Genomic DNA, 43,005 nt, shown 5'->3' with positions numbered 1-43,005 from the left:
GGATCCACCAGTGAAGCGGCCGGCACCGCAGGTGCTGGCACCGGCCGAGCGCCGCCGCGCGCCCGACTCGGTGGCCATCGCGCTCGAAGTGGCGGCCGCCGCAGTGGCCGCGGCCGGCCGGCAGGCGGTCGACCTGCCCTGCATCTTTGCCTCGGCGCATGGCGACCTGGCCATCAACGACTACATGTGCGCCACGCTGGCCAGCGAGCCCACGCTGCTGTCGCCCACCAAGTTCCACAACTCGGTGCACAACGCGGCGGTGGGCTACTGGACCATCGGCACCGGCTGCATGGCGTCGAGCAACTCGGTGTCCTCCTTCGAGGCGACCTTTGCCGCCGGTCTGCTGGAGGCCGCCGCACAGTGCGCCTGCGACCAGCAGGCCGTGCTGCTCACCGGCTTCGACGTGCAGGCCGTCGGGCCGCTGGCCTCGGCCGTGCACAGCGAGGGCATGCTGGCCGCCGCCATGGTGATCGCGCCGCAGCGCAGCGAACGCTCGGTGGCCGCCTTCGACTGGTCGCTGGCCACGGGGCCGTCGCAGCCGCTCGCACTGCAGTCGGACGCCGCCCGCGCGCTGCAGGGCAACAGCCTGGCCGACGCGCTGCCGATCTACGAGGCGCTGGCCCGCGGCGGCGAGGCGCAGCTGGCGCTGCCGCTGTCCGCGCGCCTGGCCTTGCATTTGTCGATCCGGCCGCTCGCCTGACTCGGTTCCTGGGGCTCGCTGCGAAGCTTCCTTTACCCAACTTTACAAAGCCTTCAACCCTGCTTGCCGGGGAAGCGCGAGCATGCAGAAGATGAGTACCCCCCAGCTGCTGATGATCGAAGACGACCTGCGCCTGGCGCAGATGGTCAGCGAATACCTCACCCAGTCCGGCATGGCCGTGACGCACGCGGGCGACGGAGCGAGCGGCATGGCCGCCCTGCAGGACAAGACGCCCGACCTGGTCATCCTCGACCTGATGCTGCCCGACACCGACGGCCTGGACGTGTGCCGCCGCATCCGCGCCCTGCCCGGCCCGCAGGCCAAGGTGCCGGTGCTGATGCTCACCGCCAAGGGCGACCCGATGGACCGCATCATCGGCCTGGAGATCGGCGCCGACGACTACCTGCCCAAACCTTTCGAGCCGCGCGAACTGCTGGCACGCATCCGCGCGGTGCTGCGCCGCCGCGGCGACGGCACGCCGGTGAGCGCGGCCCCCACCAGCGAAGTCATGCGCTTCGGCACGCTGGAGATCGACCGCAACGCGCGCAGCGTCACGGTGGCCGGCAACGAGGCCGAGCTCACCTCCTACCAGTTCGACCTGCTGGTGGCGATGGCCGAGCGCGCCGGCCGCGTGCTCACGCGCGACCAGATCATGGAGGCGGTGCGCGGGCGCGAGCTCGAGGCCTTCGACCGCTCCATCGACGTGCACATGGGCCGCATCCGCGCCGCCATCGAAGCCGACGTGAAGAACCCCAAGCGCATCCTCACCGTGCGCGGCGTGGGCTATGTCTTCGCCAAGCAGCAAGACTGAAGAAGTCCCCGAACGCAGGAAAGCGCAGCCGATGGCCAAGCTCTTCAATCCCTATTCGCGCCACCTGTACGTGCGCATCTGGCTGGCGGTGGTCGGCGGCGTGATCGTGCTGACTTTTGCCGCCAGCTGGGTGATGCGCCTGGCCATCGAGAACGAGCGCGAACGCGTCTCGCAGATTCCGCGCGTGGTCACCGTGACCGACGAAGAGGACCGCAAGATCGGCGGCGGCTCGGCCATGCGCGTGCCGGGCAACAAGATCGTGTTCGACGTGTCGCTGGACGACGGACGCAAGTTCACCCTGGAAATGGCGCGCCGCCAGGACACGCCCGGCCCCGACGGCAGGCGCCCGCCGCCGCCGTGGTGGCGCACGCCCTACGGCCCCGGCTGGCTGATCGCGCTGGTCGGCATGGCCGTGGCCCTGGGCGTGTATCCCATCGTGCGGCGCCTGACCAAGCGGCTGGAGGTGCTTCAGCGCAGCGTGCAGCGCTGGGGCGAGGGCGACCTTTCTGCCCGCGCCGCGCAGGACGGCGACGACGAGGTGGCCGACCTGGCCGCCCGCTTCAACGAATCCGCCGCGCGCATCGAGACGCTGGTGCGCTCGCACAAGTCGCTGCTGGCCAATGCCAGCCACGAGCTGCGCTCGCCGCTCACGCGCATCCGCATGGCGCTGGAGCTGATGGGCGAGCACCCGAGCGCCGTCACGCGCGCCGAGATCTCGCGCAACATCGCCGAGCTGGACCAGCTCATCGACGAGATCCTGCTGGCCAGCCGCCTCGATGCGCGCGAAGCCGACATGGGCACGGTGGAAAGCGTCGAGCTGGTGGGCCTGGCGGCCGAGGAATGCGCACGCACCGAGGCCGAGCTGGACGTGCCCGAGGGCACCGACACCGATGCGCTGACGGTGCGCGGCGTGCCGCGCCTCTTGCGCCGCGCCATCCGCAACCTGCTGGAGAACGCGCGCCGCTACGGCGGCGCCAGCGAAGTCAGCCTGCAGCTGCAGGCCGACGGGCGGCAGGCCAAGGTGGTGGTCAGCGACCGCGGGCCCGGCGTGCCGCCGGCGCTGCGCGAGCGCATCTTCGAGCCCTTCTACCGGCTGCCCGGCGCCAGCGAGCGCGAAGGCGGCGTCGGCCTGGGCCTGGCGCTGGTGAAGTCCATTGCCGAGCGCCATGGCGGCAGCGTGCGCTGCGAGGCGCGGGCCGGCGGCGGGGCGAGCTTCGTCATCACGCTGCCGCGCTGACGGCGGCCAGCGCGCCGTTCAGCCAGCGGTGGGGCGGCATCCCTAGAATCCCGCCCCATGTTCCGTACTCGTCTCGCGTGCCACGCGGCCGCCTTCTGGGGCTTCGTGGTCTACATGCCGGTGGGCGTCAACTACGCCGCCTTCCTGTTCCTCATGATCGCCATGTCCGTGGGCGGCAACTGGCGCGAGCGCGCGCAGCGGGTGCGAAGCAATCCGCTGTTCTGGCCCATCGTGGCCTATCTGGCCTGGACCCTCATCGTGCTGGCCATCCGGCCGCACTACGGCAAGGAAACCGGTACGGAGTTCTTTCACGCAGTGCGCATCGCCGTGACCGTGCTGCTGGCCCTGGCCCTCTCGCGCGAAGAGTGCATCTGGGCGTTGCGGGCTTTCCTGCTGGTGTCGGTGATCAGCCTGGGGCTGATCCTGCTGCACCACCTGGGGCTGCTGCCCGATGCACAGATCTGGCGGGCGGTCGTTTCCATTCAAGGCAACAAGTCGATCAATGACGCATTGCTTTTCGCCACCATCGGCGCGGCGGCCGCCGTGCTCGGCATGGCGCACCTGGGCGATGCGCGGCGGTGGCACTGGGCCGGACCGGCCTTTGCCGTCACGGCGCTCATGGTGGCGGTGGTGAGCCTGGCCCTGCCGTCGAGGACTTCGTTGCTGGCGATGCTGGCCTGCATCTTTGCCGCATGCTTCCATCAATACCGCAGCCACCGGCTCGGGCTGGCCGCCTCCCTGGCGGTGGCGGTGCTGATCGCGGGCGTGGGCGTGTGGCAGTTGCCGCAATCGATCAAGGCGAGGTTCGCGGCCGGCATCCATGAAGTGGAGCAGGCCAGCGCCGGCCTGGAATCGGAGGACAGCTGGGTCACGCGCTACTACATGTACAAGCTGACCGGCGAGATGATGCTGGACGCGCCGGTGGCCGGCCTGGGCATTGGCGCCTGGACCCCGGAGTGGAAGAAGCGGGCGCCGCCGGTCATCCAATACAAGAACATGCCCCACAACGACTACCTGTGGATCGGTTCGCAGGCCGGCATTCCCGGCTTCGTGGCGCTGCTGGCCATCGTGCTGGCCGGCATCTGGGCGTCATGGAAGCGCCCGGACATGACCGGACGGATCGGCTTCGTGGCCATGCTGACCCTGCTCATGGGCAGCAGCTTCAATTCAGGCATGCGGGACGCGCAGATCGGCCTGAGCCTGCTGCTGATCGCCCTGCTCTGCCTGCGGCTGGTGCAGGAGCGCGGCAGCCCCTGGCAAGCCGTGCTCCCACCGCGCCTGTCGGGCCTGCTGCGAAGGGACGACCCGAAAGCCGGCGGCACGCTGCTCTGAATGGGCGCGCCCCGCAGCTATAAACGCGCCATGCAGCAGCACATCGTCTACGTCGTTCACGGCCCCCTCAAGTACTACGACCAGGCGCGCCTGTCCATCCTGACGGCGCTGAACCTCATGCTCGAGGCGCAGCGGTACGATCTGCGCATCTGCGTCTATGCCGAACAGCCCGAGCGCTTGCCGGTGCATCCGCTGATCCAGGTCCATGCCCTGGATTCCGCCCAACTCGCGGCCTGGCGCGGCCCGCTGGACTATGTGCACCGGATCAAGCTGGAAGTGCTGCGCCTGGCGGCCCGGCAGCTGGACGCGCCCTTTCTCTATGTCGACAGCGACACGCGCTGGAGAGCCCTGCCCGATGCGGCCTTCGCCGCCCTGGCTGCACCGGCGGGCGATGCCATGGTCATGCACGTGGATGAAGGACCGCTGTCCGCCAGCTTCTTCCCCAGCTACCTCAAATTTCTGCAGCGCCATCAAGGCCAGTTGCTGGAGACCTGGCGCGTCCCGCCCGGCCCCTGGCACATGTGGAACGCCGGGGCCATCGGCCTGGCGCCGCAGCACGCCGCCGCTTTTCTGGACGACGCCTTGCGCCTGTGCGACTGGTTGCTGCCGCGCCTGCGCCCACGCAACTACATCGAGCAGATCGTGCTCTCGCTGCTGGGCGCACAGCGCTTGCGGATGCATGCGCTGGGCGATGCCCTGCATCACTACTGGCCGCACAGCCTGCAGGCGCCGCACTACTTGCGCGAGGTCTTTGCCGCACTGCCTGCCGGCCTGAGCGTGCCGCAGGAGGCCGAGCACCTGGGCCGCCTGCACTGGGACGAGCAGCGGTTGAACGCGCTGCGGCAAGACCCCGCGCTGCGCCGCCAGCAACTGCTGAACAAATACCGGGCGTCCTGGTACAAGCGGCGCATCGACCTGCGGGCGCTGCTGCTGCGCTGGCGCAGCTAGGGCGGCCCGAAGCCCGGGCTATCGCCCCGCTTCCTCCGTCCGCAGCCGCACGCCTCGCAGCGAAGCAAACAGCAGCGCCGTCATGAACACGTAGAACATGGTGCCGCTGTTGTGCCAGAGGAAGGCCTGCGTCAGGCCGCAGCCCGCGTAGACCACGGGCAGCAGCAGCCCCGCCACGCGCAGGCCCAGTTGCTCGGGGCCGGCCTGGTCGCGGTTGCGCGGCCAGAACACGCCGGCCGTAACCCCATACATCGCAACAAGGGCCACCACGCCCAGCAAGCCGCGCTTGGCGAAGACGTCCAGGAATTCGTTGTGCACGTGAGTGAATGGCTCGATGAAGGCGGGTGCCTCCCCGGCATTCACCATGCGCGCCTTTTCCGCGGCGTAGCCCGCTTGCGACCAGCCCAGCAGGGGGCGTTCGCGGCCCATGGCCCAGGCCGCCTTCCAGTGCGCCAGGCGCTGGCCGACAGAGCTCTCGGCCACGCCCTTGTCTTCATACAGCTTGATCTCCTGCGTGGCTTCGTCGACGCGCTTTTCCAGCCGCGACGCACCCAGCGCGCCCACGATGACAGCGCCGGCCAGCAGCGCCGCCATGGCCAGCCCGAACCGGCGCCGGTCCAGCCAGCGCCAGCCGATGTAGAGCAGCACGGGCAGCGCCAGCGCCAGCGCCAGCCAGCCGCCGCGCGTTTGCGACAGCAGCGAAGCCAATGTGCCCATGGGCACACCCAACGCCAGCAGCAGGCCCGCGAGCCGTGTGCGGTGGCTGGGCCACCACATCACCAGCCCCACGCCGCTCATCGCCGCCAGCAGCAGGCCCAGGTTGCCGAACTGGATGGCGTTGATCTGGCCGTCGGCGCGTTCCATGTGCAGCACGAAGCAGTCATAGAGCGCGCGCAGGCCCGCCACGATGGCCCCGGCGCCGATGCCCGCCCACAGCCAGACCTGTCGCGGCGGAAAACGCATCAGGAACCACAGGCCAGGCAGGATCAGCACGAACTTGACGGGCCGATCCAGCGCCCCCCAGCCACGCCCGGTGCGCAATTCGTCCAGCAGCCAGGTCAGGCTCAAGAACAGGAAGGCCGCCACCAGCGGCCAGGCGTCACGCGCCTTCAGGCCCATCCAGTGCCGGCAGGCCAGCAGCGCCGCCAGCAACAGCAGGGCGCCGCCCGCCCCATAGCCAGCACTGGAAAGACCGACACTCATCGCGGGAAAGGCGAAGGCGCAGAAGTTGGCCACGCGCTGCCAGGACAGTTGGGAATCAGGGGTCACGAGGTCTTGCAAGATCAGCGTCCGACATGAGGCGCGTGCGCCTGGTCGTCATAGCGCGTCGCGACATAGCGCAGGAATATCTCCTGCGCGATGAAGTAACAAAACAGAAAGCCGGGTCCGCCATCCAGAAAGGCGCCCTTGACCACATACAGGCGAAGGAACAGCACGCTGGACATCAGCAATCCGACCATGATGCCGCCCGCCTTGCCGGCGGCGCGGCGCTTCTCGGCACCCAGCGCGACGTACTGGGCCAGCTTTTTCAGGCTGCCGTAGATCGTTTCGCGCGAATGGTGCAGCAACGGACCGCGCAGGTCGGCCCGCGGCAGGTCAGGCTGGGTGAACGTTGGCGTTTCATGCACCAGCCCCGTGAACCCCTGCAGCTGATCGCGCCGGAACAGCCGCTGCACCGGCGCCTGTCCCCGAAAGTGACGCAGCTCGCGGCCAAAGGCGACCACGCGCCAGCGCACCGTCCAGGAGCCCGGCAGGCCGGAGCGCACCACCGCCTGCACCTCGTCGCGCAGCTCGGGGCTGATCACTTCGTCGGCATCGACGAAGAACAGGTAGTCGCCTGTGGCGTGCTGCAGCAGGCGGTTTCGCTGCACGGCGAAGCCCTTCCAGTCTGCATGCAGATGGACCGTGGCGCCGTGGGCGCGGGCGATTTCCACCGTGCGGTCGGTGCTCCCGCTGTCCACTACGATGAGTTCATCGGCAAAGGCGGCGCTTTGCAGGCAGGCGGCAATGCGCGACTCCTCGTTGAGCGTGAGCACGCCAATCGTCAGGCGCCGTGTCATGCCAGTAGATCCTTGTGCCGCCACAGGGCGAAGAGGCCCCGCACCCGTCCCCAGGCGCGCGCCACCAGGCGCGGCGACACCAGCACGATGCGCAGGCCCAGGTGCGCCACCTCGACAGCCAACGTGCGCCGCAACAGGCTCTCTCCCTGCGCGCGGCCGAAATGCTTGGCCGTGAAGCGGATCTTGGATTGCGCGTGATGCCAGCCGCGCCAATATTCCGCCTTCCAGGGCCGGCCTCCCCGCACCGAGCTGCGCGACAGGTGGATCACATGCACCGATGGCAGCACGACGATGGGCAACTTGGCGTTGAAGGCGCGCAGGCACAGGTCTTCGTCTTCGTAGTAGAGGAAGAAGCGCGGGTCGAAGAAGCCCACCGGGGCCATGCGTTCGCGGTGCATCAGCAGCGCCGCCGCGCACGCGTAGCCCACGCACAACGGCCCCTGCGCACCCATCGAGTTCGGCTCACCCCAATGGCGGGGCATTCCGTAATTGATTTGCGGCCGCCCGTCGGGCTCCAGCAGTTGCGGCACCCACATGGCGGCGTATGGATCGGCCTGGGCCAGCCGCACCAGCTCGGCGATGCCAGCGGCATCGAACACGCAATCCGGGTTTTGCAACAGCACATAGGGGGTGTCCGCCTGCGCGATCCCCACATTGTTGGCCGCGCCGTAGCCCTGGTTGGCGGGCAATTCGATCACTCGCGCCTGGGGCAGCAGTTCACGGGCCAGCGCCGCGCAACCGTCGGCGCTGGCGTTGTCCACAATGATGACGTGAGGGCAATCGGCCAACCCCTGGGCCAGCACGGGCAGGCAATGCGCGCTGTTGAAAGTCACGACGATGACCGTGACCTGCGCCAGCGCCGGCGCGTTGTCGTGGACGATCAGTGGGTCAATGATGGGCGCCAAAATGCTCGCCCACCTTGAGCCGGTAGACGGTGCCGCAATAAGGGCACTTGGCTTCTCCAAGCTTGGCCACGTCCAGGTAGACCTTGGGGTGGCTGTTCCACAGCTTCATGTCGGCCTTGGGGCTGGGGCAGAACACCCCACCCTGTGGGTTGAGGTCCTTGGCCAGGAGTTCGACAACGGCTTTTGCGTTCATGTTCTTGTTCAGACCTTCGTCAGCCAGTGGGCGTACTTGGGGTTGCGGCCGTTCACGATGTCGAAGAACGCGCTCTGGATCTTCTCGGTGATGGGGCCGCGCGAGCCGCTGCCGATCTCGACGCGGTCGAGTTCGCGGATGGGCGTCACTTCTGCCGCGGTGCCGGTGAAGAAGGCTTCGTCGGCGATGTAGACCTCGTCGCGGGTGATGCGCTTTTGCACCAGCTCCAGGCCCAGGTCCTTGCAGATGTGCAGCACCGTGTTGCGGGTGATGCCGTTGAGCGCGCCGGCCGACAGGTCGGGGGTGTAGACCACGCCGCCCTTGATCACGAAGATGTTCTCGCCCGCGCCTTCGGAGACGAAGCCGGCGGAGTCGAGCAGCAGGGCCTCGTCGTAGCCGTCTTCGGTGGCTTCCATGTTGGCCAGGATGGAGTTGCTGTAGTTGCTCACCGCCTTGGCCTGCGTCATGGTGATGTTGACGTGGTGGCGGGTGTAGCTGGAGGTCTTCACGCGGATGCCGCGCTTCATGCCCTCTTCGCCCAGGTAGGCGCCCCAGGCCCAGGCGGCGACCATAGCGTGGATGGTGTTTCCCTTGGGGGAGACACCCAGCTTCTCGGAGCCGATCCACACCAGCGGGCGCAGGTAGCAGCTTTCGAGCTTGTTGGCGCGCACCACCTGCTTTTGCGCCTCGTTGAGCTGCTCCTTGCTGAAGGGGATCTTCATGCGCAGGATCTTGGCGCTGTTGAACAGGCGGTCGGTGTGCTCTTCCAGGCGGAAGATGGCGGTGCCATTGACCGTGTTGTAGGCACGGACGCCTTCGAAGGCGCCGCAGCCGTAGTGCAGCGTATGGCTCAGCACGTGGATTCTGGCGTCGCGCCATTCCACGAGTTCACCGTCCATCCAGATCTTGCCGTCGCGGTCGGCCATCGAGGGAAGCGCGCTCATGTCTTGTCCTTGGGGTGGGAGGGGGTCGAGAAGGCGGAGATTTTACCGGGCGGGCGCCGGCTGCGCCCGGGCCCCCAGCGCAGTGACAATGGACCCTTTTTTGGCCGGGCCGCCGTTGCCGCCCCGCCGGTTCCGTCCGCCAGGACCCGTCATCTAGTCAGTCAGCAAGAAAAGGGAATCCGTGTCCTTGTTCAAGAATCTCATCGTCTATCGCATCGAACCCGCCTGGTCGCAGGACTTCGTGGCCGCGGAAGAAGCGCTGCAGCCGCTGCGCTTCGCGCCCTGCGGCGCCAGCCAGGAAAAATCGGTCGGCTGGGTGCCGCCGCGCGGGGAAGAGCACGGGCCGCTCATCGAATCGGTGGACGGCCAGTGGGTGCTCGAATTCATGATCGAGGCCAAGACCCTGCCGGGCTCGGTGGTGCGCCGCAAGCTCGACGAGCGCGTGGCCCAGATCGAGGCCACCACCGGCCGCAAGCCCGGCAAGAAGGAACAGAAGGAGCTCAAGGAAGACATCACCCGCGAGCTGCTGCCCATGGCCTTCAGCCGCCATGCGCGCGTGACGGTCTGGATCGACCGCGAGAACCGGCGCCTGGCGGTCAATGCCTCCAACGCCGCGCGTGCCGACGAGGTGGTGAGCAGCCTGGTGCAGGCGCTCTCGGGCTTCGGCGTGTCGCTGATCCACACCCGGGTGGAGCCGGCCGCCGCGATGTCGGGCTGGCTGCACAGCCAGGAGCCGCCGGCCGAATTCACCATCGACCGCGAGTGCGAACTCAAGGCCACCGACGAGTCGAAGGCGGTGGTGCGCTATGCCAAGCACGCGCTGGACATCGACGAGGTGCGCCAGCACATCGAGAACGGCAAGCGCCCCACCCGCCTGGCCATGACCTGGGACGACCGCGTCTCCTTCGAGCTGACCGAGGGCATGCAGCTGCGCAAGCTGGTGTTCCTCGAAGGCACCGACAAGGCGGCCCCGGGCGCGGACAAGAAGGAGGACGACTTCGACGCCGACGTCGCCATTGCCACCGGCGAGCTGGGGCAGCTGCTGCCTGCGCTGCTGGAGGCGCTGGGCGGCGAGCAGGAGATCGGCGCGCCGGCATTGGCCGATGCAGGCGCTGCGGCCGCAGCAGCCGCGCCGGCATCGAGCGCGCCGCAATCGGTCGAGGAAGAAGAAGCGCCCTTCTGAGGGCGCAACAAGGGCGGTTGAGGCCCGGCGCGGCGCATGGCGGCCGCCTGGGCCGCCATGCCCTGCCTGGCGCTACGACACTTCGGTGTCGGTCGTGTCGTTCGCCTCCGGCCGCGTCAGGCTCCAGCTGCGCAGCTTGCCGCCGTGGAACTCGGCATCGACATAGGAGCCGCCGGCATCGCTCCAGCGGAAGATCTCGGGCTGCTCGTCCTTGGGCGAACGCAGCTCGCCCAGCGAGCGCGTCATCGCCATCACGTGCAGCAGGTTCACGCCCTTGCGCAGCTTGGCATTGAGCATGACGGCGCTCGCCACGCTGCCGATGGGACGGTCGGCCGCACGCCGCAGCACATGCATGGTGCGGTTGAAGTGCAGCAGCAGGTACAGGACGATGGCGCCGGTGATGAAAGCCACGCCGGGCCAGCCGTAGGCCCGGTAGGCGCCTGCGATCAGCAGCACGCTGATCACCGGCACGAGGATTCTTCGGAAGTTCATGGTGTCCGGATTGTCGCCGGACGGCGGGGGCAGGCGATCAGTCGGTGACCGCAGCCGCGGCTTCCGGGTACAGGCTGGGAAAGAGGATGCTCAAGGACTGCAGCGGGAAGGCGAGGCTGAGCGCCTCCCGATGGCCCTGGCTGCGCAGCAGCCCGTCTGCCAGGAACCTGGAAATCACCTTGCGGGCGGTGCGCTCCTCGAGTCCGGTCATTCGGGAAAACTCACCGCGAGACAGCGTGCCGGCGGCGGCCAGCATCTGGACCGGCAGCACCGCCTCCTCGCGATATTCGGGCACGCCAAGCTGGGAGCGCTGCACGAGGATGTAGGTCTTCAGGCGCTCCTTGAGCTGATGAAGGTCCAGCATGCGGGACATGAAACCCACCTGGTCTGAACAGATGCCCAGGAAGTACTCGCACCACTGCCAGAGCGCCTTCTCGCTCAGATTGCCGCGGCCATCCAGATCGCCCTGGCGCATGCTGTCGGCCTCGTCGAGCATCAGGTAGTAGCGTTGTCGATCGCGCGCCAGGCCGCGATTCACGGACCACAGGCCACCGGCCAGCAGGTACATCGCGCAATGCGTCTGCAGCCGCACTGCCCGTCCATTTCCGTCTTCGAACGGGTGCGTCCACATCATCCGGTGATGGGCGGATGCGATGGTGTACAGAACCGCGTCGACGCCCTTGAGTCGCCCGTAGACATCGTCCATGCGGGCCAGGAAGGCTGGAAGCGATTTCCACGTGGGCGGCTGGTGGCGGCCGACCGCCACATCGACCCGGCGCAACTCGCCGGGCACGACGACACGCCCGTGCTCCGACACGCGATCCTCTTCGGGCAGCCGTCCGTAGAGGCTTCGATGCGCTTCCTGCAGGAACGAGCTGCCAAGTGCGCTGGCCTCGGTCGTGATGCGCCTCTCCAGCTCGATTTCCGCATCGATATGCGCGAGGGCCAAGCGCTGGCGCCTGGCGACGTCCGGCTTGGTTGAAAAATCCTTGCGCAGGGCCCGTTCAATGTTGGCCGGATGCGTTCCCTGGCCTTCGATCAGGTTCGAGTAGTACGAATTCATCGAGCGCACCACGTCGCGCAGCGCCTGCCGCACCGGCTCGGCGGTGGCGTTCTTCAATGCAGCGGAGCTCTCGAAGATCGCCCGCGTCATGTCGCGCAATTCGTCCAGCCGCTGGGCAGGCAGGAGCGGCTCGAATTGATGCGGGGCGTCGAAGACGGTGACCCGGGCGGGGGCAATCGATGCCATGAATATTTCCGGTTTCGTTTCCGGAATATTCTACGAGTTATCTGTTATTAATCAATTACTTAAATAGAGCCTTCGATCATCTTGTTTCCGGTTTTTCCACCGGACTCGCGAGCGACCGCGACGCTGTTGGCGGCACCTTGGCCGTCGCCTCACCACCCGCCGCATCCTCCCGGCTCACCCACTCGCGCAGCTTCCTGTGCAGGTGCCGCTCGCGCACGTCTTCGGCGTGCCAATCCTCCCGCACGGCCATGACCAGCGAGATGGCCATCAGCAGCAGCACCACCGAGAACGGCAGCGCGAAGACGATGGTGGCGGCCTGCACCGCCTTGATGCCGCCCACCAGCAGCAGGCTCAGCGCGATGCCGGCCACCAGCACGCCCCAGATGATCTTCACCTTGGCCGGTGGATTCGGGTCGCCCTGGGTGCTCATGGTGCCCAGCACCAGCGTCGCCGAATCGCCCGAGGTGACGAAGAAGATGAACACCAGCAAGGTGGCGACGAAGGAGAGCAGCCCGCTGGCCGGCATGGCGTTGAACATGACGAACATGGCGGTGGCCACGTCGTCCTTCACCGCGGCCGCCAGCGGCACCTGGCGGAAGATCTCGAGGTTGAGCGCGGCGCCGCCGAAGATGGCGAACCACACGAAGCCCACCAGCGTGGGCGCCAGCACCACGCCCATGATGAATTCGCGGATGGTGCGGCCCTTGGACACGCGCGCGATGAACAGGCCCACGAAGGGCGACCACGCCAGCCACCAGGCCCAGTAGAAGATGGTCCAGTCGCCCACCCAGGTGCTGTCGCGGAAGGGCGTCATGCGCAGGCTCATGCGCACGAACTCCGAAAGGTAGGAGCCCAGCGTGGTGGTGAAGGTGTCGATGATGGCCACCGTGGGGCCCACCACCAGCACGAACAGCGCCAGCAGCGCCGCCAGCATCAGGTTGCCGATGGACAGCCACTTCACGCCCCGCTCCACCCCCGTCACCGCGGAGGTCAGGAACAGGAGGGTGGTGACCACGATGATGATCGCCTGGTTGACCGCGGACACCTGAATGCCGAAGGCGGCATGCAGCCCGCCGTTGATCTGCGTGGCGCCCACGCCCAGCGAGGCGGCCACGCCGAACGCCGTGGCCACGATGGCCAGCACGTTGAAGGCCGGCGACAGAAGGCGCACCACCTTCCACGGCAGCGCTTCGGTCACCGAGCTCACCAGCGGCTGGGCCTTGCGGCGAAAGGTGAAGAAGGCAATGGCCAGGCCGACCACGCCGTAGATGGCCCACGGGTGCAGGCCCCAGTGAAAGAAGGCGTAGCGCATGGCCACATGCGCCGCCTCGGGCGTGTTGGGCGTGACGCCGTCCGGCGGCGAGCCGTAGTGCGACACGGGCTCCGCCACCCCGAAGAAGACCAGGCCGATGCCCATGCCGGCGGCAAAGAGCATGGCGAACCATGCATGCAGCGAGAACTCCGGCTCGTCGTCGGTGTCGCCCAGCTTCAGGTCGCCGAAGCGGCTGAAGGCCAGGAAGAACGCCAGCACCACCAGCCCAAGAACCAGCCACAGGTAGAGCCAGCCAAAGTTGTGCGTGATGCTGGCCAGCGCCGTGTTGAAGAAGCTGCCGAGCGTGGCCGGCGACAGCAGGCCCCAGATCACGATGAGCGCGATGGCGCCTGCGGAAACGATCAGCTGCATGAAACCTCTCCTTGAAATTCTTGTCGGGCGGTGCGATTGTGCCCAGGCGCGCGCCGCGCCGCCGGAATATCAATCGAGGGTGCGAACCACCTCCATCGCCTCCTCGATGCGATCGACCGGGTGGATGGTCAGGCCCTCGAAATCGCGCCCACCCTTCTTCGGCGCATTCGAGCGGGGCACGATGGCCACCGAGAAGCCGAGCTTGGCCGCCTCGCGCAGCCGCTCCTGGCCGCGCGGCGCCGGCCGAACCTCACCCGCCAAGCCGACTTCGCCGAAGGCGATGAACCCTTTGGGCAGCGGTTTGCCGCGCAGGCTGGAGGTGATGGCCAGCATCACCGCCAGGTCGGCCGCCGGCTCGCCGATGCGCACGCCGCCCACGGCGTTGACGAACACGTCCTGGTCCATGCAGGCCACGCCGGCATGGCGGTGCAGCACCGCCAGCAGCATGGCCAGGCGGTCGCGGTCCAGGCCCACCGACAGCCGGCGCGGGCTGGGGCCGCCGTTGTCGACCAGGGCCTGCACCTCCACCAGCATGGGGCGTGTTCCTTCGAGGGTGACCAGCACCACGCTGCCGGGCACCGGCTCGGTGTGCTGGCTCAGGAAGATCGCGCTGGGGTTGGTCACGCCCTTGAGGCCGCGCTCGGTCATGGCGAACACGCCGATCTCGTTGACGGCGCCGAAGCGGTTCTTGATGGCGCGCACCAGCCGGAAGCTCGAATGCGTGTCGCCCTCGAAGTACAGCACCGTGTCCACCATGTGCTCCAGCACGCGCGGCCCGGCCAGCGCGCCTTCCTTCGTCACGTGGCCCACCAGCACCACTGCCGTGCCGCTGGTCTTGGCAAAGCGGGTGAGATGCGCAGCGCATTCGCGCACCTGGGCCACCGAGCCGGGCGCGGAGGTGAGCTGGTCCGAATACACCGTCTGGATCGAGTCGATGACCGCGATCGCCGGCCGCGCCGCATCCAGCGTGGCGATGATCTTTTCCAGCTGGATCTCGGCCATGACCTGCACCTGCGATTGCGACAGGCCCAGGCGCTTGGAGCGCAACGCCACCTGCGCGCCGCTTTCCTCGCCGGTGACGTACAGCGCGTTCTGGCCGGCGCGCTGCAAGGCATCCACCGCCTGCAGCAGCAGCGTGGACTTGCCGATGCCCGGGTCGCCGCCGATGAGCGTGACGCCGCCGGCCACGATGCCGCCGCCCAGCACGCGGTCGAGTTCATCCAGCCCGGTGGGCGTGCGCGCCACGTCCACCGCCTCGATCTCCGACAGCAGCATCAGCTCCGAGGAGCCCGCCAGCGACGCGAACTGCGCGGTGTTGCCGAAGCGGTTGTTGGCAGCGCCGGCGCCCGCGGCGGAGGCGCTCTGCTCCACCAGCGTGTTCCAGGCGCCGCAGCTGGGGCACTTGCCCAGCCATTTGGCGCTGGTGCCGCCGCACTCCCCGCACACGTAAATGCTTTTTTCCTTGGCCATTCGCCAAGTGTAGGCACACGCCGCAAGGCCTTGCGGGTTCGGCCTCTTGCACGTCCCTGCAAGAAACATTTAATATATTAAATAAATCGAGCACGGAGACGATGAGCACCACCACCTCGTTCACCCACCGCAACCTGCCGCGCCTGCTGCTGCAGGCGCGCGAAGCCGTGATGGCGCACACCCGCCCCAGCCTGCGCGAGCACCAGCTGTCCGACCAGCAATGGCGCGTGCTGCGCGTGCTGGGCGAGCACGGCGCGGTGGAAACGGGGCGCGTGGCCCGCGAGGCCTTCATCCTGGGGCCGAGCCTGACCGGCGTGCTGGCCCGCATGGAACGCGACGGCCTCATCGTGCGCAGCCGCGACGCGCAGGACGCGCGGCGCAGCGTGATCGAGGCCACGCCGGCGGGCCGCAAGCTGGTCAAGCGGCTGTCCGGCGCGGTCGAGGCGCACTACGCATGGCTCGAGTCCTCGCTGGGCAAGAGCAAGCTCAGCCAGCTCTACACCCTGCTCGACGAACTCATCGCACTGGAGCAACCCGAGTGAACGCCTTTCTTCCGGCCGGCACGGTGTACGGCACCTTGCTCAACTTCCGCGCCGAGCGCGAGGCCATGGCCGCGCAGATGAAGCAGCCGCCCTACAAGGCGCCGCCGCAGGCGCCGGTGCTCTACGTGAAGACCGCCAACACCTGGAGCCCGCACGACAGCGACATCGTCGTGCCGAAGGACGTGCCCGAGGTGGAGGTGGGCGCCAGCGTCGGCATGGTGATGGGCGATGCGGGCCGGGTCGCCGGCTATGTGCTGATGAACGATCTTTCCATTCCGCATGCGAGCTTCTTCCGCCCGCCGGTGAAGTTCAAGTGCCTCGACGGCTTCCTGGGCGTGGGCCCCGCGGTGCGTGAGGCGGCCACGCTGCCGGACGCCGCAGCCATCCGCGTGGAGGTGCGCATCAACGGCGCGCTCAGGCAATCCATCGACTTCTCCGGGCTCGTGCGCCCTGCCCCGCAGCTGCTGGCGGACGTCATGGCCTTCATGACGCTGCAGCCGGGCGACGTGCTGATGCTGGGCTGCGACCTGGGCCGCCCGCTGGCGCGCGCCGGAGACCGCATCGACATTTCCGCGCCGGGCTTCGCCGCGCTGCGCAACACGCTGGTCGCGGAGGTGGCGGCATGAAGCACGCACGCGTCGTCTTCGAAGGCCGCGAACACCGCGGCACCGCACACGAATGGAACGGGCAACCCGACGCCGCCGTTCGCCTGGATGACGGCCGCGTCGTGCCGCAGGAACAGCTCACCTGGCTGCCGCCGCTGGCGCCCACGCCGCGGCCGCGCACCATCCTCGCGCTGGGCCTGAACTATGCCGACCATGCCAAGGAGCTGGAGTTCAAGGCGCCGGAAGAGCCGCTGGTCTTCGTGAAGGGCCAGGGCGCCCTCATCGGCCACCGGCAGCACACGGTCCGTCCGGCCGGCGTGCAGTTCATGCACTACGAATGCGAGCTGGCCATCGTGGTCGGCAAGACGGCGCGCCGCGTGAAGCGCGAAGACGCCCGCGACTACATCGGCGGCTACACGGTCGCCAACGACTACGCCATCCGCGACTACCTGGAGAACTGGTACCGCCCCAACCTGCGCGTGAAGAACCGCGACACCTGCACGCCCATCGGCCCCTGGTTCGTGGACGCCGCGGACGTGCCCGACCCGGGCGCGCTCGCGCTGCGCACCACGGTCAATGGCCAGCTCACGCAGTCGGGCAGCACGAAGGACATGATCTTCGACGCGCCCTTCCTCATCGAGTACTTCAGCCGATTCATGACGCTCTCGCCCGGCGACCTGATCCTGACCGGCACGCCCGACGGCGTGGTCGACTGCCAGCCGGGCGATGTGGTGGTGACCGAAATCGAGCGCATCGGCGCGCTGGTCAACACCATTCGCGCCGGCTGAACGACGCGAGCGAATTCCCCCCCATAGACCGGAGACAACCCATGTTCGACAAGGCTTCCCGCTGGTTTGCCGCGCTCGGCTTCGCCGCCGCTTCCACCCTGCCGACCGCCGCGCAGGCGCAGGACTACCCCGCGCGCCCGGTGCGCTGGGTGGTGGGCTATCCGGCCGGCGGCGGCACCGACTTCCTGGCGCGCACCGCCGGCGCGCAGCTCTCGCAGAACCTGGGGCAGCCGGTGATGGTCGACAACCGCCCCGGTGCCGGCGCGATCATCGCGTCGGAGAACGTGGCGCGCTCGCCCGGCGACGGCTACACCGTGTTCACGGCCGACAACGGCGTGCTGGTCTACAACCCGGCGCTCTACAAGAAGCTGCCCTACGACGCCGAAAAGGACTTCGCGATGCTGGGCCTGATGGGCCGCTCGCCGCTCATCATCACCGCTGCGCCTACTGCGGGCCTCAGCGACGCCAAGGCGCTGCTGGCCGCGCTGAAGGCGTCGCCGGGCAAGTACAGCATCGCCACTCCCGGCACCGGCAGCCCGCACCACCTGGCCTACGAGCTGTTCCAGCGCGAGGCCGGCGTGTCGATGCAGCACGTTCCCTACAAGGGCGGCGCGCCCGCCCTGCAGGACCTGATGGGCGGGCAGGTACCGCTGATGATGCTCGACCTGCCCAGCGGCATCAGCGCCGTCAAGGCGGGCAAGGTGGTGCCGCTGGTGGCCATGTCGGGCGAGCGCGTACCGCAGCTGCCGCAGGTGCCCACCGCCAAGGAACTGGGCATCGCCGTCGAGGCCTACACCTGGCAGGGCCTGGTGGCGCCGGCGGCCACGCCCAAGCCGATCCAGGCGCGACTGGGCAGCGACCTGATGAAGAGCATGTCCGACGCCGGCGTGAAGCAGAAGCTCTACGACGCCGGCTGGGAAGCACGCCCCGCCGACGCCACCGAGATGGCTCGCCTGGTGGACGTGGAACGCAAGAAGTGGCACGCGCTGATCAAGGCGAGTGACATCAGACTCGACTGACGACAACCCTCCCATGCAACAGATTCACCACCTCATCGACGGCAAGGCCGTCCAAGGCCGCGACTACTTCGAAACCGTCAACCCGGCCACGCAGGAAGTGCTGGCAGAAGTCGCCTCGGGCGGCGAAGCGGAGGTGAACGCCGCCGTCGCCGCCGCCAAGCAAGCCTTTCCCAAGTGGGCCGGCATGCCGGCACCGGAGCGCGCCAGGCTCATCCGCAAGCTGGGCGACCTGATCGCCAAGAACGTGCCCGAGATCGCGCAGACCGAGACCAACGACTGCGGCCAGGTCATCGCGCAGACCGGCAAGCAGCTGGTGCCGCGCGCGGCCGACAACTTCTATTACTTTGCCGAGATGTGCACGCGGGTGGACGGCCACACCTACCCCACGCCCACGCACCTGAACTACACGCTGTTCCACCCGGTGGGCGTGTGCGCGCTCATCAGCCCCTGGAACGTGCCTTTCATGACCGCGACCTGGAAGGTCGCGCCCTGCCTGGCCTTCGGCAACACGGCCGTGCTGAAGATGAGCGAGCTCTCGCCCCTGACCGCGGCGCGGCTGGGCGAACTGGCGCTGGAAGCCGGCATTCCGCCCGGCGTGCTGAACCTGGTGCACGGCTTGGGCAAGGAGGCCGGCGAGCCGCTGGTGGCCCACCCCGACGTGCGCGCCATTTCCTTCACCGGCTCCACCGCCACCGGCAACCGCATCGTCAAGAGTGCGGGCCTGAAGAAATTCAGCATGGAGCTGGGCGGCAAGAGCCCCTTCGTCATCTTCGACGACGCCGACCTGGACCGCGCGCTCGATGCCGCCGTGTTCATGATCTTCAGCAACAACGGCGAGCGCTGCACCGCAGGCTCGCGCATCCTGGTGCAGCAGAGCATCTATGCCGACTTTGTTGCCCGGTTCGTGGAACGCGCCAAGCGGATCACCGTGGGCGACCCGCTCGACGAGAAGACCATCGTCGGCCCGATGATCTCGCAGGCCCACCTGGCCAAGGTGCGCAGCTACATCGAGCTGGGCCCCAAGGAAGGTGCCACGCTGCTGTGCGGCGGCCTCGAGACGCCGGCCGGCCTGCCCGATCGCGTTCGACGCGGCAACTACGTGGCGCCCACCGTCTTCGCCGACGTGGACAACCGCATGAAGATCGCGCAGGACGAGATCTTCGGCCCTGTGGCCTGCCTGATTCCCTTCAAGGACGAGGCCGACGCGATCCGCCTGGCCAACGACATCCAGTACGGCCTCTCCAGCTACGTGTGGACCGAGAACATCGGCCGCGCTCACCGCGTGGCTGCCGCCATCGAGGCGGGCATGTGCTTCGTCAACAGCCAGAACGTGCGTGACCTGCGCCAGCCCTTCGGCGGCACCAAGGCCAGTGGTACCGGACGCGAGGGCGGCACCTGGAGCTACGAGGTCTTCTGCGAGCCGAAGAACGTCGCCGTCTCATTGGGTTCTCACCACATTCCACACTGGGGAGTCTGACCATGGGCCAACTCGCTCTGGCGGCCAAGATCACGCATGTGCCGTCCATGTACCTGTCGGAATTTCCGGGGCCCAACTTCGGCTGCCGGGGCGCCGCCATCAACGGCCACAAGGAAATCGACCGCCGCTGCCGCGCCCTGGGCGTGGACACCATCGTGGTGTTCGACGTGCACTGGCAGGTCAACAGCGAATATCACATCAACTGCGGGCCAAGGTTCGAGGGCATCTACACCAGCAACGAGCTGCCGCACTTCATCAAGAACATGCCCTATGCCTACCCGGGCAACCCGCAGCTGGGCCAACTGATCGCCGACGTGGCCAACGAGATGGGCGTGAAGAGCCGCGCCCACAGCGACACCACGCTCGACCTGGAATACGGCACGCTGGTGCCCATGCGCTACATGAACAGCGACCAGCACTACAAAGTGATCAGCATCAGCGGCTGGTGCGACTGGCACGACCTGCACGAATCGGGCCGCTTCGGCCTGGCGGTGCGCCGCGCGATTGAAGAGCGCTACAACGGCACGGTGGCCGTGTTCGCCAGCGGATCGCTCTCGCACCACTTTGCCGACAACGGCCGCGCGCCGGAGTTCATGCACAAGGTGTACGACCCCTTCCTGGAGCAGGTGGACCGCCGCGTGGTGCAATTGTGGGAGCAGGGCGACTGGAAGACCTTCGTCGGCATGCTGCCCATGTACGCCGACAAGTGCTGGGGCGAAGGCGACATGCACGACACTGCGATGCTGCTGGGCCTGCTCGGCTGGGACCGCTACGAGGCGCCCGCCGAGATCATCACGCCCTATTTCGGCAGCTCGGGCACCGGCCAGATCAACGCGGTCTTTCCGGTGACGCCGCTGCCCGCCTGAACTGCAAGGAGAAACCGTGCCGCACCTCGTCATCCTCTACACGCCCAACATCGAAGCCGACGCCGACATGGGCGGCCTCGCCCGCAAGCTGGCCGACACCATGCTCGCGCAGAAGGACGACGAAGGCCGCCAGGTCTTCCCCACCGGCGGCACGCGGGTGCTGGCCTATCCGGCCGCCCACTACGCGGTGGCCGACACCAGCGGCGACCATGCCTTCGCCTACCTCAACCTGCGCATGGCCTCGGGCCGCAGCGAGGCGGTGAAGCAGCGCATCGGCGAGGCGCTCGCGGCCTGCGCCAAGGCGCACTTCGCGCCCCTGCTGGCCCGGCGGCCGGTGGGCATCACCTTCCAGATCGACGAGGCGCCGGGCCAGGTGTACGACGCCAAGATCGGCAACCTGCACGCCTTCTTCAGCTGAGAACCCCGAGATGCTTTCACAAGCCACCATCAAGAACCTGGCCGCCGAACTGGACGAGGCCGAGAAGACGCGCGTGCAGGTGGAGCACTTCTCCAAGCGCCACCCCGGGATGACCGTGGAGGACGGCTATGCCATCTCGCGCGAATGGGTGGCCGCCAAGATCGCCGCGGGCCGCCAGCCCATCGGCCACAAGATCGGCCTGACCTCGCGCGCCATGCAGCAGTCCAGCCAGATCGACGAGCCCGACTACGGCCTGCTGCTGGACGACATGCTGTTTGCCGATGGCAGCGACATCCCGTTCACGCGCTTCATCGCGCCGCGGGTGGAAGTGGAGCTGGCCTTCGTGCTGGGCAAGCGCCTGCAGGGCCCGCGCGTGAGCATCTTCGACGTACTGGCCGCCACCGACTATGTGGTGCCGGCCATCGAGATCATCGACGCGCGCATCGAGCAGTTCGACCGCCACACCAAGGCGCCGCGCAAGGTGTTCGACACCATCTCCGACAACGCGGCCAACGCCGGCCTCGTGCTCGGCGGCCGGCCGATGAAGCCCGACGCGGTGGACCTGCGCTGGGTGGGCGCTCTGCTCTTTCGCAACGGCGTGATCGAGGAAACCGGCGTGGCCGCGGGCGTTCTCAACCACCCGGCCAACGGCATCGCATGGCTGGCCAACAGGCTCGCGCCGTGGGACGAATGCCTGGAGGCCGGCGAGATCGTGCTGGCCGGCTCCTTCACCCGCCCCACCAACGCCAGGCCGGGCGACACCTTCCACGCCGACTACGGCCCCATGGGCTCCATTGCCTTCCGCTTTTCCGAGGAGAACTGACCGATGCGCACTCCGACCAATGCCTTCAAGAAGGCCCTGCTCAACCCCGAGCCGCAGATCGGCCTGTGGGTCGGCCTGGCCAACGGCTACGCCGCCGAGATGATCGCCGGCACGGGCTTCGACTGGCTGCTCATCGACGGCGAGCACGCCCCCAACGACCTTCGCTCGGTGCTCGAACAGCTGCAGGGCGTGGCCAGCGCATGGTCGGCGCAGGACGAAGCCGAGCGTTCGCACCCCGTGGTGCGCGTGCCGGTGGGCGACACCACGCTCATCAAGCAGTTCCTGGACATCGGCGCGCAGACGCTGCTGGTGCCCATGGTGGACACGCCCGAGCAGGCGGCGCAGCTGGTGCAGGCCACGCGTTATCCGCCCGACGGCATCCGCGGCATGGGCAGCGCGCTGGCGCGTGCCTCGCGCTGGCAGGCTTATCCGCAGTACATCCACGAGGCCAACGACCAGGTCTGCCTGCTGGTGCAGGCCGAGACGGCGCTGGCGATGAAGAACATCGACGCGATCGCCGCCACGCCCGGCATCGACGGCGTGTTCATCGGCCCGGCGGACCTGTCGGCATCCATGGGCTATTCGGGCCAGCCGGGCCATCCGGAAGTGCAGGCGGCCATCGAGGACGGCATCGCGCGCATCCTGAAGGCCGGCAAGGCACCCGGCATCCTGGCCACCACGCACGAGCAGACCGAGAAATGGCTGGCCGCGGGCGCGCGCTTCGTCGCGGTGGGCATCGACACCATGCTGCTGACCGGCGCCTGCCGGCAGCTGGCTGCCAGGTACAAGGGAAAGAGCGACGGGGCTAGTGCAAAGCCCACTGTGGCGGGCTACTAGCCTGCCCCATACTTCTCGTTTTTTACAAACGGAGACAAAGCATGACGATCACCCGTCGCCAACTTCTGCAACAAGGCGGGGCTGCCGCGCTGCTCGCCGGCATCGGCCAGCACGCGCTGGCCCAGGGCAATGCCCCCTTCGAGACGGCCCGCTTCATCACCGGCTTCGCGGCCGGCGGCACGTCCGATACGCTGTGCCGCCGCGTGGCCGTGAAGATGCAGCCCGACTACGGCAAGGCGGTGGTGGTGGAAAACCGCACCGGCGCGGGCGGCCAGATTGCGGTGAGCTACGTCAAGGGCCAGCCGGCCGACGGCGCGACCATCCTGCAGACGCCCACCTCCATCCTCACCATCTATCCGCACATCTACAAGAAGCTGCCGTACGACCCGCTGGTGGACCTGACGCCCGTGACCATCGCCTGCCAGTTCGACTTCGGCTTTGCGGTGGGTCCGGCGGTGCCGGCCTCGGTGAAGTCGGTGCCCGAGTTCCTGGCCTGGGCCAAGGCCAACCCCACCGGCGCCAACTTCGGCTCCCCGGCGGCCGGCTCCACGCCGCACTTCATCGGCGCACTGCTGGGCAAGAACGTGGGTGTGGACCTGAAGCACGCCGCCTATCGCGGCACGCAGCCGGCCATGCTGGACCTGCTGGGCGGCAACGTGTCGTCGGTGTCGGGCCCCATCGGCGACATCACGCAGCACCTGGCTTCGGGCAAGGTGCGCATCCTGGGCGTCTCGGGCGCCAAGCGCAGCCGCTTCGCGCCGGACGTGCCCACCTTCGAGGAACAGGGCATCAAGAACGCCACGCACAGCGAATGGTTCGCCTTCCTGCTGCCGGCCAAGGCCTCGCCCGAGGTGGTGGCGCGCGCCAACGCGGCCACCAAGGCAGCGCTGGCGCAAAAGGACGTGATCGACGGCCTGGCCACCTTCGGCCTGGAAGCCATGTCTTCCACGCCGGCCGAGCTGACCGAACTGCTCAAGAAAGACACCGCCAAGTGGGGCCCCATCGTCAAGGAAGTGGGCTTCACCGCGGAGGGCTAGTACCAACCAAGGAACTTTGATGAATGCTCTCGCCACCCCCGCGTCGTCCTTGACGCATCCGGCACTGCACCCCGACGAGCGTGCGGCGCGCCTGCAGCTCGCGGCCTGCTACCGCATCTTCGCCATGCTGGGCTGGACCGAGATGATCTACAACCACATCACGGTGCGCCTGCCCGACAGCGTGACCGGTGGCGAGAAGCATTTCCTCATCAACCCCTTCGGCCTGCACTACAGCGAGGTCACCGCCAGCAACCTGGTGAAGATCGACCTGCAGGGCCGCGTGCTGGACGGCTCCACCTATCCGGTGAACCCGGCCGGCTTCACGGTGCACGCCGCCATCCACGACGGCCTGCCCGATGCGCATTGCGTGATGCACACGCACACCACCGCCGGCGTGGCCGTGGCCTGCCTGCAGGGGGGCTTGAGCCAGAGCAACTTCTACAGCGCGCAGCTGCACGACAAAGTGGCCTACCACGACTTCGAGGGCATCACCATCCATGCCGACGAAGGTCCGCGCCTGCTCAGGAGCATGGGCAACCGGCAGGCGGTGATCCTTCGCAACCACGGCCTGCTGGCCTGGGGCCTGACGCTGCCGCAGACCTTCGCGGTGCTGTGGACGCTGCAGCGCGCCTGCGAGATCCAGATGGCCACCCTCTCCATGGGCCAGCCCATTCCGGTGCCGGAAATCATCGCCGCGCGCTGCACGCAGGACGCGCTGCAATTCAACCCGGCGCACGGCGCGGGGCAGGACGTGTTCGACGCGCTGGTGCGGCAGGTGGACCGCATCGACGCCAGCTACAAGAACTGAAGAGGGATCGGTCCGCATGAAGGTTTGCATCTACGGCGCCGGCGCCATCGGCGGCTGGATCGGCGTGAAGCTGGCACAGGCCGGCTGCGAGGTGAGCGTGGTGGCGCGCGGCGCGACGCTGCAGGCGCTGCGCAAGGACGGCCTGGTTCTGAGCCATGGCGACACACGCACCAGCGTGCCGGTGAAGGCGGCCGAGGACCCGGCCGCCCTGGGCGTGCAAGACCTGGTGGTGGTGGCGGTGAAGGCGCCCGCGCTGGCCGCGGTGGCCGAGCGCATCGCACCGCTGATCGGCGCCGACACCATGGTGATGACTGCCATGAACGGCGTGCCCTGGTGGTTCCTCTCGGGCGGCTTCGGCGGCGCCCATGCCGGCAAGCGCCTGGCCGCGGTCGACCCGCAGGGCGCGATTGCCGCCGCCATTCCCGACCGGCATGTGATCGGCTGCGTGGTGCACGCCAGCTGCTCGCTCGATGGCCCGGGCCAGGTGCGGCTGCACTTCGGCAACGGCCTCATCATCGGCGAGCCCTCCGGCGCGGCAACGCCGCGCGTGCAGGCCCTGCACGCCCTGCTGCAGAAGGCCGGCTTCGATGCCAGGCTGTCGGCCCAAATCCAGAAGGACGTCTGGTACAAGCTGTGGGGCAACATGACGGTCAACCCCATCAGCGCGCTGACCGGCTGCACCACCGACCTGATCCTGAACGACGACCTGGTGCGCGGCTTCATCTCCACCGTGATGCTGGAGGCGCGCGACATCGGCGAGCGCATCGGCATCCCGATCGCCGAAAGCCCGGAAGACCGGCATGCCGTCACGCGCAAGCTGGGCGCCTTCAAGACTTCGATGCTGCAGGATGTGGAAGCGGGGCGCGCGGTGGAACTCGACGCGCTGGTGTCCTCGGTGCGCGAGCTCGGCCAGCTCACGGGCGTGCCCACGCCGTTCACCGACGCGCTGCTGGGCCTGGCGCGGCTGCAGGCGCGGCAGCGCGGGCTGTACTAGCGCCTGTTCACAAGTGGCCGCAGGCAGCGGCCCTTTTTTCTCAAGCCTGATCGAGATTGGCGCGCACCCGCGCCAGCAGCGCCAGCAGTTGCGCACGCTCGTCGGCGCTCATGCCCTTCACGGCCCGCGCCGAGATGCGGCGCGCCTGCTGGCCCAGCGCCTGCTGAACCTGCTTGCCGGCCGCACTGACGGACAGGCGCAGGCTGCGGCGGTCGCTCTCGTCGGCCACGCCCTCCAGCAGGCCGCGTTCGCGCAGGCCGCCGACCAGGCGCGCCATCTGCCCCTTGTCGCGGCCCGAATGCAGGACCAGCTCGCTCTGCGTCGCGCCCGGATGGCGGGCGAAGAAGCCCAGCACCTTGGCTTCCATGTGGCTCACGTCGTGCTCGGCGTCCTTCAGCGCGCGGTGCTGGCGCGAGCGCAACAGGTGCATGACGGTATGGACGGCCTCGAGCACGTCCTCGTCGGGCGAGGGCGGGTCGGCCTTATGGTTGACATGGTCAACTGATTTGCGCATGATGGATGACATTATCAACCATAACCCGGCCGTCCTCCGCAGCGACACATGAATCCCGAATCTGCCCTTGCACCTCCACCCTCGCCCGAACGCCGCGTGCAGCGCGTGCGCCACGAGCTGCACCGCCGCGACGTCGAAGTGGTGCGCGTGGAGCCCCTCGGCCCGCACTTCGTCTCCGTCACCTTCCATGCGCCATCGCTGGCGGGCTTCCGCTCCGATTCCTTCGACGACCACGTCAAGTTCATGATCGACGGTCCCAGCCCCGATGAGCCGGTGCAGCGCGACTACACGCCCCGCCGCTTCGACGCGGGACGCCGCGAGCTCACCATCGAGTTCGCATTGCACGGCGACGGCCCCGCCGCCGACTGGGCACGCCAGGCGCAGGTGGGCCAGCGCGCCGTCATCGGCGGACCGCGCGGCTCCATGATCATTCCGGTGGACTACGACTGGCATCTGCTGGTGGGCGACGACTCTGCCCTGCCCGCCATCAGCCGCCGGCTCGAGGAGCTGCCTGCAGGCACGCGCGCCATCGTCATCGCGCAAGCCGCCGAACCGGCCGGCCAACGCGAACTGGCCAGCGCCGCCACGGTGCAGGCGCAGTGGGTCGACAGCGGCCAAGCCACGGTGCAGGCGCTGCGCGAGCTCCAGCTGCCCGGCGGCGAAGGCTATGCCTGGTGCGCCGGCGAGGCGGCGGTGATGGCCCAGCTGCGCAACGTGCTGCTGGCCGAGAAGCGACATCCCAAGGAGGCGATGAAGGTCGCCGTGTACTGGAAGCCCGGCGCCTCGGACTTCCACGAGACGCTGGAAGCCTGAGTCAGGCCGCCTCGGCCTGCGCCGGCAGCGCTTGCGTGGTGACCTCGAAGCGCGCGAGCTTGTGCGCGCCAAAGGCCATGGTGATCGGCACGTCCGCCGCGTCCCGCCCGCGCGCGATGGGAATGCGCCCGATGCGCGGCATGTTGTGGCGCGCATCGAATGCATGCCAGCGCTGCCCCAGCCACACCTCGAACCAGGCGGAGAAATCCATCGGGTACGGCGCCGGCGGCACGCCGATGTCGCCCAGGTAGCCCGTGACGTAGCGCGCCGGTATGTTCATGCAGCGGCACAGCGTGATGGCCAGGTGCGTGAAGTCGCGGCACACGCCGACCCGTTCGCGGAAGGCCCCGAGTGCGCCGCGCGTGGCGCTGGCGCACCGGTAGTCGAAGCGCAGGTGCTGGTTCGCAAAACCGCAGATCGCGCTCACCCGGGGCCAGCCCGGCGCCGTTCGGCCGAAGCGTTCCCAAGCGAAGGGCATCAGTTCGCTGTCGACCTCGCAATAGCGGCTGGGCAGCAGAAAGCGCAAGGTGTCCACCGGCAGGTCGCCCAGCCCCCATTGGACGGCGCCCGGGTCCTGTACGTCGGGCAGGCCGGAGTCCCGCACCACCGCGTCGTTGCGCAGGCGCACGCGCTTCACGCCTGCGTCGACATGCACGCGGGCGCAGTGGTTGTCGAACGCGTCCAGGTAGTGGTCGGTGCGCAAGGGCGGGCTGACGGTGATGTGCTCGCCGCCCTGCACGTCGCCCTCGCGCGAGGGATGGACCTGCAGCATGTAAATCAGCGCGGTGGGAGCAACCGGCGCCTTGAACTCGAGTTCGATGTCGTAGCCGATGCGGATGAGCATGCGCCGATGCTAGGCGGGCGAGTGGTTACTGGCGTGCCACCGCGTCCCCGATCTTGGCGTAGGCCGACGGCCCGACGTGCAAGCGGTGCTGGCTGGCAGGCGCGCTCGTCTATCGCGCCGCGAAGAGCACGCGCACGGCGCCGGGCAGCGAGTTGGCCTGCGGCACGAAGCGATCGACGACCGCGCCGAGCAGCACTGCGCACAGCAGTGCACCCAGCAAGGGCTTCCAGGTCAGTCTGGTAGCGGCAGAGAGCCAGCCTTCGCGCACCACGCGCGCCGCCGTCCGTGCGCCGGCATAGGCAAAAGCCAGCTCGATGGCGACGGCGAGCAGCACGTCGAAGCTGAAGAACAGCAGCATCAGCGAGCCGGCACCAAGCAGCAGGAGCGCTCCGGCCAGAAAGACAGCGACCACCGGCACGACCACGACCGCACCCTCCTCGGCGCTGGCCGCGGCACCCAGCGCATCGCCAGCCACTTCGAGAAACTCGCTATCGCCCGCTTCGGCGGCGACGGAATGCGTGGCCTCTGGCCCGCCGAACTCCCCGGACGCACCGCCGCCGCCGAAGTCCCCGCCCGTGCCCGAGCGCAAGGGCGGCGTTCCGGCCCCGGGCCCGTGGCCCGTCGCTGCGCCCTGCCCTGTCGATCCACCCGGCAGCCAGTCGCCCGGTGCATCGAGGCTGCTGTTGCCATTGGCACGCTCGCCGTCGATCTGCCGCAGCAGCCGATGCGCCCACCAGCGAAGCATGAGCAGGTACGCAAGGTAACCGGCGCCCAGGCTGACCAGGTAGCGCAGCGCCAGCGCGTCGATACCGGCGCGCATCAATAGCGTGGAGACCAGCCAGATCAGCAGCAGCGTCAGGATGCCGATCAGCGCACCGTGCGAGCGCAGGCTGTAGCGCTCGTGCAGGGCGCGCTCGATTCTCGTCTCCCAGAGCCGAATCGAACCCCAGGTGGACAAGGCCTTCATGCAGCGCGGGTGGCGTGCTGCACGCGCCTCAGTCCAGCGCCATCGGCACCCGCCGCGCCACAGCGCACATCAGCTCGTAGCCGATGGTACCGGCGGCCTGCGCCACCTCGTCGATGCCCAGCACGGCGCCGTTGGCCGCGTTGCCCCACAGCGTGACCTCGCTGCCGAAGCCGGCGTCGGGCACCGGCGTCAGGTCCACGGTGATCATGTCCATGCTCACGCGGCCCACCATGCGGGTGCGCACGCCGTTCACCAGCACGGGCGTGCCGGTGCCGGCATGCCGCGGATAGCCGTCGGCATAGCCCACCGCGGCCACGCCGATGCGCATGGGCGCCTCGGCGGTGAAGCGCGAGCCGTAGCCCACCGTGTCGCCGGGCTGCAGCTGCTGGGTGCCGATGATGCGGGTGGCCAGGGTCATGGCCGGCTGCAGCTGCCAGTGCTGCGCATCGTTTTCCGGATAGTCGGGCGCGCCGCCGTACAGCACGACGCCGGGGCGCACCCAGTCGGCGCGCGTACGCGTGGCATGGCGCAGCACGGCGGCGCTGTTGGCCAGCGAGCGCTCACCGGGCAGGTCTTGCGTCACCCGCTCGAAGGTCTGCACGGCCGAGTCGATGCCGCGCGCGCCGTCGGCGTCGCTGAAGTGCGTCATGAGCGAGATTTCCTCGACCTGCGGCAGCGCGTTCAGCCGCGTCCAGGCGGAGCGGAAGCGCTCGGGCGCGAAGCCCAGCCGGTTCATGCCCGAGTTGAGTTTGAGGAAAACCCGGTGCGGCACCTGCGTCTTGTGGGCGGCCAGCATGTCGATCTGCTCGTCGCAATGCACGGCGTGCCATAAATCGAGACGCGAGCACAGCTCCAGGTCGCGCGCCTCGAACACGCCTTCGAGCAGCAGGATGGGGCCGCGCCAGCCCAGCGCGCGCACGCGCTGCGCCTCGTCCAGGTCGAGCATGGCGAACCCGTCGGCCGCGCGAAAGCTCTCGAAGACGTTCTCGATCCCATGCCCGTAGGCATTGGCCTTGACCACCGCCCAGACACGCGACTCGACCGCGGCGCGGCGCGCGCGGTCGAGGTTGTGACGCAGGGCGGCCGAATGGACGGTAGCAAGAATTGGACGTGGCACAGTGAGAAAAGATGCTCGTGGATGAGGGAAGACGCGGTCATTTTGGCACCGTACCCCCATGCTATAACCACGGACCCCTCAATTGAGGGAGAGATCACAACCACCGCCATCCACTTCCGCCAAGAGCCAACCTCTGGCCATCCAGCCCATCGATGAAGCGCGGTTTCTACACCATCATGTCGGCCCAGTTCTTCTCGTCGCTGGCCGACCAAGCGCTTTTCGTTGCGGCCGTCGAACTCCTGCGTAGCGCGGGTGCGGCGGAATGGCAACGTGCCGCGCTGGTGCCGATCTTCGCGGTGTTCTACGTGGCGCTCGCCCCCATAGTGGGCGCCTTTGCCGACGCCCTCCCCAAGGGGCGGGTGATGTTCATCAGCAACGCCATCAAGGTGGCGGGCTGCCTGATGATGCTGTTCGGCTCGCATCCGCTGCTGTCGTACGCCGTGGTGGGCCTGGGCGCCGCAGCCTACTCACCGGCCAAGTACGGCATCCTCACCGAGCTGCTGCCGGCCTCGCAGCTGGTCAAGGCCAACGGCTGGATCGAGGGCCTGACCATCGCCTCGATCATCCTGGGCATCGTGCTGGGCGGCTTGCTGGTGGGGCACCCGGTGTCCAGCCGGCTGCTGGCCTTCGACTTCCCGATGATGGACACCGGCGTCAACACGCCGCCCGAAGCCGCCATCACGGTGCTGATCGCCGTGTACGCGCTGGCCGCCTGGTTCAACACCCGCATTCCGCACACCGGCGTGGAGATGCGGCCGCTGCGCGCCAACCCCGAGCACGGCATGGCGCGCAACCTGCTGGCGCTGCTGCCCGACTTCTGGCACTGCAACGCGCGCCTCTGGCGTGACAAGCTGGGCCAGATCTCGCTGGCCACCACCACCCTGTTCTGGGGCGCCGGCGGCAACCTGAAGTACATCGTGCTGGCCTGGGCTGCGCTGGCGCTGGACTACAACACGGCGCAAGCCTCGGCCCTCACCGGCGTGGTGGCCATCGGCACCGCCATCGGCGCGGTGGCGGCCTCGGTCTACATGCGGCTGGACATGGCCACCGGCGTGATTCCCATGGGCATCGGCATGGGCGTGCTGGTGATCTGCATGAACTTCATCGACAACGTGTGGGTGGCCGTGCCCTTCCTGGTGCTGCTGGGCGGCCTGGGCGGCTTCCTGGTGGTGCCGATGAACGCCCTGCTGCAGCACCGCGGCCACAACCTGATGGGCGCCGGCCGCTCGATCGCGGTGCAGAACTTCAACGAGCAGGCCTGCATCCTGCTGCTGGGCGCCTTCTACAGCGCATGCACGGGCCTCGGACTGTCGGCCTACGCCGCCATCAGCGCCTTCGGGATCGTGGTGGCGGGCTTCATGTGGCTCATCGGGCGATGGCACAAGCGCAACCTGCGCAAGTACTCGGAAGAGGTGGAGCATCTTCTTGCCATTGCCCGCAGCGACAAACATCATTAGCCCATGACCACGGTCTACGACTTCGAAGCGCGCACCATCGACGGCCGCGCGGCGCCGCTCTCGGACTATCGCGGGCGGGTGCTGCTCATCGTCAACACCGCCAGCGCCTGCGGCTTCACGCCGCAGTTCGCCGGGCTGGAGTCGCTGTACAAGCGCTTTGCGGACCAGGGGCTCACGGTGCTGGGCTTTCCAAGCAACCAGTTCGGCGGGCAGGACCCGGGCAGCAACGAGGAGATCGGGGCCTTCTGCACGCGCAACTACGGCGTGAGCTTTCCGATGATGGAGAAGATCGAGGTCAAGGGCAGCGGCGCGGCGCCGCTGTACCAGTGGCTCGTCGACCAGAAGCCCGGGCTGCTCGGCAAGTCCATCAAGTGGAACTTCACCAAGTTCCTGGTGGGCCGCGACGGCCGGGTGCTCAAGCGCTACGCGCCGATGGACAAGCCCGAGTCGCTGGCACGCGATATCGAGGCCGCCCTGGCCGCGAGTTGACGCGCCCGCGGCCAGCGCGCCGTGGCGCCGTTGTCAGAAGCGGAAGTCCACCGTCTTCGGGCCGGTCCCGACGATGACGATTTCCTTCTTGGTCACGCCGCCGCTGGTGGCATGAACGGTGTAGTTGCCGGCGGGCAGGTCGATCAGGCAGACCGGTCCGTTGGCACGGAAGTTCAGCGGCTGCATCTCGGCGGGACCCTGGATGGTGACCTCGATGTCCGCCAGGTAGGCGCCGCCGGGCCGCGCAAACAGCAGGGACAGCGGGTGCTCCTTCATCTGGGCCCGGATGGCGTCGGAATCGTCGGCGCCGACGCCTCCGCAGCGGTAGCGCGAGGCGACGGATGCATTGGAGGCGGGCACCTCGGACGGCACGATACGCGGGGATACCTTCTCCGCCGGCATGGTCACCGGCGGCGCGGGCTGCGCCTGGACGGCTGCGGCAGCCAGCACGCACAGGGCGGCCGTGGCGCCGCAGCACATGGCGCGCCACACGTCGTCGCGCCGGGCCAAAAGCGTGGAAGAAACCTGCATGGCAACTCCTTCCTGAAGTTCTGTCTACGGGCCATGCTGCGCCCCTCGCGCGCAAAGGCGCGTCGGACCATGCCGGCAATGCCTGTGCGATCAGGCCATCAGGCCGCGCGGCCTGTCCGGGGTCAGGCGGGTGCCAGCGCCGCGTCCAGCAGTTCCACCCAGTGCCGCACCGGCGTGGCGCCGCTGCCGCTTTGCAGGTGGGTGATGCAGCCGATGTTGGCCGAGACGATGGTCCTGGGCTGCAGCTGGTTGAGATGGCCCAGCTTGCGATCGCGCAGCTGATAGGAGAGTTCGGGCTGCAGCACCGAGTAGGTGCCGGCCGAGCCGCAGCACAGGTGCGACTCGCTCTGCGCCACCTGGATGTCGAAGCCCAGCGCGCGCAGGTGCGTCTCCACCCCGCCGCGCAGCTTCTGCCCGTGCTGCAGGGTGCAGGGCGGGTGGTAGGCGACGACGCCGCCGGGCGCCTTCACCCGGCCTTTCAGCGCCGGCACCAGCTCGGGCAGCAGCTCGCTCAGGTCGCGCGTCAGGTCGCTGATGCGCGCCGCCTTGGCGGCGTAGGCCGCGTCGTCCTTGAGCGTGTGGCCGTATTCGCGCACCGTCACGCCGCAGCCCGAGGCGTTCATCACCAGCGCCTCGACCTCGCCGCTTTCCACCAGCGGCCACCAGGCGTCGATGTTGGCGCGCATCTGCGCCTTGCCGCCTTCCTGGTCGTTCAGGTGGAACTTCACGGCGCCGCAGCAGCCGGCCTGGGGCGCCACCACGCCCTGGATGCCGGCGGCATCCAGCACGCGCGCGGTGGCGCTGTTGATGTTGGGCGCCATCGACGGCTGCACGCAGCCGGCCAGCAGCAGCACCTTGCGCGCATGGGTGCGCGTGGGCCAGCGGCCGGCGTCCTGGCGCGGCGGCACCTTGGCCTTGAGCTTTTCGGGCAGCAGGCCACGCACCGTCTGACCCAGCGCCATGGCGGGGCCGAACAGCGGCGACGGCAGGCCCTCCTTGAGCGCCCAGCGCAAGGCCCCCTGCCCTGCGGGCCGCGGCACCTTGGCATCGACCACCTTGCGGCCGATATCCACCAGGTGCCCGTACTGCACGCCCGAGGGGCAGGTGCTTTCGCAGTTGCGGCAGGTCAGGCACCGGTCCAGGTGCAGCTGCGTGGCGCGCGTGGGTTCCTTGCCCTCCAGCACCTGCTTGATCAGGTAGATGCGGCCGCGCGGGCCGTCCAGCTCGTCGCCGAGCAGCTGGTAGGTCGGGCAGGTGGCGGTGCAGAAGCCGCAGTGCACGCACTTGCGCAGGATGGCTTCGGCCTCCTGGCCTTCGGGCGTGCCCTGGAATTCGGGGGCGAGTTCTGTTTGCATCGAGGAGCGCTTCTCTTCTCTTTTTACAGATCGGCGTAGAGCCGGCCGCGGTTGAAGATGCCGTGCGGGTCGAACTCGCGCTTGAGCGCCGCGTGGATCTTGTGCAGCGCCGGGCTCAGGCGGTCGAAGGTTTCGACGCTACCGGCCTTCGCGCCTTCGCCGGCTGCCGCGCGCCGGAACAGGGTGGCATGCCCGCCCGCGGCACGCGCCGCCGCCCGCACGCTATCGGCCTGGCCGGGCGGCAGCGCGTACCAGCGCTGGCCGCCATGCCATTCGACCAACGGCGCCTGGGCACCGGCGATGGAAAGCACCGGCGCCGTCTGCGGCACCGACACGCGCCACAGATCCTGCCCGCTGCTGCCGAGCTCGGCGAAGAAGGGAATGGCCTGGTCGCGCACCGCCGTCCAGCTCGCGGCGGATTCGTCCGCGTCGGCGCGCTCGCCGCCCAGATGCCGGCATGCCGCCTCGACGGCCGCCTGGGCGCCGCGCAGGCGCAGGTAGAGCCAGCCCTGGCCGCCCTGCGCCATCCAGCAGCTGGCGTTGAGCGGCAGCGGCTGGCCGCCCCACTCGTTCAGCAGGCGCAGCGCATCGGCCTGGCTGCACTCGAAGGCCAGGGTGGCTTCGGCCGGCGCCACCGGCAGCACCTTGAGGCTGAGCTCGGCGATCACGCCCAGCACGCCCAGCGAGCCGGCCAGCACGCGCGAGACGTCGTAGCCGGCCACGTTCTTCATCACCTGGCCGCCGAAGGTGAGCAGCTCGCCGCGACCGTTGACCAGGCTGGCGCCCAGCACGAAGTCGCGCACCGAGCCCACGCTGGCGCGCGACGGGCCGGCCAGGCCGGCGGCCACCATGCCACCGACGGTTCCGGTTGCGCCGCCGCCAAAGCGCGGCGGCTCGAAGGCCAGGCACTGGCCTTGCTGCGCCAGCACCGCTTCCAGTTCGGCCAGCGGCGTGCCGGCGCGCACCGTCACCACCAGTTCGCTGGGCTCGTAGCTGCTGATGCCGCTGTGGCCGCGCATGTCCAGCAGTTCGCCCGTGGGCGCGCCGCCATAGAAGTCCTTGCTGCCGCCGCCGCGGATGCAAAGCAGTGTGCCGCTCGCGCCGGCCGCGCGGATGCGTTCGATGATCTCGTCGAGTGCTGCCATCGCAAAAATGATCAAAAACGCGGAAGTTCGGGGTGCGGCAGCCGCCCGCCGCGCACCAGCTGCTTGCCGTACTCGGCGCAGCGCGAGAGCGTGGGGATCACCTTGCCCGGGTTGAGCGTGCCCTTCGGGTCGAAGGCGCGCTTGACGCCGAACATCTGCTCGTTTTCCTCGGCACTGAACTGCACGCACATGCTGTTGAGCTTTTCCACGCCCACGCCATGCTCGCCCGACACGGTGCCGCCCATGGCGACGCTGGTCTCGAGGATGTCGGCGCCGAACAGTTCGCAGCGGTGCAGCTCGTCCGGGTCGTTGGCATCGAACAGCACCAGCGGATGAAGGTTGCCGTCGCCGGCGTGGAACACGTTGCAGCAGCGCAGGTTGTATTTCTTTTCCATCTGCTGGATGGCCAGCAGGATGTCCGCGAGGCGCTTGCGCGGAATGGTCGAGTCCAGGCACATGTAGTCGGGGCTGATGCGCCCCGAGGCCGGAAAGGCGTTCTTGCGCCCGCTCCAGAACTTCAGGCGCTCGGCCTCGTCCTGGCTCACGGTGATGGCGGTGGCGCCCGAGTTGCGCAGCACCTCGCTCATGCGCTGGATCTCTTCCTCCACCTCTTCGGGCGTGCCGTCCGATTCGCACAGCAGGATGGCCTCGGCCGTGAGGTCGTAGCCCGCGTGCACGAAGTCTTCCACCGCCGCCGTCATCGGCTTGTCCATCATCTCCAGGCCGGCGGGAATGATGCCGGCCGCGATTACCGCCGCCACTGCATCGCCGGCCTTTCGCACGTCGTCGAAGCTGGCCATGATGCAGCGCGCCAGCTGCGGCTTGGGCACCAGCTTGACGGTGACTTCGACCGTGACGGCCAGCATGCCTTCGCTGCCGATGACCAGCGCCAGCAAGTCCAGGCCCGCATTGTCCAGCGCCTCGCCGCCGAACTCCACCGGCTCACCTTCCGCATTGAAGCCGCGCACGCGCAGCACGTTGTGCAGCGTCAGGCCGTACTTCAGGCAATGCACGCCGCCGGAGTTCTCGGCCACGTTGCCGCCGATGGTGCAGGCGATCTGGCTCGACGGATCGGGCGCGTAGTACAGGCCGTAGGGCGCGGCCGCCTCGCTGATGGCCAGGTTGCGCACGCCGCACTGCACGACGGCCGTGCGGCTCACCGGATCGATCTTCACGATGTTGTTGAACTTGGCCAGCGACATGGTCACGCCCATCGCGTTGGGCATGGCGCCGCCCGACAGGCCCGTGCCCGCGCCGCGCGCCACCACCGGCACGTTCAGGCCATGGCAGGTACGCAGCACGGCGGCCACCTGCGCCTCGTTCTCGGGCAGGGCCACCACCAGCGGCCGCGTGCGGTAGGCGGTGAGGCCGTCGCACTCGTAGGGCACCGTGTCCTCGGACTGCCACAGCAGGGCGTGCGCAGGCAGCACCGCCTGCAGCGCGTGCACCACCTGGGCCTGGCGGTCTGCACGCGACAGGGCGCCTTCCTGGCTGGAAGAAAGCGGAGCGTTCATCGCGGTCTCCTTCTTCTATTCGTCACAGCCCGGCATCGCGGCCGGGCTTTTTTCCATCAGTGCACCACCATCAGGTGGAAGGGCCACACGTAGGCCTGCAGCGTCACCAGAATGCCCACCAGCGCCGCCAGCGCGATCGAGTGGAAGAACACATAGCGCAGGATGTCGCCTTCGTGGTTGAACCAGCGCGTGGCGGTGGAGGCCACCACGATCGATTGTGCGTCGATCATCTTGCCCATCACGCCGCCAGAGCTGTTGGCCGCGCCCATCAGGTTGGCCGACAGGCCCAGCTGTTCGGCCGCCACCTTCTGCATGCCGCCGAACAGCACGTTGGACGAGGTGTCCGAGCCGGTCAGCGCAACGCCGATCCAGCCCATGAGCGTGCCGAAGAATGGATACAGCACGCCGGTGTTGGCAAAGGCCAGGCCCAGCGTGGTGTCGGTGCCCGAATAGCGGGTGAGCGTGCCCAGCGCGAGCATGAGCACGATGGTGAGCAGCGAGTACTTCACCAGCCACAGCGTCTTGAAGAAGGTGCGCACGATGGCCACCGGGCTGTACTTCATGAAGAAGGCGCTGAGCACCGCCGCCAGCAGGATGCCGGTACCGGTGGCCGAGAGCAGGTTCACCGTGTAGACGGCGGCCTCCGGGTGCGGCGTGGGCACCACGGGCGGCACCTTCATGATGAGGTTGTGCAGGCCCACGATGGGGAAGCTGGGCGCGAACAGGCTGTTGAGCCAGGCCTTGACCGGCGGCAGGCCCCAGATGAACACGCACACCGACAGGATGGCCCAGGGCGTCCAGGCGCGCACCAGCTCGGCGGTGCCGTGCTTCGTGACCTTGCCGGTGGGCTTGGCTTCGGCGGCACTCGGGTCATGGTTGCGCAGCGAAGGCGAGGTCCAGATCGTCTTGGGGTGCCAGACCTTGAGGAAGGCCACCAGGCAGGCCATGGAGACGATGGCGGCAATGATGTCCACGAGTTCCGGGCCCATGAAGTTGGACACCAGGAACTGCGGCACCGCGAAGGACACGCCGGCCACCAGAATGGCGGGCCAGATCTCCCACATGCCCTTTCGGCCGGCAAAAGCCCAGATCAGCCAGAACGGCACCAGCACCGAGAAGAACGGCAGCTGGCGGCCGATCATGGCCGTGACTTCCATCAGGTCGTAGCCGTGCACCTTGGCCAGCGTGATCACCGGCGTGCCCAGCGCGCCGAAGGCCACCGGCGCGGTGTTGGCGATGAGCGAGAGGCCCGAGGCCGCCAGCGGCGAGAAGCCCAGGCCGATGAGGATGGCCGCGGTCACGGCCACCGGCGTGCCGAAGCCCGCCGCGCCCTCGAAGAAGGCGCCGAAGCAGAAGGCGATGAGCAGCAGCTGGATGCGCCGGTCTTCGGTGATGCCCGAGAGCGAATCCTGCAGCACCTTGAAGCTGCCGTTCTGCTCGGTGAGCTGGTGCAGGAAGATGATGTTCAGCACGATCCAGCCGATGGGCAGCAGGCCGGTGAGACCGCCCAGGAAGGCTGCGCGGCCCGCCATGTCGGCCGGCATGCCGTAGGCGAAGATGGCCACCAGAAGCGCCGCGATGAGGCCCATGCCCGCGGCGATGTGCGCCTTGATGTGAAAGAACCCCAGCGCCGCCAGCATCACCACCACAGGGATGGCGGCCAGTGCCGTGGAGATGATCATGTTGCCGAAGGGGTCGTAGATCTGCTGCCACGTCATGGGCGAGGTCTCCGTTTGTTGGTGTTGAGTTGGTCGGAAAAACGGGCCCTGCAGGGCCCGGCCAGCGAATGTACGGGCGCCACCGTACGCCTGTTTTGAAGAAATTTCAGGCGGGCTTTGAGATTTCTTGGCTGGCCGGCACGCCCGCGCCCTGGACCAGCCAGTCGACGAAGGCCGCGCATTCCCAGCGCTCCATCGTCCCGGGCTTCCAGCAGATGTAGTTGGCGTTGGGCGAAGGCACCGAGCGCGTCGACAGGCGCAGCAGGCGGCCGCTGTCGAACCAGGCCGCGCCCATGTCCAGCCGCACCAGCGCCACGCCGAAGCCGGCCGCGGCGGCGTCGTACACCAGGCCCAGGTCGTTGCACTGCGCGCCCGAGTCGGGCTCGGGCAGCGACAGGCCGCAGGCCGAGAACCAGGTGCTCCAGGGTTCCAGCGGGCTGCGCACGAAGCGGGCCTGGCTGACCTCGGCCAGCGTCCGGAAGCCGGTGAAGGGCCCGTTTTCCGCCAGGTAGCCAGGGCTGCAGGCGGGTGTGACCTCGCCGGTGGCGGCCAGGCGGTACTCGCGGTCGGTGTAGCCGCCGGGGCCGAAGCGCACCTCCAGGTCGGCGTCCTCGCCGATCACGTCCAAGAGCGGAATGGACACCTGCAGCGTCAGCTCCACCTCGGGATAGGCGGTGCGGAAAGTTTCCAGCCGGGGCAGCACGTGGGTGCGGGCGAAGGTGGGCGTGAGGGCCACCTTCAGCCGGGTCGGCGGCTCGCCGTCCCGGCGCACCGGCAGGTGCTGCAGTGCGCCCAGTCCGGTGCGCACCTGCGCGAGGTAGGCAGCGCCTTCGGCGGTGAGCGCGAAGTCGCTGCGCGCAAAAAGTCTGAACCCGATGTGCGCCTCCAGCTGGCGCACCCGGTGGCTGACTGCGCTGACCGTCACGCACAGCTCGTCCGCCGTGCGCGTTGCGCTGCGCAGGCGCGCCAGCGTCTCGAAGGTCACCAGGCACTGGATCGGTGGAATGGCGCGGAAGGACATCGTCGGGCGCGGCGGACTGGTTCAGTCGTCGAAGAAGTTCACCGGCAGGCCCGGCGAGTCGACGCGGGTGTGCAGCACGCTGCCGGAATCGGGCAGCCGGGCCAGTTCGGCGCTGCCGCGGCCGTGGCGCCCGGTGGTGACGAAGAGCGTGCGCAGGTCGTCACCGCCGAAGCAGGGCATGGTGGGGCACTGCGCGGGCACCGGCAGGGCCTGCAGCGGCGTGCCACCTGCATCCAGGCACAGCACCTGCCCGCCTTCGTACATTGCCACCCAGTAGCGGCCCTGCGCATCGACGCTGGCGCCATCGGGCCGGCCGCCATAGCCCTCGGGCCGATCGGCGCTCCAGCCCTCGGGCTTGCCGGCAAAGCGGTGGAACACGCGCTCGTTCGACAGCAGGTTGGCTTGCGGCTCCCAGTTCCAGGCACGCACCGTGTGCGTGGGGGTGTCGGCCCAGTACATGGAGCGGGCATCAGGCGCAAACGCCAGGCCGTTGGCGGTGGTGGCGCCCTCGGCCATCACCTCCAGCCGGGGCTCGCGCCCGCTGCGCGCGTCCAGGCAGTAGAGCCTGGCGCTGGCCGCGTCCTTCGCTTCGTTGATGGTGCCGGCCCACAGGCGCCCAAGCGGGTCGCACTTGCCGTCGTTGAAGCGCATGGTGCGCACGTCGTGCGCCACCCGCGCCATGGGTTGCAGCGCGCCGCCCCACTCGCGCGCACGGTAGATGCCGTCGCGCAGCGCGATCACCAGGCCGCCGCTGCGCGCGGGGGCCATGCACCCCGGCTCGGTGGGCAGCAGCCAGCGTTCCACGGTGCCGCCGGCCAGCTCGCCGCGGGTGCGCAGCACGGCGCGCCCGGGAATGTCGAGCCAATAGAGCGAGCGCTCATCAGGGTGCCAGAAGGGGGACTCGCCCAGCTCCGACTGGGAGTTCGCAAGGGTTTGCCACATGCGCCTATTGTGCGCGGGCCGGTGCAACGCCTGTTCTGCTGCCTCTAAGTCACTTGCTGCTGCAGCACGTGCGCGTTGCGGCGCATTTCGGCTGAATCGAGATGACAACCTCTGGGTACTGTTGGGGCCCCGGGGAACTGCTTGCAATCACCTCCGACCTCAATGGGATCGGATCGCTTGCTCGCAAAGTCCTGATCAGCTCGGTGACGGCGGCGACCCTGGCACTGACCAGTTCAGCATGCGCTGTATTGCCCTTGATCGAACGTGCGTACACGCTGATGTCGGCAATGCCAATATGGCCATCGCGGAGTCCTACATACCAGTCCGTCACAGAGAGAATCTGGGACGCTTGCAAAGCTCTGCTTTGGCCGGCAAACGAGACTTCCTTGCTGCCGGCGATGCTGCAGGCACTGGCCCCATGCGCCGCGCTGAGCGCAAAGACCAGAAACACGATGTCGCAAACCCTCATCTTTCAGCTCCCATGATGTAGCCAACGATGCTGTCGGCATTGGCACGGGCAATCTGAAAGTCGCCTGTTGAATGAAGCATTTCCTTCGCCTTTCTCATGCCGTACCAGTCATCCGTGGAGTTGAAGACATCGGCGAAATGCGTCGCCTCATGTATCAGGGTTTGAAGCTGCGAATCGTTATCGTAGAAGCGGTGCGTACCGTGAATCCGTGTCGTGCGCCGGAGCCCGCAGAACAATGAAAGGATCGCGATGGTCCGAGTCTTGGTGTCTGGCTTGCAAACCTGGGCGACGACGCCCTGGCGATCGGGCGCCGGGTTGACACAGCCCACGTGCTCATGCGTCGTGGGTGACCAGCGGACGAAATTCTTCGGTTGAAGCCCGCGTAGAACATGCTCGAGCGACTGGATGCCAGTCGCGAGGTAAGGCCGCAGGTCGCTCAGGTGCGCCGTGCGACGGCCCAAGCCAGGATCGCCGAACCACTCAAGTATCCGGTCCTTGGCCAACTGATCCCATCGCTCCAGTTCCCCAAGGCGAAGACCAATGAGTTCGACGGCTTCATCACGCAGTTCCATCATGCGCTGAGCAAACGTCTCGTTCGTCATGTTGGGGCAGATGTTTTCGGTCTGTAGCGACGTTGCAGCCGGGTACTTCACTTGCTCGTCAACGACCTTGCTTGCCACCAGGTGCTGGTCAATCCCCGGCTTCCACAGCGGGATGCCAGATTTGCCGCCGAAATCTCCGTCGTCGAAGGACGAGTTGCTTTGCAGCGTGGAGACAAGGGGCTGCGGTTCGGGGCATTGGCAGACGCACAAGTCGCCTTCAAGCGCCACCTCGGTGATATACCCAATACGCCTGGGGCCACCGGCCTTGGCGATGATTCCTATGCTGCCGCACGCCTCGCAACGGACACGACCACCAATGATGGCGACCTGATGCCCCATGATCTTCATCGTGAATGGCGGCGTGTACGGCAGGATGCGCCCACCGCGCGCGGGTGGATCGCCCACCACGAGCTGTCTTCGTTGCATGTCGTTCTACTCCCTGAAAAGGGGACGACTCTGTCACGAACGATCCGCGCAATGCCGTCGTCGCCGGCCCTCGTGCGCCACTCAGTCGGGCGAAGCGCGAAAAAATGCCCGCCGGAGCCGAAGCTCGGGCGGGCGAACATCCAAGGGAGACTTGCAGTGATTGCTCTGTGGCCGGCCCGCGGCGGTGGTCTCCGCGGGCCGTGAAATCCGCTCAGCGGTTGTAGGCGGTCTCGCCGTGCGAGGAGATGTCGAGGCCTTCGCGCTCTTCCTCTTCGCTCACACGCAGGCCGATGGTGAGGTCGGCGATCTTGAAGGCGATGAAGGCCACGACGCCCGACCACACGATGGTCAGCAGCACGCCCTTGAGCTGGATCCAGACCTGGTCGAGGATGCCGTTGGACGTCACCGCCACCGTGACCCAGTCGCCCACCAGGCCGGGACCGCCCAGCGCCTGGGTGTTGAACACGCCGGTGAGCAGCGCACCGACGATGCCGCCGACGCCGTGCACGCCGAACACATCCAGCGAGTCGTCGGCACCCAGCAGGCGCTTGAGGCCGTTGACGCCCCACAGGCAGGCGAAGCCGGCGACGAATCCGATGACGATGGCGCCCATCAGGCCCACGTTGCCGGCGGCCGGCGTGATGGCCACCAGGCCGGCGACGGCACCGGATGCAGCACCCAGCATCGAGGCCTTGCCGCGCATCAGCGCTTCACCGATGCACCAGGCCAGCACGGCGGCGGCGGTGGCGGAGAAGGTGTTCATGAAGGCCAGCGTGGCGCTGGTGCCCGCTTCGAGCGCGGAGCCGGCGTTGAAGCCGAACCAGCCCACCCACAGGAGCGAGGCGCCCACCATGGTCAGCGTCAGCGAGTGCGGGGTGAAGGCTTCCTTGCCGTAGCCGATGCGCTTGCCCACCAGGAAGGCACCCACCAGGCCGGCGACGGCGGCGTTGATGTGCACCACGGTGCCGCCTGCGAAGTCCAGCGCACCCCATTGCCAGATCAGGCCGGCCTTGGCGTTCATCGCGTCGACCACGTCCTTGCTGGCGTAGGCGTCCGGCCCCATCCAGAACCAGACCATGTGGGCCAGCGGCGCATAGCTGAAGGTGAACCAGATCGCCATGAACAGCAGCACGGCGGAGAACTTGATGCGCTCGGCGAAGGCGCCCACGATCAGGCAGCAGGTGATGCCGGCGAAGGTGGCCTGGAAGGCGGCGAACAGCAGCTCGGGGATGTACACGCCCTTGCTGAAGGTGGCGCCGGGCGCGAAGGTGCCGGTGCTCGCATCGAAGATGCCCTTCATGAACAGGCGATCGAAGCCGCCGATGAAGGCATTGCCCTCGGTGAACGCCAGGCTGTAGCCGTAGACGAGCCACAGCACCACGATCATCGAGAAGGTGACCATGACCTGCATGAGCACCGACAGCATGTTCTTGCTGCGCACCAGGCCGCCGTAGAACAACGCCAGGCCGGGGACGGTCATCATGATCACCAGCAGCGTGGAGACCAGCATCCAGGAGACGTCGCCCTTGTCGAACTTGGGCGCGGGCGCGGCGGCGGCAGGGGCGGCTTCCGCGGCAGCGGGTGCGGCAGGCGCTGCTGCTGCAGGTGCGGCCGGGGCTGCAGGCGCTGCCGCAGCAGGTGCCTCGGCAGCGGCGGGCG

General features: G+C 68.2%; 44 protein-coding genes. 21 read left to right on the top strand and 23 right to left on the bottom strand.

What is annotated here, in order from left to right; genetic code table 11:
- The 5 genes from VSO01S_RS13655 to VSO01S_RS13635 form a co-directional block, all read left to right on the top strand.
- Positions 1-700: beta-ketoacyl synthase chain length factor (locus VSO01S_RS13655; RefSeq protein WP_084241859.1), on the top strand; the 700-nt coding region annotated here is incomplete at its 5' end.
- A gap of 82 nt (positions 701-782) precedes the next feature.
- Complete coding sequence (locus VSO01S_RS13650; protein WP_068643256.1) at positions 783-1,511, top strand: response regulator; 729 nt, start codon at positions 783-785, stop codon at positions 1,509-1,511.
- Positions 1,512-1,542: 31 nt separating this feature from the next.
- On the top strand, positions 1,543-2,748 hold the full coding sequence (locus tag VSO01S_RS13645; protein WP_068643254.1) for an ATP-binding protein: 1,206 nt from the start codon (positions 1,543-1,545) through the stop codon (positions 2,746-2,748).
- A gap of 57 nt (positions 2,749-2,805) precedes the next feature.
- Entirely contained in the window at positions 2,806-4,080 is a 1,275-nt protein-coding gene (locus VSO01S_RS13640) for an O-antigen ligase family protein (protein ID WP_068643252.1), read from the top strand.
- 30 nt (positions 4,081-4,110) lie between these two features.
- Entirely contained in the window at positions 4,111-5,028 is a 918-nt protein-coding gene (locus VSO01S_RS13635; RefSeq protein ID WP_068643250.1) for a hypothetical protein, read from the top strand.
- 18 nt (positions 5,029-5,046) lie between these two features.
- Here VSO01S_RS13635 and VSO01S_RS13630 read toward each other — a convergent pair whose 3' ends face one another.
- The 5 genes from VSO01S_RS13630 to VSO01S_RS13610 are packed head-to-tail and all read right to left on the bottom strand — an operon-like array spanning position 5,047 to position 9,130.
- The gene (locus tag VSO01S_RS13630) at positions 5,047-6,297 is read right to left on the bottom strand and encodes an O-antigen ligase family protein (protein ID WP_068643248.1); all 1,251 of its coding nucleotides are present in this window, start codon (positions 6,295-6,297) and stop codon (positions 5,047-5,049) included.
- A 14-nt stretch (positions 6,298-6,311) separates the two neighbouring features.
- The gene (locus VSO01S_RS13625) at positions 6,312-7,064 is read right to left on the bottom strand and encodes a glycosyltransferase family 2 protein (RefSeq protein ID WP_245684205.1); all 753 of its coding nucleotides are present in this window, start codon (positions 7,062-7,064) and stop codon (positions 6,312-6,314) included.
- Between the two features lie 20 nt (positions 7,065-7,084).
- Positions 7,085-7,993: a glycosyltransferase family 2 protein gene (locus tag VSO01S_RS13620; protein ID WP_245684204.1), complete on the bottom strand. Its 909-nt coding sequence runs from the start codon at positions 7,991-7,993 to the stop codon at positions 7,085-7,087.
- On the bottom strand, positions 7,977-8,186 hold the full coding sequence (locus VSO01S_RS13615; protein ID WP_068643245.1) for a zinc-finger domain-containing protein: 210 nt from the start codon (positions 8,184-8,186) through the stop codon (positions 7,977-7,979). Before VSO01S_RS13615 ends, VSO01S_RS13620 begins: the two co-directional genes overlap by 17 nt.
- Positions 8,187-8,194: 8 nt before the next feature.
- The gene (locus VSO01S_RS13610) at positions 8,195-9,130 is read right to left on the bottom strand and encodes a branched-chain amino acid transaminase (RefSeq protein ID WP_068643243.1); all 936 of its coding nucleotides are present in this window, start codon (positions 9,128-9,130) and stop codon (positions 8,195-8,197) included.
- Positions 9,131-9,311: 181 nt separating this feature from the next.
- On the opposite strand from VSO01S_RS13610, the gene VSO01S_RS13605 reads away from it, so the two are divergent.
- Positions 9,312-10,313, top strand: coding sequence for a recombination-associated protein RdgC (locus VSO01S_RS13605; protein ID WP_068643241.1), 1,002 nt, complete (start codon positions 9,312-9,314; stop codon positions 10,311-10,313).
- A gap of 72 nt (positions 10,314-10,385) precedes the next feature.
- Here VSO01S_RS13605 and VSO01S_RS13600 read toward each other — a convergent pair whose 3' ends face one another.
- The 4 genes from VSO01S_RS13600 to radA all read right to left on the bottom strand — a co-directional run bounded on the left by VSO01S_RS13600 (position 10,386) and on the right by radA (position 15,208).
- Positions 10,386-10,805, bottom strand: coding sequence for a glycerate kinase (locus tag VSO01S_RS13600; RefSeq protein ID WP_068643239.1), 420 nt, complete (start codon positions 10,803-10,805; stop codon positions 10,386-10,388).
- A 37-nt stretch (positions 10,806-10,842) separates the two neighbouring features.
- Positions 10,843-12,054 carry a Fic family protein gene (locus VSO01S_RS13595; RefSeq protein ID WP_068643237.1) on the bottom strand — a complete coding sequence of 404 codons (1,212 nt, stop codon included), beginning with the start codon at positions 12,052-12,054 and terminating at the stop codon, positions 10,843-10,845.
- 76 nt (positions 12,055-12,130) lie between these two features.
- Positions 12,131-13,738, bottom strand: coding sequence for a BCCT family transporter (locus VSO01S_RS13590; protein WP_084241856.1), 1,608 nt, complete (start codon positions 13,736-13,738; stop codon positions 12,131-12,133).
- 69 nt (positions 13,739-13,807) lie between these two features.
- Entirely contained in the window at positions 13,808-15,208 is a 1,401-nt protein-coding gene (gene radA / locus VSO01S_RS13585) for a DNA repair protein RadA (RefSeq protein ID WP_068643235.1), read from the bottom strand.
- Positions 15,209-15,309: 101 nt separating this feature from the next.
- Between radA and hpaR the strand changes: the two genes are divergently transcribed.
- The 12 genes from hpaR to VSO01S_RS13525 are packed head-to-tail and all read left to right on the top strand — an operon-like array spanning position 15,310 to position 25,422.
- Positions 15,310-15,750, top strand: coding sequence for a homoprotocatechuate degradation operon regulator HpaR (gene hpaR, locus VSO01S_RS13580; protein ID WP_068643233.1), 441 nt, complete (start codon positions 15,310-15,312; stop codon positions 15,748-15,750).
- Positions 15,747-16,376 (top strand): fumarylacetoacetate hydrolase family protein, encoded by a 630-nt coding sequence (locus tag VSO01S_RS13575; protein WP_281179833.1) that lies wholly within the window; start codon positions 15,747-15,749, stop codon positions 16,374-16,376. Before hpaR ends, VSO01S_RS13575 begins: the two co-directional genes overlap by 4 nt.
- Entirely contained in the window at positions 16,373-17,143 is a 771-nt protein-coding gene (locus tag VSO01S_RS13570; RefSeq protein ID WP_068643230.1) for a fumarylacetoacetate hydrolase family protein, read from the top strand. The genes VSO01S_RS13575 and VSO01S_RS13570 overlap by 4 nt, the downstream gene beginning before the upstream one ends.
- A gap of 41 nt (positions 17,144-17,184) precedes the next feature.
- The gene (locus VSO01S_RS13565) at positions 17,185-18,162 is read left to right on the top strand and encodes a Bug family tripartite tricarboxylate transporter substrate binding protein (RefSeq protein WP_068643228.1); all 978 of its coding nucleotides are present in this window, start codon (positions 17,185-17,187) and stop codon (positions 18,160-18,162) included.
- A gap of 13 nt (positions 18,163-18,175) precedes the next feature.
- Positions 18,176-19,639, top strand: a complete 1,464-nt coding sequence (gene hpaE, locus VSO01S_RS13560; protein ID WP_068643226.1) for a 5-carboxymethyl-2-hydroxymuconate semialdehyde dehydrogenase — start codon at positions 18,176-18,178, stop codon at positions 19,637-19,639.
- A 2-nt stretch (positions 19,640-19,641) separates the two neighbouring features.
- Positions 19,642-20,505 (top strand): 3,4-dihydroxyphenylacetate 2,3-dioxygenase, encoded by an 864-nt coding sequence (hpaD, locus tag VSO01S_RS13555; RefSeq protein WP_068643224.1) that lies wholly within the window; start codon positions 19,642-19,644, stop codon positions 20,503-20,505.
- A gap of 16 nt (positions 20,506-20,521) precedes the next feature.
- Positions 20,522-20,923, top strand: coding sequence for a 5-carboxymethyl-2-hydroxymuconate Delta-isomerase (locus VSO01S_RS13550; RefSeq protein WP_068643222.1), 402 nt, complete (start codon positions 20,522-20,524; stop codon positions 20,921-20,923).
- A 10-nt stretch (positions 20,924-20,933) separates the two neighbouring features.
- Positions 20,934-21,746 carry a 2-oxo-hept-4-ene-1,7-dioate hydratase gene (hpaH, locus tag VSO01S_RS13545; RefSeq protein ID WP_068643220.1) on the top strand — a complete coding sequence of 271 codons (813 nt, stop codon included), beginning with the start codon at positions 20,934-20,936 and terminating at the stop codon, positions 21,744-21,746.
- A gap of 3 nt (positions 21,747-21,749) precedes the next feature.
- Positions 21,750-22,583, top strand: coding sequence for an aldolase/citrate lyase family protein (locus VSO01S_RS13540; protein ID WP_068643218.1), 834 nt, complete (start codon positions 21,750-21,752; stop codon positions 22,581-22,583).
- Between the two features lie 41 nt (positions 22,584-22,624).
- Positions 22,625-23,620, top strand: a complete 996-nt coding sequence (locus VSO01S_RS13535) for a Bug family tripartite tricarboxylate transporter substrate binding protein (RefSeq protein ID WP_068643216.1) — start codon at positions 22,625-22,627, stop codon at positions 23,618-23,620.
- Between the two features lie 19 nt (positions 23,621-23,639).
- Positions 23,640-24,428, top strand: coding sequence for a class II aldolase/adducin family protein (locus VSO01S_RS13530; RefSeq protein WP_068643214.1), 789 nt, complete (start codon positions 23,640-23,642; stop codon positions 24,426-24,428).
- Between the two features lie 16 nt (positions 24,429-24,444).
- On the top strand, positions 24,445-25,422 hold the full coding sequence (locus tag VSO01S_RS13525) for a 2-dehydropantoate 2-reductase (protein ID WP_068643213.1): 978 nt from the start codon (positions 24,445-24,447) through the stop codon (positions 25,420-25,422).
- A 40-nt stretch (positions 25,423-25,462) separates the two neighbouring features.
- On the opposite strand, the gene VSO01S_RS13520 is transcribed toward VSO01S_RS13525, so the two are convergent.
- Positions 25,463-25,936, bottom strand: a complete 474-nt coding sequence (locus VSO01S_RS13520) for a MarR family winged helix-turn-helix transcriptional regulator (protein WP_068643263.1) — start codon at positions 25,934-25,936, stop codon at positions 25,463-25,465.
- 48 nt (positions 25,937-25,984) lie between these two features.
- Here VSO01S_RS13520 and VSO01S_RS13515 point away from each other — a divergent pair, with 48 nt between their 5' ends.
- Complete coding sequence (locus tag VSO01S_RS13515) at positions 25,985-26,749, top strand: siderophore-interacting protein (protein ID WP_068643210.1); 765 nt, start codon at positions 25,985-25,987, stop codon at positions 26,747-26,749.
- A gap of 1 nt (position 26,750) precedes the next feature.
- Here the strand turns inward: VSO01S_RS13515 and VSO01S_RS13510 are convergent, their stop codons facing one another.
- The 3 genes from VSO01S_RS13510 to alr all read right to left on the bottom strand — a co-directional run bounded on the left by VSO01S_RS13510 (position 26,751) and on the right by alr (position 29,677).
- Positions 26,751-27,593 (bottom strand): transglutaminase-like domain-containing protein, encoded by an 843-nt coding sequence (locus tag VSO01S_RS13510; RefSeq protein ID WP_068643209.1) that lies wholly within the window; start codon positions 27,591-27,593, stop codon positions 26,751-26,753.
- A gap of 109 nt (positions 27,594-27,702) precedes the next feature.
- The gene (locus VSO01S_RS13505) at positions 27,703-28,560 is read right to left on the bottom strand and encodes a hypothetical protein (RefSeq protein WP_068643207.1); all 858 of its coding nucleotides are present in this window, start codon (positions 28,558-28,560) and stop codon (positions 27,703-27,705) included.
- Between the two features lie 28 nt (positions 28,561-28,588).
- On the bottom strand, positions 28,589-29,677 hold the full coding sequence (gene alr / locus VSO01S_RS13500; RefSeq protein ID WP_068643205.1) for an alanine racemase: 1,089 nt from the start codon (positions 29,675-29,677) through the stop codon (positions 28,589-28,591).
- A 152-nt stretch (positions 29,678-29,829) separates the two neighbouring features.
- Here alr and lplT point away from each other — a divergent pair, with 152 nt between their 5' ends.
- Positions 29,830-31,134: a lysophospholipid transporter LplT gene (gene lplT / locus VSO01S_RS13495; protein ID WP_068643203.1), complete on the top strand. Its 1,305-nt coding sequence runs from the start codon at positions 29,830-29,832 to the stop codon at positions 31,132-31,134.
- Positions 31,135-31,137: 3 nt separating this feature from the next.
- The gene (locus tag VSO01S_RS13490; RefSeq protein ID WP_068643201.1) at positions 31,138-31,623 is read left to right on the top strand and encodes a glutathione peroxidase; all 486 of its coding nucleotides are present in this window, start codon (positions 31,138-31,140) and stop codon (positions 31,621-31,623) included.
- Positions 31,624-31,656: 33 nt separating this feature from the next.
- Here the strand turns inward: VSO01S_RS13490 and VSO01S_RS13485 are convergent, their stop codons facing one another.
- The 10 genes from VSO01S_RS13485 to VSO01S_RS13440 form a co-directional block, all read right to left on the bottom strand.
- Complete coding sequence (locus tag VSO01S_RS13485) at positions 31,657-32,154, bottom strand: hypothetical protein (protein WP_068643199.1); 498 nt, start codon at positions 32,152-32,154, stop codon at positions 31,657-31,659.
- 122 nt (positions 32,155-32,276) lie between these two features.
- Positions 32,277-33,509 (bottom strand): glycolate oxidase subunit GlcF, encoded by a 1,233-nt coding sequence (gene glcF, locus VSO01S_RS13480; protein WP_068643197.1) that lies wholly within the window; start codon positions 33,507-33,509, stop codon positions 32,277-32,279.
- 23 nt (positions 33,510-33,532) lie between these two features.
- Positions 33,533-34,654, bottom strand: coding sequence for a glycolate oxidase subunit GlcE (glcE, locus tag VSO01S_RS13475; protein ID WP_068643261.1), 1,122 nt, complete (start codon positions 34,652-34,654; stop codon positions 33,533-33,535).
- An 11-nt stretch (positions 34,655-34,665) separates the two neighbouring features.
- Positions 34,666-36,168 carry an FAD-linked oxidase C-terminal domain-containing protein gene (locus VSO01S_RS13470; RefSeq protein WP_068643195.1) on the bottom strand — a complete coding sequence of 501 codons (1,503 nt, stop codon included), beginning with the start codon at positions 36,166-36,168 and terminating at the stop codon, positions 34,666-34,668.
- Positions 36,169-36,224: 56 nt separating this feature from the next.
- Positions 36,225-37,886: an L-lactate permease gene (locus tag VSO01S_RS13465; RefSeq protein WP_068643194.1), complete on the bottom strand. Its 1,662-nt coding sequence runs from the start codon at positions 37,884-37,886 to the stop codon at positions 36,225-36,227.
- Positions 37,887-37,992: 106 nt separating this feature from the next.
- On the bottom strand, positions 37,993-38,907 hold the full coding sequence (locus VSO01S_RS13460; RefSeq protein WP_068643193.1) for a LysR substrate-binding domain-containing protein: 915 nt from the start codon (positions 38,905-38,907) through the stop codon (positions 37,993-37,995).
- Between the two features lie 21 nt (positions 38,908-38,928).
- The gene (locus VSO01S_RS13455; RefSeq protein ID WP_068643191.1) at positions 38,929-39,849 is read right to left on the bottom strand and encodes an SMP-30/gluconolactonase/LRE family protein; all 921 of its coding nucleotides are present in this window, start codon (positions 39,847-39,849) and stop codon (positions 38,929-38,931) included.
- Positions 39,850-39,898: 49 nt separating this feature from the next.
- The gene (locus tag VSO01S_RS13450; RefSeq protein ID WP_068643189.1) at positions 39,899-40,318 is read right to left on the bottom strand and encodes a hypothetical protein; all 420 of its coding nucleotides are present in this window, start codon (positions 40,316-40,318) and stop codon (positions 39,899-39,901) included.
- The gene (locus VSO01S_RS13445; protein WP_084241854.1) at positions 40,315-41,346 is read right to left on the bottom strand and encodes a M35 family metalloendopeptidase; all 1,032 of its coding nucleotides are present in this window, start codon (positions 41,344-41,346) and stop codon (positions 40,315-40,317) included. The genes VSO01S_RS13450 and VSO01S_RS13445 overlap by 4 nt, the downstream gene beginning before the upstream one ends.
- A 211-nt stretch (positions 41,347-41,557) precedes the next feature.
- A partial coding sequence (locus tag VSO01S_RS13440; protein ID WP_245684203.1) for an ammonium transporter occupies positions 41,558-43,005 on the bottom strand: 1,448 nt, incomplete at its 5' end.

It is taken from the genome of Variovorax soli NBRC 106424 (assembly GCF_001591385.1).
GTDB classification, from domain to species: Bacteria; Pseudomonadota; Gammaproteobacteria; order Burkholderiales; family Burkholderiaceae_C; genus Variovorax; species Variovorax soli.
Note: the sequence above shows the minus strand (reverse complement) of the source record. Positions and strands in the feature narration are given on the sequence as shown.

Bases quoted from the DNA above. Each gene is read 5' to 3' on its own strand.
- VSO01S_RS13650 (WP_068643256.1), top strand. From the start codon at position 783: ATGCAGAAGATGAGTACCCCCCAGCTGCTGATGATCGAAGACGACCTG.
- VSO01S_RS13645 (WP_068643254.1), top strand. From the start codon at position 1,543: ATGGCCAAGCTCTTCAATCCCTATTCGCGCCACCTGTACGTGCGCATC.
- VSO01S_RS13640 (WP_068643252.1), top strand. From the start codon at position 2,806: ATGTTCCGTACTCGTCTCGCGTGCCACGCGGCCGCCTTCTGGGGCTTC.
- VSO01S_RS13635 (WP_068643250.1), top strand. From the start codon at position 4,111: ATGCAGCAGCACATCGTCTACGTCGTTCACGGCCCCCTCAAGTACTAC.
- VSO01S_RS13615 (WP_068643245.1), bottom strand. From the start codon at position 8,186: ATGAACGCAAAAGCCGTTGTCGAACTCCTGGCCAAGGACCTCAACCCA.
- VSO01S_RS13610 (WP_068643243.1), bottom strand. From the start codon at position 9,130: ATGAGCGCGCTTCCCTCGATGGCCGACCGCGACGGCAAGATCTGGATG.
- VSO01S_RS13600 (WP_068643239.1), bottom strand. From the start codon at position 10,805: ATGAACTTCCGAAGAATCCTCGTGCCGGTGATCAGCGTGCTGCTGATC.
- VSO01S_RS13595 (WP_068643237.1), bottom strand. From the start codon at position 12,054: ATGGCATCGATTGCCCCCGCCCGGGTCACCGTCTTCGACGCCCCGCAT.
- VSO01S_RS13590 (WP_084241856.1), bottom strand. From the start codon at position 13,738: ATGCAGCTGATCGTTTCCGCAGGCGCCATCGCGCTCATCGTGATCTGG.
- radA (WP_068643235.1), bottom strand. From the start codon at position 15,208: ATGGCCAAGGAAAAAAGCATTTACGTGTGCGGGGAGTGCGGCGGCACC.
- hpaR (WP_068643233.1), top strand. From the start codon at position 15,310: ATGAGCACCACCACCTCGTTCACCCACCGCAACCTGCCGCGCCTGCTG.
- VSO01S_RS13570 (WP_068643230.1), top strand. From the start codon at position 16,373: ATGAAGCACGCACGCGTCGTCTTCGAAGGCCGCGAACACCGCGGCACC.
- VSO01S_RS13565 (WP_068643228.1), top strand. From the start codon at position 17,185: ATGTTCGACAAGGCTTCCCGCTGGTTTGCCGCGCTCGGCTTCGCCGCC.
- hpaE (WP_068643226.1), top strand. From the start codon at position 18,176: ATGCAACAGATTCACCACCTCATCGACGGCAAGGCCGTCCAAGGCCGC.
- hpaD (WP_068643224.1), top strand. From the start codon at position 19,642: ATGGGCCAACTCGCTCTGGCGGCCAAGATCACGCATGTGCCGTCCATG.
- hpaH (WP_068643220.1), top strand. From the start codon at position 20,934: ATGCTTTCACAAGCCACCATCAAGAACCTGGCCGCCGAACTGGACGAG.
- VSO01S_RS13540 (WP_068643218.1), top strand. From the start codon at position 21,750: ATGCGCACTCCGACCAATGCCTTCAAGAAGGCCCTGCTCAACCCCGAG.
- VSO01S_RS13535 (WP_068643216.1), top strand. From the start codon at position 22,625: ATGACGATCACCCGTCGCCAACTTCTGCAACAAGGCGGGGCTGCCGCG.
- VSO01S_RS13530 (WP_068643214.1), top strand. From the start codon at position 23,640: ATGAATGCTCTCGCCACCCCCGCGTCGTCCTTGACGCATCCGGCACTG.
- VSO01S_RS13525 (WP_068643213.1), top strand. From the start codon at position 24,445: ATGAAGGTTTGCATCTACGGCGCCGGCGCCATCGGCGGCTGGATCGGC.
- VSO01S_RS13520 (WP_068643263.1), bottom strand. From the start codon at position 25,936: ATGCGCAAATCAGTTGACCATGTCAACCATAAGGCCGACCCGCCCTCG.
- VSO01S_RS13515 (WP_068643210.1), top strand. From the start codon at position 25,985: ATGAATCCCGAATCTGCCCTTGCACCTCCACCCTCGCCCGAACGCCGC.
- VSO01S_RS13510 (WP_068643209.1), bottom strand. From the start codon at position 27,593: ATGCTCATCCGCATCGGCTACGACATCGAACTCGAGTTCAAGGCGCCG.
- VSO01S_RS13505 (WP_068643207.1), bottom strand. From the start codon at position 28,560: ATGAAGGCCTTGTCCACCTGGGGTTCGATTCGGCTCTGGGAGACGAGA.
- lplT (WP_068643203.1), top strand. From the start codon at position 29,830: ATGAAGCGCGGTTTCTACACCATCATGTCGGCCCAGTTCTTCTCGTCG.
- VSO01S_RS13490 (WP_068643201.1), top strand. From the start codon at position 31,138: ATGACCACGGTCTACGACTTCGAAGCGCGCACCATCGACGGCCGCGCG.
- VSO01S_RS13485 (WP_068643199.1), bottom strand. From the start codon at position 32,154: ATGCAGGTTTCTTCCACGCTTTTGGCCCGGCGCGACGACGTGTGGCGC.
- glcF (WP_068643197.1), bottom strand. From the start codon at position 33,509: ATGCAAACAGAACTCGCCCCCGAATTCCAGGGCACGCCCGAAGGCCAG.
- glcE (WP_068643261.1), bottom strand. From the start codon at position 34,654: ATGGCAGCACTCGACGAGATCATCGAACGCATCCGCGCGGCCGGCGCG.
- VSO01S_RS13470 (WP_068643195.1), bottom strand. From the start codon at position 36,168: ATGAACGCTCCGCTTTCTTCCAGCCAGGAAGGCGCCCTGTCGCGTGCA.
- VSO01S_RS13465 (WP_068643194.1), bottom strand. From the start codon at position 37,886: ATGACGTGGCAGCAGATCTACGACCCCTTCGGCAACATGATCATCTCC.
- VSO01S_RS13460 (WP_068643193.1), bottom strand. From the start codon at position 38,907: ATGTCCTTCCGCGCCATTCCACCGATCCAGTGCCTGGTGACCTTCGAG.
- VSO01S_RS13455 (WP_068643191.1), bottom strand. From the start codon at position 39,849: ATGTGGCAAACCCTTGCGAACTCCCAGTCGGAGCTGGGCGAGTCCCCC.
- VSO01S_RS13450 (WP_068643189.1), bottom strand. From the start codon at position 40,318: ATGAGGGTTTGCGACATCGTGTTTCTGGTCTTTGCGCTCAGCGCGGCG.
- VSO01S_RS13445 (WP_084241854.1), bottom strand. From the start codon at position 41,346: ATGCAACGAAGACAGCTCGTGGTGGGCGATCCACCCGCGCGCGGTGGG.